At 66.8% G+C, this 52,820-nt stretch carries 47 protein-coding genes and 1 other RNA gene; 25 read left to right on the top strand and 23 right to left on the bottom strand.

The annotated features are described in order from the left end of the window. Positions 1-239 precede the first annotated feature (239 nt). Together DFP85_RS07360 and DFP85_RS07355 are read right to left on the bottom strand one after the other, a co-directional pair. The gene (locus tag DFP85_RS07360) at positions 240-731 is read right to left on the bottom strand and encodes a universal stress protein (RefSeq protein WP_133635647.1); all 492 of its coding nucleotides are present in this window, start codon (positions 729-731) and stop codon (positions 240-242) included. Positions 732-867: 136 nt separating this feature from the next. Beyond that, positions 868-1,773 (bottom strand): LysR family transcriptional regulator, encoded by a 906-nt coding sequence (locus DFP85_RS07355; protein WP_133635646.1) that lies wholly within the window; start codon positions 1,771-1,773, stop codon positions 868-870. Positions 1,774-1,958: 185 nt separating this feature from the next. Between DFP85_RS07355 and cuyA the strand changes: the two genes are divergently transcribed. From cuyA to DFP85_RS07305, 10 genes are all read left to right on the top strand, one after another. Beyond that, positions 1,959-3,002, top strand: coding sequence for a D-cysteate sulfo-lyase (gene cuyA, locus DFP85_RS07350; RefSeq protein WP_341776969.1), 1,044 nt, complete (start codon positions 1,959-1,961; stop codon positions 3,000-3,002). 101 nt (positions 3,003-3,103) lie between these two features. Beyond that, positions 3,104-4,420: a histidinol dehydrogenase gene (gene hisD, locus DFP85_RS07345; RefSeq protein WP_133635663.1), complete on the top strand. Its 1,317-nt coding sequence runs from the start codon at positions 3,104-3,106 to the stop codon at positions 4,418-4,420. Between the two features lie 10 nt (positions 4,421-4,430). Next, on the top strand, positions 4,431-5,639 hold the full coding sequence (locus DFP85_RS07340; RefSeq protein WP_133635644.1) for a DegT/DnrJ/EryC1/StrS family aminotransferase: 1,209 nt from the start codon (positions 4,431-4,433) through the stop codon (positions 5,637-5,639). Between the two features lie 31 nt (positions 5,640-5,670). Continuing rightward, positions 5,671-6,657 (top strand): TRAP transporter substrate-binding protein, encoded by a 987-nt coding sequence (locus DFP85_RS07335; protein WP_133635643.1) that lies wholly within the window; start codon positions 5,671-5,673, stop codon positions 6,655-6,657. Positions 6,658-6,733: 76 nt separating this feature from the next. Next, positions 6,734-7,288 (top strand): TRAP transporter small permease, encoded by a 555-nt coding sequence (locus tag DFP85_RS07330; protein ID WP_133635642.1) that lies wholly within the window; start codon positions 6,734-6,736, stop codon positions 7,286-7,288. A 5-nt stretch (positions 7,289-7,293) separates the two neighbouring features. After that, positions 7,294-8,574 carry a TRAP transporter large permease gene (locus DFP85_RS07325; protein WP_133635641.1) on the top strand — a complete coding sequence of 427 codons (1,281 nt, stop codon included), beginning with the start codon at positions 7,294-7,296 and terminating at the stop codon, positions 8,572-8,574. A 21-nt stretch (positions 8,575-8,595) separates the two neighbouring features. Then, a complete protein-coding gene (cuyB, locus tag DFP85_RS07320; protein ID WP_133635640.1) occupies positions 8,596-9,345 on the top strand; it encodes a cysteate racemase in 750 nt (249 codons plus the stop codon). Positions 9,346-9,498: 153 nt separating this feature from the next. Beyond that, positions 9,499-10,554, top strand: a complete 1,056-nt coding sequence (locus tag DFP85_RS07315) for a YeiH family protein (protein WP_208108463.1) — start codon at positions 9,499-9,501, stop codon at positions 10,552-10,554. A 278-nt stretch (positions 10,555-10,832) separates the two neighbouring features. After that, positions 10,833-11,393 (top strand): flavin reductase family protein, encoded by a 561-nt coding sequence (locus DFP85_RS07310; RefSeq protein WP_133635639.1) that lies wholly within the window; start codon positions 10,833-10,835, stop codon positions 11,391-11,393. Positions 11,394-11,553: 160 nt separating this feature from the next. Further along, entirely contained in the window at positions 11,554-11,979 is a 426-nt protein-coding gene (locus DFP85_RS07305; protein WP_133635638.1) for a DUF3617 domain-containing protein, read from the top strand. A 67-nt stretch (positions 11,980-12,046) separates the two neighbouring features. Here DFP85_RS07305 and DFP85_RS07300 read toward each other — a convergent pair whose 3' ends face one another. After that, positions 12,047-15,160: an efflux RND transporter permease subunit gene (locus DFP85_RS07300; protein ID WP_133635637.1), complete on the bottom strand. Its 3,114-nt coding sequence runs from the start codon at positions 15,158-15,160 to the stop codon at positions 12,047-12,049. Further along, the gene (locus DFP85_RS07295; RefSeq protein ID WP_133635636.1) at positions 15,160-16,251 is read right to left on the bottom strand and encodes an efflux RND transporter periplasmic adaptor subunit; all 1,092 of its coding nucleotides are present in this window, start codon (positions 16,249-16,251) and stop codon (positions 15,160-15,162) included. Before DFP85_RS07295 ends, DFP85_RS07300 begins: the two co-directional genes overlap by 1 nt. 256 nt (positions 16,252-16,507) lie before the next feature. On the opposite strand from DFP85_RS07295, the gene DFP85_RS07290 reads away from it, so the two are divergent. Both DFP85_RS07290 and DFP85_RS07285 read left to right on the top strand, forming a co-directional pair. Beyond that, on the top strand, positions 16,508-17,683 hold the full coding sequence (locus DFP85_RS07290) for a BaiN/RdsA family NAD(P)/FAD-dependent oxidoreductase (RefSeq protein ID WP_133635635.1): 1,176 nt from the start codon (positions 16,508-16,510) through the stop codon (positions 17,681-17,683). 63 nt (positions 17,684-17,746) lie between these two features. Beyond that, a complete protein-coding gene (locus DFP85_RS07285) occupies positions 17,747-18,388 on the top strand; it encodes a TetR/AcrR family transcriptional regulator (protein WP_133635634.1) in 642 nt (213 codons plus the stop codon). 18 nt (positions 18,389-18,406) lie between these two features. On the opposite strand, the gene DFP85_RS07280 is transcribed toward DFP85_RS07285, so the two are convergent. The 5 genes from DFP85_RS07280 to DFP85_RS07260 form a co-directional block, all read right to left on the bottom strand. After that, complete coding sequence (locus tag DFP85_RS07280) at positions 18,407-18,862, bottom strand: CopD family protein (protein ID WP_133635633.1); 456 nt, start codon at positions 18,860-18,862, stop codon at positions 18,407-18,409. Between the two features lie 75 nt (positions 18,863-18,937). Then, entirely contained in the window at positions 18,938-19,216 is a 279-nt protein-coding gene (locus DFP85_RS07275) for a YqjK family protein (protein ID WP_133635632.1), read from the bottom strand. Continuing rightward, a complete protein-coding gene (locus tag DFP85_RS07270; protein WP_133635631.1) occupies positions 19,203-19,598 on the bottom strand; it encodes a phage holin family protein in 396 nt (131 codons plus the stop codon). The genes DFP85_RS07275 and DFP85_RS07270 overlap by 14 nt, the downstream gene beginning before the upstream one ends. Next, positions 19,598-19,930, bottom strand: coding sequence for an ElaB/YgaM/YqjD family protein (locus DFP85_RS07265; RefSeq protein WP_133635630.1), 333 nt, complete (start codon positions 19,928-19,930; stop codon positions 19,598-19,600). The genes DFP85_RS07270 and DFP85_RS07265 overlap by 1 nt, the downstream gene beginning before the upstream one ends. A gap of 82 nt (positions 19,931-20,012) precedes the next feature. Continuing rightward, positions 20,013-21,062 carry a phospholipase A gene (locus DFP85_RS07260; protein WP_424955082.1) on the bottom strand — a complete coding sequence of 350 codons (1,050 nt, stop codon included), beginning with the start codon at positions 21,060-21,062 and terminating at the stop codon, positions 20,013-20,015. Positions 21,063-21,265: 203 nt separating this feature from the next. On the opposite strand from DFP85_RS07260, the gene mscK reads away from it, so the two are divergent. Further along, positions 21,266-24,658, top strand: coding sequence for a mechanosensitive channel MscK (mscK, locus tag DFP85_RS07255; protein WP_133635629.1), 3,393 nt, complete (start codon positions 21,266-21,268; stop codon positions 24,656-24,658). A 44-nt stretch (positions 24,659-24,702) separates the two neighbouring features. Here the strand turns inward: mscK and DFP85_RS07250 are convergent, their stop codons facing one another. The 3 genes from DFP85_RS07250 to DFP85_RS07240 form a co-directional block, all read right to left on the bottom strand. Next, positions 24,703-25,467 carry a TlyA family RNA methyltransferase gene (locus DFP85_RS07250; protein ID WP_133635628.1) on the bottom strand — a complete coding sequence of 255 codons (765 nt, stop codon included), beginning with the start codon at positions 25,465-25,467 and terminating at the stop codon, positions 24,703-24,705. Between the two features lie 19 nt (positions 25,468-25,486). Further along, positions 25,487-27,505: a hypothetical protein gene (locus DFP85_RS07245; RefSeq protein ID WP_133635660.1), complete on the bottom strand. Its 2,019-nt coding sequence runs from the start codon at positions 27,503-27,505 to the stop codon at positions 25,487-25,489. Positions 27,506-27,569: 64 nt separating this feature from the next. Continuing rightward, on the bottom strand, positions 27,570-28,793 hold the full coding sequence (locus DFP85_RS07240; protein ID WP_133635627.1) for an ATP-grasp domain-containing protein: 1,224 nt from the start codon (positions 28,791-28,793) through the stop codon (positions 27,570-27,572). Between the two features lie 209 nt (positions 28,794-29,002). Between DFP85_RS07240 and ffs the strand changes: the two genes are divergently transcribed. Continuing rightward, positions 29,003-29,099: signal recognition particle sRNA small type (gene ffs, locus DFP85_RS07235), an RNA gene on the top strand. Between the two features lie 332 nt (positions 29,100-29,431). Then, positions 29,432-30,151 (top strand): tellurite resistance TerB family protein, encoded by a 720-nt coding sequence (locus DFP85_RS07230; RefSeq protein ID WP_133635626.1) that lies wholly within the window; start codon positions 29,432-29,434, stop codon positions 30,149-30,151. Positions 30,152-30,298: 147 nt separating this feature from the next. Here the strand turns inward: DFP85_RS07230 and DFP85_RS07225 are convergent, their stop codons facing one another. From DFP85_RS07225 to DFP85_RS07185, 9 genes are all read right to left on the bottom strand, one after another. Then, on the bottom strand, positions 30,299-31,078 hold the full coding sequence (locus DFP85_RS07225; protein ID WP_279512923.1) for an amino acid ABC transporter ATP-binding protein: 780 nt from the start codon (positions 31,076-31,078) through the stop codon (positions 30,299-30,301). A gap of 22 nt (positions 31,079-31,100) precedes the next feature. Then, positions 31,101-31,754, bottom strand: coding sequence for an amino acid ABC transporter permease (locus DFP85_RS07220; RefSeq protein WP_133635625.1), 654 nt, complete (start codon positions 31,752-31,754; stop codon positions 31,101-31,103). Between the two features lie 25 nt (positions 31,755-31,779). Continuing rightward, positions 31,780-32,436 carry an amino acid ABC transporter permease gene (locus DFP85_RS07215; RefSeq protein ID WP_133635624.1) on the bottom strand — a complete coding sequence of 219 codons (657 nt, stop codon included), beginning with the start codon at positions 32,434-32,436 and terminating at the stop codon, positions 31,780-31,782. Between the two features lie 81 nt (positions 32,437-32,517). Further along, positions 32,518-33,321 carry a transporter substrate-binding domain-containing protein gene (locus DFP85_RS07210; RefSeq protein WP_243737229.1) on the bottom strand — a complete coding sequence of 268 codons (804 nt, stop codon included), beginning with the start codon at positions 33,319-33,321 and terminating at the stop codon, positions 32,518-32,520. Positions 33,322-33,508: 187 nt separating this feature from the next. Further along, positions 33,509-34,699, bottom strand: coding sequence for an acetyl-CoA C-acyltransferase (locus DFP85_RS07205; protein ID WP_133635623.1), 1,191 nt, complete (start codon positions 34,697-34,699; stop codon positions 33,509-33,511). Beyond that, the gene (locus DFP85_RS07200; RefSeq protein WP_133635622.1) at positions 34,696-35,979 is read right to left on the bottom strand and encodes an ArgE/DapE family deacylase; all 1,284 of its coding nucleotides are present in this window, start codon (positions 35,977-35,979) and stop codon (positions 34,696-34,698) included. The genes DFP85_RS07205 and DFP85_RS07200 overlap by 4 nt, the downstream gene beginning before the upstream one ends. Continuing rightward, complete coding sequence (locus DFP85_RS07195; protein WP_133635621.1) at positions 35,979-36,632, bottom strand: 3-oxoacid CoA-transferase subunit B; 654 nt, start codon at positions 36,630-36,632, stop codon at positions 35,979-35,981. Before DFP85_RS07195 ends, DFP85_RS07200 begins: the two co-directional genes overlap by 1 nt. Further along, positions 36,622-37,323 (bottom strand): CoA transferase subunit A, encoded by a 702-nt coding sequence (locus DFP85_RS07190; RefSeq protein WP_133635620.1) that lies wholly within the window; start codon positions 37,321-37,323, stop codon positions 36,622-36,624. The genes DFP85_RS07195 and DFP85_RS07190 overlap by 11 nt, the downstream gene beginning before the upstream one ends. Further along, complete coding sequence (locus DFP85_RS07185; RefSeq protein ID WP_133635619.1) at positions 37,320-38,690, bottom strand: aminotransferase family protein; 1,371 nt, start codon at positions 38,688-38,690, stop codon at positions 37,320-37,322. The genes DFP85_RS07190 and DFP85_RS07185 overlap by 4 nt, the downstream gene beginning before the upstream one ends. Positions 38,691-38,802: 112 nt before the next feature. Between DFP85_RS07185 and DFP85_RS07180 the strand changes: the two genes are divergently transcribed. The 10 genes from DFP85_RS07180 to DFP85_RS07135 all read left to right on the top strand — a co-directional run bounded on the left by DFP85_RS07180 (position 38,803) and on the right by DFP85_RS07135 (position 49,536). Next, a complete protein-coding gene (locus DFP85_RS07180; protein WP_133635618.1) occupies positions 38,803-39,726 on the top strand; it encodes a LysR family transcriptional regulator in 924 nt (307 codons plus the stop codon). A 97-nt stretch (positions 39,727-39,823) separates the two neighbouring features. Further along, positions 39,824-40,855: a histone deacetylase family protein gene (locus DFP85_RS07175; protein ID WP_133635617.1), complete on the top strand. Its 1,032-nt coding sequence runs from the start codon at positions 39,824-39,826 to the stop codon at positions 40,853-40,855. Between the two features lie 50 nt (positions 40,856-40,905). Further along, the gene (cysK, locus tag DFP85_RS07170) at positions 40,906-41,877 is read left to right on the top strand and encodes a cysteine synthase A (RefSeq protein ID WP_133635616.1); all 972 of its coding nucleotides are present in this window, start codon (positions 40,906-40,908) and stop codon (positions 41,875-41,877) included. 201 nt (positions 41,878-42,078) lie between these two features. After that, a complete protein-coding gene (locus DFP85_RS07165) occupies positions 42,079-44,340 on the top strand; it encodes an EAL domain-containing protein (RefSeq protein ID WP_133635615.1) in 2,262 nt (753 codons plus the stop codon). Positions 44,341-44,478: 138 nt separating this feature from the next. After that, positions 44,479-46,455: a DNA polymerase III subunit gamma/tau gene (gene dnaX / locus DFP85_RS07160; RefSeq protein ID WP_133635614.1), complete on the top strand. Its 1,977-nt coding sequence runs from the start codon at positions 44,479-44,481 to the stop codon at positions 46,453-46,455. A 46-nt stretch (positions 46,456-46,501) separates the two neighbouring features. Further along, positions 46,502-46,828 carry a YbaB/EbfC family nucleoid-associated protein gene (locus DFP85_RS07155; protein WP_106230431.1) on the top strand — a complete coding sequence of 109 codons (327 nt, stop codon included), beginning with the start codon at positions 46,502-46,504 and terminating at the stop codon, positions 46,826-46,828. A 22-nt stretch (positions 46,829-46,850) separates the two neighbouring features. Beyond that, a complete protein-coding gene (gene recR / locus DFP85_RS07150; RefSeq protein WP_133635613.1) occupies positions 46,851-47,456 on the top strand; it encodes a recombination mediator RecR in 606 nt (201 codons plus the stop codon). 26 nt (positions 47,457-47,482) lie between these two features. Continuing rightward, positions 47,483-48,610 carry a ribonuclease D gene (gene rnd / locus DFP85_RS07145; protein WP_133635612.1) on the top strand — a complete coding sequence of 376 codons (1,128 nt, stop codon included), beginning with the start codon at positions 47,483-47,485 and terminating at the stop codon, positions 48,608-48,610. After that, positions 48,607-48,918 carry a YcgL domain-containing protein gene (locus tag DFP85_RS07140; RefSeq protein WP_133635611.1) on the top strand — a complete coding sequence of 104 codons (312 nt, stop codon included), beginning with the start codon at positions 48,607-48,609 and terminating at the stop codon, positions 48,916-48,918. The genes rnd and DFP85_RS07140 overlap by 4 nt, the downstream gene beginning before the upstream one ends. A 168-nt stretch (positions 48,919-49,086) precedes the next feature. Then, a complete protein-coding gene (locus DFP85_RS07135) occupies positions 49,087-49,536 on the top strand; it encodes a YcgN family cysteine cluster protein (RefSeq protein ID WP_133635610.1) in 450 nt (149 codons plus the stop codon). Positions 49,537-49,935: 399 nt separating this feature from the next. Here the strand turns inward: DFP85_RS07135 and DFP85_RS18905 are convergent, their stop codons facing one another. Together DFP85_RS18905 and DFP85_RS07125 are read right to left on the bottom strand one after the other, a co-directional pair. Beyond that, complete coding sequence (locus DFP85_RS18905; protein WP_166644617.1) at positions 49,936-50,568, bottom strand: hypothetical protein; 633 nt, start codon at positions 50,566-50,568, stop codon at positions 49,936-49,938. Positions 50,569-50,621: 53 nt separating this feature from the next. Further along, the gene (locus DFP85_RS07125; RefSeq protein WP_133635609.1) at positions 50,622-52,760 is read right to left on the bottom strand and encodes a S9 family peptidase; all 2,139 of its coding nucleotides are present in this window, start codon (positions 52,758-52,760) and stop codon (positions 50,622-50,624) included. Between the last annotated feature and the right edge of the window lie 60 nt (positions 52,761-52,820).

Genomic DNA, 52,820 nt, shown 5'->3' with positions numbered 1-52,820 from the left:
CCGACCCAGAAGGCCAGCCAGCTCCACGAACTCCTGCCTCACCACTGGCAGCACACCGACTGATCACTGGCAAGCGGTGTTGCCCGTTCGCTTACGCAGCTTGCACAGGTTGAGCCAACAGACCTGGTATCTGGTGCTCGAGGGGGAGCAGCAACTGCTTATCCTGAAATTCTGAGTCTTAATCCCCTTTGGGCCTTGCCCCCTACCTACAAGACCTGATGGGGGATCTCTGACGAGCGTCAGTCATGGCAGGGTGGCACCACGACTACCGGAACCCGAGAACGCTTGATAACGCCCTTCGTAATCTTGCCGGCATAGGTGGCAGAGAAGCTGCGCTTGTTGGCCGCGAGCACGATCATGTCACTGTCGGCGCGCTTAGCGAAGTCCGTGATCACCGAAGCGGGATAGCCTTCCAGTACGCTGCGTGTCATTTCCCCATCCCCGAACTCCCCACGCAGATCGGGATGTCGTGACCAGAAGGTCTCGATCTGTTCATCAAGTACCTCGCCGGCCTCCTTGAGGCGTCGTTCCCTTAGGCTCTCGAGTATTCCCCGGTCCGGAATGTTATCCCTGAGGGTGTTCACGACATCATCGGACAGGGACTTGACCGCATGCAGGACGTCAAGCTTGGCTCCGGTGGCAACGGCGAGTCCCACGGCGTGTGCCAGCACCTTATCGCTGTCGGCCCTCAGTCCCACGCAGCATAAGATGCGACGGATACCATGACTCATGATGCTTCCTCCGTAGGCACGGCAGCGGTGCTCCGTGCAGTGGTATCAATGGTGGTTGGTGAGATCTAGCTTAGCGTACACGACAATCCGTGCCGTCAGTCGCAGGTAGTCGGGACCATCAGCGAGATGTTCTCGATCACACCATCGGTGGTCGATCATGTATCAGATTCCATAGCGTATCCACTGATGCCGTATCGACGTCGGGCTGCCGGTAACAGGCGACGACGAGCCTGGGACCTCCCAGCATATCTACCAGGGAGATCAGCTTTCCCGCTATCAGGTCCTCCTCGATCAGACCATTTGGCAGCCAGCCGATACCCAGACCGGCAAGGGTAAGCTCGCGTATGCCAATCGTGAAGGAGGTCTCGCAGACCAGTTCAATATCGTAACGACGTTGGAGATCGTGCAGGTAAGGGTTGGCCAGGACGCTGCCCAGGAAGCTGTCCTCGTCGTAGCCGATCAGCGGCAGGTGTGTCCCCCCCTCGAGATCGAACAGGGGGCGCCCCAACCGATCAGTGGCACATACGGGAATCAGCTGCTCCGTCCCCATCGGAACGCGCTCTATCTCTTCGCGATCAAGGAACAGCTGAGAGCCCTCCAGTTCACTGCACAACAACAAGTCAGCCTCACCTCTCTGGAAGTTGCGGATACAGTCACTGCGATCCGATGTACGGACCTGCAGGCGCGCTTCGGGGGCGCGCTGGCGGAAATAGCGTAACAACCGGGGGAGATAGCTGACAGTAAGCGTGTGCTGTGTGGTGAGGATCGCGCGTGGCCCATGCATTGCATCCGCCCGGATGCGACTGCGCATTGCGTAGAGGCTAGCCAGCCAATCTCGCATGGTTGCTTCATAGGCTTGTGCATGGGCCGTGAGCGACAGTCGTGCCGAGTGGCGATCGATCAGTTCAACGCCCAGCCACTCCTCCAACTGCCGGATACGGCGGGAGAAAGCCGGCTGGGTGACATGCCGCAACTCGGCGGCCTGGGAAAACGTGCCTGCCTCAATCAGCGCAAGAAAGTCTTCAATCCACTCGATTTTCATCTGAATCTTCCGGAGGAGCTTGTTGCGGAAGTGGTATCTGCGGAATATGCAATAATTTAATCGCCGCTGAGTATCTTGGCATTGGTTCGTGCCGGGCGCCCCGTACTAATGTTGAGCCAGACCGGTCAGAGGCGGACGGGGTTGTTCGCCAGACTGTCGACGGCGGTCATTCCGAGAGCACGCTTATGCAACAAATTACTCGCCTGGAGGCTCGTATGCACCTTTCCCGCTTTCCCCGTGTCCGACTCGGCCACATGCCAACTCCTCTTGAGCCCATGGACAACCTAAGTCGCCTTCTGGGTGGTCCGCGCCTCTGGATCAAGCGCGACGACTGCACGGGGCTCTCCACCGGCGGCAACAAGACTCGCAAGCTCGAGTTCCTGATGGCGGATGCCCTCGAGAAAGGTGCTGACACGATCATCACTCAAGGTGCGACCCAGTCGAATCATGCTCGTCAGACCGTAGCGGCAGCCTGCAAGCTGGGCCTCGGGTGCCATATCCTGCTCGAGGATCGCACCGGGAGCCACGACCCCGCCTACAACTACAATGGCAACGTCTTCCTCGACCAGTTGCACGGCGCCACCGTCGAGAAGCGCCCCGGCGGCGCCGACATGGCAGCCGAGATGGAGACCCTGGCCGAACAGCTGAAGGGCGAGGGCAAGACCCCCTATATCATTCCCGGTGGCGGCTCCAACGAGATCGGTGCCCTGGGCTATGTCAATGCCGCACTGGAGCTGCTGGCCCAGGCCAATGACATGGGCCTGCAGATCGATCACCTGGTGCACGCGACCGGCAGTGCCGGCACTCAGGCCGGCCTGGTTACCGGCTTGGCTGCCTGCAACTCTGGCATCCCGGTGCTCGGTGTCGGTGTCCGTGCGCCCAGGGACAAGCAGGAGGCCAATGTCTTTGCGCTGGCCCAGAAGACGGAAGCCAAGCTCGGCCTGAGCGGTGTGGTGTCACGCGAGCATGTGGTAGCCAACTGCGACTACGTCGGTGAGGGCTATGGCATCCCCACCGAGAGCATGGTCGAGGCCGTCACCCTGTTGGCCCGTCATGAGGGCATCCTGCTCGACCCGGTCTACTCCGGCAAGGGCATGGCGGGCCTGATCGACCTGATCCGCAAGGGCCAGTTCAAGGAGGGCGCGAATGTGGTGTTCCTCCACACCGGGGGCAGTGTTGCGCTGTTCGGATACCCCGATGCCTTCGGGTTCCCCGACTACCAGGCCTGATGATCGGCCTATGCCGCGAGATGGTTCCTACCTCCGGGACCCGCACCCCCCGGGGGATTCCAAGAGTATCCCAAGCCGATAGCTCCATTGCGGAGAACACAATGACAATTCGACATCTCAAGTCTGCCGAGGGCGCCGAGGGCGTCGCCGCCGAGGATCAACGTGTCACCACCGCGGTGCGTCAGATGCTCGACGATATTCGCGAGCGAGGCGAGCAGGCCGTGCGCGAGTACGCCGAGAGGTTCGACGGTTGGACCGACGATTTCGTCCTGAGCGACGAGAAGCGTCAGCGTCTCATCGACAGCGTTCCCCAGTCGGTTAAGGACGACATCGACTTCGCCCACCGCCAGATTCGCCGATTCGCCGAGGCGCAGCGCGATAGTCTGACCTCCTTCGAGATCGAGACCGAGCCCGGCGTATTGCTCGGGCAGCGTGTGCTGCCGGTCGGCTGTGCCGGCTGCTACATCCCGGGGGGGCGCTATGCGCATGCGGCCTCGGCGTTGATGAGTGTCGCAACCGCCAAGGCGGCCGGTGTCCCCCACGTGGTGGCCTGCTCGCCGCCCCGGGGTGAGAGCATCAACCCGGCTGTGGTGTATGCCCTGCATGTTGCCGGCGCCGACATGATCCTCGAGATGGGCGGCGTTCACGCCATGGCGAGCATGGCCTTTGGCCTGTTCGGTGGGCGTGAGGCCGATATCCTGGTTGGCCCGGGGAATGCCTATGTGGCCGAAGCGAAGCGCCTGCTGTTCGGGCAGGTCGGCATCGACGTCTTTGCCGGTCCGACCGAATCGGCTGTCATCGCCGACGACACGGCGGATCCCATGTCAATTTCCGTCGATCTGGTCTCGCAGGCCGAGCATGGCACCAATTCGCCGGTGTGGCTGTTCACCACCAGTGAAGCCCTGGGGCGCAAGGTCATGGAACTGGTGCCCAAAGTTGCCAACGACATGCCCAATGCCGACGTGATCCATGCCGCCTGGCGCGATCATGGCGAGGTGATTCTGGGGGACTCGCGCGAGGAGATTGTCGAAGTCAGTGATCGTTACGCCTGCGAGCATCTGCAGGTACTTTGCGAGGACCTCGGCTGGTGGAAGGAGCACCTGAGCAACTACGGCTCGCTGTTTCTCGGCGAGGGTAGCACCGTGACCCATGGCGACAAGTGCTCGGGCACGAACCACATCCTGCCGACCAAGCGCGCCGGTCGCTATAGCGGTGGCCTGAACGTGCACAAGTTCATGAAGGTGCTGACCACCCAGCAGCTGAGCGAGGAAGCCAACCGCACGTTCAGTGCCGTGGGCTCACGTATTTCCCGCGTCGAGGGGATGGAAGGTCACGCTCGCGCCTGCGACTGGCGTCTGACCAAGTACTTCCCTGACGAGCAGTGGGATTTCCCCGTCCACCACCAGCAGCGCTACTGAGGCAGGTCACATGCGCCGTTTCTCGAAATCCTTTACCCAGCAGGAGCCGATCTCCGAGGCCGCAATCGCAGCCGCGGTGGCAGTGATGCGCACCGGGCGACTGCATCGCTATAACCTGGTTGAAGGGGAGAAAGGAGAGACCGCCCTGCTGGAGCAGGAGTTTGCCGATAGCCTGGGAGTTCCCTACGTCCTGGCCTGCGCTTCCGGGGGCTATGCCCTCCAGCTTGCGCTGCGCGCCTGTGGGCTCCACCGCGGGGATGCAGTGCTGTGCAACGCCTTCACGCTGTCACCGGTGCCGGGCAGCATCCATGCGGCAGGTGGCAAGGCCGTGCTGGTGGACATACTCGAGGATACCACCGTCGATCCCGATGACCTCGCTGCTGCGGCGAAGGAAACAGGAGCCCGCTTTTTCATGCTCTCGCACATGCGCGGCCACATCGGGGACATGGACGCCATCATGGCCGTGTGCGAAGCCCATGGGATCACCCTGATCGAGGACTGTGCCCACACCATGGGAGCCACCTTCGACGGCAGGCCGAGCGGCACCTTTGGCAAGGTGGGTTGCTTCAGCACCCAGACCTACAAGCATCTCAACTCCGGCGAGGGCGGCTTGCTGAGCACGGAGGATCCCGAGGTGATGCGGCGGGCCGTGATCATGTCAGGGTCCTACATGCTCTACGACCGTCACCTGGCGGCACCGGATGCCGAGACCTTCAGCGAGACGCGAATGGTGACGCCGAACATGAGCGGACGGATGGACAACCTGCGGGCGGCGATCCTGCGCCCGCAGCTGGCCGAGCTCGAGTCTCGCAGGCAGCGCTGGAATACGCTCTATCGTCGCTTGGAAGCGGGCCTTACCGAAATGGCTCCGGTCCGGACCATTCCACGGCACGAGAAGGAGGGCTTCGTCGGTAGTTCGATCCAGTTCAAGCTGCCCTCCCTTGCCCACGAGGAGATAGCACGGTTCATCTCCGGCTGTGAGGCCCGTGGCATTCCACTCAAGTGGTACGGCAAGGCGCTACCGGAAGATTACACCAGCCGATACGACAGCTGGGGCTATCTCTCCGCACCCCGTCCTCTGCCGAATGCCGATCGAATACTGGCCACACTATGTGACCTTAGACTTCCGTTGACGTTTGATGAAGGGGACTGTGACGACATCGTCCAGTTGATGGGCGACGCCATGGATCAGGCAACCGACAAGACTACCACCGCGTAGTACCAACCCGATGAAGATTGGAGTGACAACAATGTTCAAGAAAACTCTCTTGGCCTCCGCTGTTCTTGCCACCCTGACTGCGCATGCCGCCCAGGCAGAGACGACCTTCAAGGTCGGCATGGGGGACCCGATGGATTCCGACCAGGGGGCGTTGGCACAGCGTTTCGAGGAGTTGGTCGAAGAGCTCTCCGGGGGCGAGATGCAGGTCGAGCTGTTCCCCGGTGGGCAGCTCGGTTCCGAGACGGGCATGATCCAGGATACTCGCATCGGCAAGCTCGACTTCGCCCTGATCGGCGTGGGTAACTTGACCCCCTATGCCCCGCGGCTCGGTGCCTTGACCATGCCCTACGCGATCCGCAGTCACGCCGATGCGGTCAAGGCTACCACGGGGCCGCTGGCGGACCGCTGGAATGCAATCGCCGAAGAGGAAGCCGGCGTACATATCGTCAGCTGGCTATATTCCAACTTCCGCTACCTCACCAACTCCGAAAGGCCCGTGACCACCCTGGAGGATATCGAGGGGCTCAAGATCAGGGTGCCTCAGAACGAGCTGATGCTGGCCACTTACGAAGCCTGGGGTGCCAGCCCGATCAGCATGTCCTGGCCCGAGGTGTTCACCGGCTTGCAGCAAGGCGTGATCGATGGCCAGGACAATCCCTACATCGTGAACTACACGATGAAGTTCCACGAAGTGCAGGATTACCTCACCGAAGTCCACTACCAGTACTCCCTCCAGCCGATCGTGATGGGTGTCAGGACCTACGAGAAGCTGAGTGACGAAGAGCGCGCGATCATCGATCGTGCCGGACTCGAAGCCCAGCTGTATGCGCTGCAGTTCCAGCTGACCGAAGCCTCCAAGGCTCGTGCCGGCATGGAGGCGGAAGGTGTCGAGGTAACGACCCTGGAAGATGAGGAGGAGTGGGTTCGAATTGCCAAGGAAGAGGTCTGGCCGGAGTTTTACGACGAGATCGGTGGTCAGGAAGCCTTCGAGGAAATGCAGAAAGCATTGGGCCACTGAGTGAGGCTGGGCCGGGCGACGATGGGTCGCCTGGCCTGGCTCCCTCCTCGCACTCCCACAGGGGAAGGAGGCTTTCGTGTTAGCAAAGCTCAATCATATCGAAGACTACGTCTGCCGCTTCCTGCTCGGTGTTTTCGTAGTGCTGTTGTTCGTTCAGGTGGTCATGCGGGTAACGCTCGGCATCGGCATGGCATGGATCGAGGAACTTGCTCGCTACGCCTTCATCTGGTTCGTCTTTCTGGGGGCCGCTCATGCAGCGCACCTCAGTGCGCATAACCGATTGCAGACGCACATCAAGATGATGCCGAAGCGCCTCGCTAACACCTTGCTGCTGCTGGTTGATCTGATCTGGGTAGGGTTCTGTGTGGTCCTGGCGTGGAAGAGCCTGGATCTGATTGGGCTGTTGCTGGAGTTTCCGTACAACTCCCCGGCCTTGGGCTGGTCTCTGGCCTATGTCTACTTCGTCTTCCCCATCGCCTTTGTACTGATGGCCTTCCGTGTCCTTCAGGTCCAGTACCTGAAACTGGTCAAGGGCATCGAGCCTGGTGATGTGGAGCAGAAGGAAGTGAGCAAGATCACCGACGGGGATTCCAACGCTACCGGGAACTCCTCCTCCAAAGGCAAGGGGTAAGCACCATGGCCGCAACTGTACTATTTTCGATGTTCGGGGCGCTGCTGTTTTTCGGCGCACCCATAGTGGTGGCCCTCGGGGTCGCCTCCATGGCGGTCTATGTCCTTAACGGTGATGATATCAGCTCGTTGATCGAGCTGGCCTTTTCCGCCATTAACTCGTTCCCCCTCATGGCACTACCCTCATTCATCCTGGCCGGTGCCCTGATGGGCGATGCAGGGATTGCCCGTCGCTTGATCCACATCGCGGAGGAACTGGCCGGGCCGGCTGCTGGCGGGCTGGGCGCAGCCGCGGTGATGGCCTGCATGTTCTTCGGTGCCATTTCTGGCTCCGGACCAGCAACCACGGCCGCAGTCGGCATGCTGGTGATCCCGGCGATGATCGAGCGCGGATACGGCAAGAGCTACCCTGCAGCTATCACCGCCACGGCCGGTGGGCTAGGCGTCGTGATTCCTCCCAGCATGCCGCTCGTTATCTATGGCGTCACCGCCAATGAATCCATCTCAGCGCTGTTCATGGCTGGAGTGATTCCCGGAATCATGCTTGGAATGGGCTTGATCATAGCCAACTATATCACCGCAAAGAGAAACGGCTATCAGACAGAAGGCACGAAATACGATAGAAAGCGAATTGCCAAGGTGCTCAAGGATGGGTTCTGGTCAATCATGGCGCCAGTGGTGATCCTGGGGGGCATCTATTCCGGGATGTTTACGCCCACGGAAGCTGCGGTAGTCTCCATCTTCTATGCCCTTTTCGTCGGAGTCTTCATCCACAAGGAGTCGTCGCTTCGTGGTCTCAACGAAGCCTTCCAGAGCACTACCTGGCTGACCGGGCGAGTGCTCATCATCATGTTTACCGCCACCGCCTTCGGGAGGATTCTGGTCGAGAATCACATCCCAGCCATGATCGCCCAAGGAATCCTTCAGATCACCGACAGCCTTTGGCTGGTCTGGGTGCTGGTGATCGGCTTCCTGCTGATCGTGGGAATGTTCATAGAGATCCTTGCCACCATCATGATCGTCACTCCCGTGTTGCTACCCGTGATGGTGGAGCTGGGCGTCGATCCGATTCACTTCGGTATCGTCCTAGTGGTCAGCCTCGGTATCGGCTTTTCCACACCGCCTCTCGGGGAAAACATGTTCATCAGCTCCAGTATTGCCAACGTGTCCATTGAGCGCATCTCGGTCCGTGCCATTCCGTTGGTCGGGTCGATGGTGATAATTGATCTCCTGTTGGCATTCTTCCCCCAGATCACCCTGTGGCTGCCAACACTGCTTGGCTTCTGACAATCAAGGGATAGAAGACCGATGACAATTCACGATCGCGATGTTGAGGCCTCCCCTTCTCAACGACATACCATTGTCGGGGTTCTGGGGGGAATGGGTCCCGATGCCACAGTGACTTTCATGCAGCGGGTCATCGAAGTCACACCCGCTGAGGATGATATCGACCACGTACATCTGCTGGTGGACAACAATCCCAAGGTTCCGTCACGTATCAAGGCATTGATCGATGGAGATGGAGAGAACCCGGGCCCGGTCATTGCCGACATGGCGCGTCGACTCGAGCAGGGCGGTGCGGACTTTCTGGTGATGCCGTGCAACACCGCTCACCATTATTGGCAGTACGCTCAGGACGCCGTGGATATCCCGGTCTGGCACATTGTCGAGCGGACGCTGGATACCATCGCCCTTCGGATCCCTGGCGCTAAAGTCGGCATGCTCTGCTCGCCAGCACTACGCAAGATCGGTCTCTACGAGGGATTCACCGCGGCGCGTGGACTCTCCCTGGTGTATCCCGATGATGAAGCCTCGGTGCTTGAGGTGATTCGTGCCGTCAAACGGGGGCAGGGGCGACATCCAGACACGCTGGCTGTCTTCGCACGTGCTGCCGAAGACCTCAAAGCTCGCGGCGCGGATGTGCTGGTGCTGGCCTGTACCGAGCTTTCGGTCATCCAGGATACGCTCGATGTCTCATTGCCGGTCGTGGATACCGTCCAGGTCTTGGCTGAGCAGGTGGTGGCTGCCGCTGAGGGAACAGATATCCCTGACCCCTAGGTGTCATCCGAGAAGTCCAGTCAACTGAGCACGTTGACCCGGGACCGCAACCCAGTCTTTCTCGCTTCGTTGAGTCTCCTTTCAGCCCGTCTGACGCTTGTCGGACCAGGGGTGATGCGCTCGTCCATCGAACGGGATCAGGAGAGTAGGCAAATGAAACCCCAGATCTTCAATATGTCGACCGCGGAATGGCGATCTCGTCTCATCCTGCGGCTTGGCAGCTTCCGCGCCATCGGCCGTGGCCTGCTGGTGTGCATTACCATTGCCCTGGCCACTACCTTCATCGCCGATCACTATGGCGGTCCGACACTGCTCTATGCCCTGCTGTTCGGGATGTCGCTGCACTTCCTGAGCGAAGAGGGGCGTTGTCGTGAGGGCATCGAGTTTGCCGCTCGCACCGTGCTGCGGTTGGGGGTGGCGTTGCTGGGAGCTCGAATGACGCTGGAGCAGGTCGGGAATCTGGGGCTTGGTCCTGTGCTCACTGTTGTTGCGGCAGTAGGCCTGGTGATCGTCTGTGGCGCAGTGCTAGCCAGGATCCTGGGACTCCCTCGAGATCTCGGTCTGTTGACGGGTGGTGCGGTCGCCATCTGTGGTGCGTCGGCGGCCCTAGCCCTGTCGGCGGTGATGCCACGCCATGAGACCAGCGAGCGAAATACCATCCTCACGGTGGTCGGGGTGACCACGCTCTCCACCATGGCGATGGTGACCTATCCGCTGATCGCCGGGGCCCTTGAACTCGCCAATGCTCAGGCAGGAATCTTCCTGGGGGGCACGATCCACGACGTGGCCCAGGTGGTGGGTGCCGGATACATGATCTCCGAACAGACCGGCGATATCTCGACACTGGTCAAGTTGGTGAGAGTTGCCATGCTGGTGCCGGCGGTCATGGTCTTCATGTGGCTATTTCGTGTGTCACGCCAGGAGGAGGGGGCGGCAACAAAAGTGCCGATGCTGCCGGGCTTCCTGGTAGGCTTCGTGGTGCTGGTGGTGATCAACAGCCTGGGACTCATCCCGGAGACAGTGAACGAGGGGATGTCGACCCTGTCTCGCTGGTGCCTTGTCACCGCCATTGCGGCGCTGGGCATCAAGACGTCGTTCCAGAAGCTGGCCGTCGTGGGGTGGAAGCCGGTGATCCTGATGGCGTTGGAGACCTTGCTTCTGCTGGTCGTGGTGCTGGGCGTGGTGATGTTGGGGGGGCTGGGGACCTGATGCTCGCCTGAGCTGTCGAACGCCTGCTGCAGGTTTGGGCATCGATCTGCAACTGGTACTCAGGGCCACCACCTGGGACGTAGCTCCGGGCTCGCGAACGAGCATCGTGATCTCCCAAGTTATCACTTATAGACTAGCCCACCTCCGCTACCCACGGCCGTTGGTAGGCGGTAGTACGCTGGCGGGGACGGCCCATGGTGGCCAGACTGTAGCGGGGGAGGGCCGTCTGATAAGGCGTCGGGGCGGGAGCCCTCGTTTCCAGTTCAGGTGAGAAGCTTATGCGCGACGATGTCGAGAAGGTTGCCGTACCGCTGGACCGGGTACGCCGCTACCTCGAGCCTGGCCCCATCGTGCTGGTCTCCTCGGCCTGGCAGGGCGAGCGCAACATCATGACCCTGGGCTGGCATACCGTGATGTCCTTCTCGCCCTCCCTGGTCGGCTGCATCATCTCCTGTGGCAATCACAGCTTCGATCTGGTGCGTCGGAGCGGGTCGTGCGTCATCAACCTGCCGACCACCGCCTTGACCGACGAGGTGATCGGGATCGGCAACAGCAGAGGCGCCGAGATCGACAAGTTCGACCATTTCGGCCTGATGGCGTCGCCGGCGACGGCCGTGGAGGCACCGCTGATCGAGGAGTGCCATGCGCACTTCGAGTGCCGGCTCTTCGATGACAGCCTGGTCGACCGCCTTGACTTCTTCATCTGGGAGGTGGTGGCGGCCAGGGCCCGGGCGAGCCCCGCCTATCCCGAGACGCTGCACTACACGGGCGACGGCGTCTTCATGGTGGCTGGCGAGATCATCGACCGGCGCAGCCAGTTCCTGCCGCAGATGCTGTGAGGCCACTCGGGCGTTGGCAGGTTTCTCCTCGGCATGGGCTAACGGTCTCGCGCCATCCCTGTCCCGGACGTGACCGAATTGGGGATGGGCGTCGATTGGGCTATGCTGGGCCCCATGCCGAGGGCGTGGCATACCACCCATCATCAGGGAGAATTCCCACATGTCGTTCCGTCCCCTTCTTGTTGGCCTGCTGCTGGCGCTGCCGCTGGCGGCCGTAGCCGAATCCCCGAACATCGAGCCGGGCCAGTGGGAGTTCACCAGCACCACCTCGGTGCAGGGTGACCTGCCGATTCCCGACCAGACTGAGACCCATCAGGAGTGCATCGCCCAGGGTGATATCGACGACGAGGAGTTCAGCTTCATCGAGGAAGAGGAAGGCTGTGAGCTGCTCGAGCACGAGGTCACGGTCGATGGCCTGGATTACCGCATGGTCTGCCGTGCCGAGGGCGGCGAGGCCGATATCGTCGGCCGCATGGACTTCCTCGGTGAGCGCGTCGAGGGGAACGTCGACATCCTGGTCGACTCGCCCGCCGGCGAGATGAACATGACCACGACCATGGAAGGGCGGCGCATCGGCGATTGCTGAATCCTCGACCCGGTTCCATCTCGAAGGCCACCCCGCGGGGTGGCCTTCGTCGTTTCTGTGGCTCAGGTCAGTAGCCGGCGGGCGTGTCGCTCATCTCCCGTTCCAGGCGGCGTGCCACGTCGCCCGGTGAGCCGGTGCGTCGTGCCAGCAGGTCGTAGGCCACCGGGACCACGAAGAGGGTGAAGAGGGTGGCGGCGGCCAGGCCGCACAGGATCACGGTGCCGATCACCAGCCGGGTCTCTGCGCCGGCGCCGCTGGAGACGATCAGCGGCACAGCGCCAGCCATGGTGGTCACGGCGGTCATCACGATGGGGCGCAGGCGGGTCACCGCGGCGTCCACCAGCGCCTCGTGGAAGGCCACGCCCTGGTCACGCAGCTGGTTGGCGAACTCCACGATCAGGATGCCGTTCTTGGCCGCGAGCCCCACCAGCATGACCAGCCCCACCTGGCTGTAGATGTTAAGCGACTGCCCGGTGAGGTAGAGCCCCAGCAGGGCACCACAGATCGCCAGGGGCACGGTGAGCATGATCACGAAGGGGTGCACGAAGCTCTCGAACTGCCCGGCCAGCACCAGGAAGACCACCAGGATACCCAGCCCCAGCAGGAAGCCGGTGGCGCCGCTGGCCTCCTGGTAGTCCCGGGAGGCGCCCTTGAGGTCGGTCTGGGCCTCGGCTGGCAGGATCTCGTCCACCGTGGCCTCCAGGTACGCCAGGGCCTCGCCGAGCGGGTAGCCGCCTTCCAGGTCGGCCTGCAGGGTGATGGCACGCACGCGGTTGAAGCGGTTGAGGGTGCTGGGCCCGGCGAAGTCCTCGAGGGTCACCAGGTTGCTCAGGGGGATGAGCTCGCCGCTGCGCTGCGAACGGACCCGGATGTTCTCCAGGGCGGAGGGGCTCGGTCGGGCACCGGGTTCCCCCTCGAGGATCACGTCGTACTCCTCGCCGTCGTCCACGTAGCGGGTCACGCTGCGCCCGCCCAGCAGCGTCTCCAGGGTCCGGCCGATCTCGGTGATGGTAACCCCCAGGGCGGCGGCGCGGGTGTAGTCGATGTCCACGCGCAGCTGGGGCTGGTTCTCCTCGTAGTCGCTGTCCAGGCCGGTCAGGCGCGGATTGTCGTCACGGATATGCGCCATCAGGGTGTCGCGCCACTCGGCCAGCTGCTCGTAGGTGCCGCCTCCCAGCACGAACTGCACGGGCTTCTCGACGCTAGACCCGAAGCCCTGGCGCATCACCGGGAAGGCACGCACGCCGGGCAGGTCGCTGACCGCCTGGCGGACCTCGTCCATGATCGCCCAGGCCGAGCGCCGGCTGCCCCAGTCGGCCAGGTTGACGATCACGAAGCCGCTGTTGAAGGTCTCGATGTTGCCCCAGCCGCGCGGCGCGCGTACCACCACGCGCTCGATCTCGCCGGCCTCCACCATGGGCAGCAGCCGGGCCTCGATCTCGTCCATGTAGTCGAGCATGTAGTTGTAGGTGGCCCCCGGCGGGCCGTTGACCAGCACCCAGAAGTTGCCGCGATCCTCCCGGGGGGTGTACTCGTTGGGCAGCTCGCCGTTGAGCCACACCATGCCGCCGACGATGCCGAGGAACAGCGCCAGCACCAGCAGGCGCAGCCTGAGGACCCGTTCGAGCAGCCGGCGATAGACACAGCGCGAGTGTTCCAGCACCCACTGCACGCCGTGGGCCAGGCGTCCCTCGTGCATGTCGGCCTTGAGGATCTTGGAGGCCATCATCGGCGTCAGGGTCAGCGCCAGCAGGCTGGAGATGGCCACGGCGGCGGCCAGTGTCAGGGCGAACTCCGAGAACAGCCGGCCGATGTCGCCCTGAAGGAAGCTCAGCGGAACGAACACCGCGATCAGCACCAGGGTGGTGGCGATCACCGCGAAGGCGATCTGGCGGGTGCCGCGGAAGGCCGCCACCAGCGGGGTCTCGCCATGGTCGTGCATGCGCCGGTGGATGTTCTCCAGCACCACGATGGCGTCGTCGACGATCAGCCCGATGGCCAGCACCAGCGCGAGCAGGGTCAGCAGGTTGATGGTGAAGCCCATCGTCGCCAGGGCGGCGAAGGTGCCGATCAGGGCGATGGGCACCGTGACGGCCGGGATCAGGGTGGTGCGCAGGTTGCCGAGGAACAGGAAGATCGCCACCACCACCAGGCCCATGGCGATGAATAGGGTCTGCACCACCTGGGTGATGGCGCCGGAGACGAAGACCGAGGAGTCGAAGTTCAGCGACAATGACATGCCCTCGGGCAGGCTGTCCTGCACGCGCGCCATCTCGGCCTGGACACCTTCGGAGATCTCCAGCACGTTGGCGGTAGACTGCTTCATCATGCCCAGTCCCACCATGGGGATTCCGTTGCCCCGAAAGATGGTGCGCTCCTCCACGGCGCCGATCTCCACCCGGGCCACGTCGCCCAGGCGCACCAGGTAGCCGTCGCTGCCCTGGTCGAGCACCAAGGACCGGAAGTCCGCGGGGGTGGCGAAGTTGCGCGGCAGCCTCACGATGAACTGTCGCTCCCGGGACTCGATGGCGCCGCCGGGCAGCTCGACGTTCTCGGCGCGCAGGGTATCCTCCACGTCGCCGGCGGTGAGGTCGCGAGCCGCCAGGGCATCGGCATTCAGCCACACCCGCATGGCGTACTCGCGCCCCCCGCCGACCCGGACCTGCGAGACCCCGGGGAGCACCGAGAAGCGGTCCACCAGGTAGCGGTTCGCGTAGTCGGTAAGCTCGGCCATGGAGAAGCCCTCGCCGGAGAGCGACAGCCAGATGACCACGTCGGAGCTGGTATCGGCCTTCTGCACCTCCGGCGGGTCCGCTTCCTCGGGCAGGTTGTCCAGCGAGCCCGAGATGCGGTCGCGGATGTCGTTGGCGGCCGCGTCGATGTCCATGTCCAGGCCGAACTCCACGCTGATGCTGGAGCGGCCGTCCTCGCTGGAGGAGGAGATCACCTCGATGCCGGAGACGCCGGAGATGCGATCCTCCAGCACCTGGGTGATGCGCGTCTCGACCACGCTGGCCGAGGCGCCGGGATAGCGGGTGTCGATGCCGACCACCGGCGGGTCGATGGAGGGGTACTCCTGCAGCGGCAGGCGCTGCAGGGCGAGCAGCCCGAAGGCCACGATCAGGGCCGCCAGCACCACCGCCAGGACCGGCCGCTGGACGGAGACGTCGGAGAGGCGCATCAGCCGTTCGCCCCCGCATTGTCACGCCCGCGGCGCAGCAGCTCGGGGATGCTGGTGTCGTCGTCGAGGACACCCAGCAGGCGGGTCGGCTGGCCGTCGCGTACCCGTTCGGTGCCGTGGGCCACCACCAGCTCACCGGCCTCGAGTCCCTCGAGCACTTCCACCTCGCCCTCACGGCGGGCACCGATCACCACCTGGCGCCGCTCGACGCGGTACTGGTCCGCCTCGTCCAGCACCAGCACGAACTGACGCTCGCCCTGGGGGATCAGCGCCGATTCGGGCATCACCAGGGTCTCCCGCGGGGCGCGTTCGACCACGACCCGCATCAGCATGCCGGGACGCAGGCGATGATCGGGGTTCTCGAGCGCGGCGCGGACCGTGACGCTGCGGCTGACCGGATCGACGCGGGCGCCGATGGTGGCGATCTCTCCCGGGAAGGTGGCGTCGGGAAAGGCGCCACTGACCGCGGTCAAGGGCAGGCCTGGCGCCACCTGGCCGAGGGCGAGCTCGGGCAGGGTGAAGTCGAGCTTCATGACGTCCAGCTTGTCGAGGGTGACCAGTTCCGTGCCCGGGGAGACCAGGGCACCGACGCTGACGTTGCGAAAGCCCACCACGCCGTCGAAGGGAGCCAGGATGCGGTAGTCGGCCAGCCGTGCCTCCAGGGCCTGGATCTCCGCCTCGGCCTGGCGAAGCCGCGCCCGGGCGTCCTCCACGTCGGCTCGCGGCGCCAGGTTGCGATTCTGCAGCTGTGCCAGGCGGTTCACCGTATTGCGACGCTCGTCACGCAGCGCCTGGGCCGCCCGCAGGTCGGCCTGGGCCTCGTCATCGGCCAGTCGCACCAGCAGCTGGTCGGCCTCGACGGTGTCGCCATCGCGGAAGTTCAGCTCGCGGATGGTGTCGGTGACGGTGGCCGAGAGCGTCACGCTCTCGTCGGCGTGCAGGGTGCCCAGGGCCACGATGGGATCGGACCAGGCGGCCATGCTGGCGCGGGCGGCGATCACCGCGGTGGGCTGCTGGGCGGCGAGCATCGGGGAGAGCATCAAGGCTGCCAGGCCGAGCAGCAGGAGCATGCGGGGTCGCGATGGGGTCATGGAGTGGTCGTTCTTGTCGGTGAGCGATGAGCGGGCGCCCGGTCCGTCGGGTCGCTTTCCTGAAGCCTAACCGCCTGGCAGTGGAAGAGTGTGACAACAATGCACAAGCGTTCGGGCGCTCCTTAACTGTACAAGACATGTACAGATATGGGAAATGTGACAGGCGGCCCGTCACCGCCGGGACAGCGGTCGGCGAGGCGGCGGGGGGCTGCTAGAATGCGCGACCTGAATCGATTCGGCGCGGGAGAGCAAGGCCGTGACATACGATGTGGTGGTGATCGGCGCCGGTGCCGCCGGGCTGATGTGTGCGTTGACCGCCGGCTACGCCGGACGGCGGGTGCTGGTGGTCGACCATGCCAACAAGGCGGGCAAGAAGATCCTGATGTCCGGCGGGGGGCGCTGCAACTTCACCCACCTGGCCTCGGGGCCGGCGAACTTCTATTCGGGGAATCCCTCGTTCTGCATCTCGGCACTTAAGCGCTATCGTCCCGAGCACTTCGTCGAACTGGTGGAGCGCCACGGCGTGGAGTACGTGGAAAAGACCCCGGGGCAGCTGTTCTGCGCCGACTCCTCGAAGGAGATCCTTCGGGTGCTGCTCACCGAGTGCGGCTGGGCCGGTGTCGAGGTACGCCTGAAGACCGCCGTCGAGGGCGTCGAACGGCGCGGGGAGGGCATGCGGCTGGCGACCTCGCTGGGGCCCATCGACTGCGGGGCCCTGGTAGTGGCGACCGGGGGGCTGTCGATCCCCACCATGGGGGCCACCGGCTTCGGCTACGACATCGCCCGGCAGTTCGACCTGGCGGTCACCGAGACCCGGGCCGCCCTGGTGCCCTTCACCCTGACCTCGCAATGGAAGGCGCGGGCCGAGGCGCTGGCCGGGGTCAGTTGCGAGGTGGCCGTGACCTGCCACGGGAAGCGCTACCGCGAGCCGTTGCTCTTCACCCATCGCGGGCTCTCGGGGCCCGCCATGCTGCAGATCTCCAGCGTCTGGCAACCCGGGGACACCCTCTCCATCGACCTTTTGCCGTGGCGCGATGCCTTCGAGGCGCTGTGCCGCGCCCGCCGAGAGATGCCCAGGCGGCGGCTTTCCACCTGGCTGGGGGAGCAGCTGCCCAAGCGCCTGGCCCAGGCGCTGGTCGAGTGGCACGACGACGACGGGGTGCTCGCCGAGTACGGCAACGCCCGCTTGCAGGCCTGGGCAGAGGCCCTCCAGGCCTGGCGCGTCAAGCCTGCCGGTACGGAGGGCTGGCGGACCGCCGAGGTGACGATGGGAGGCGTCGATACCCGGGCCATCTCGTCGAAGACCTTCGCCGTCCCGTCACTCCCCCAGCTGCGCTTCATCGGCGAGGTGCTGGACGTCACCGGCGAGCTCGGTGGCCACAACTTCCAGTGGGCCTGGGCCTCCGGCGTGGCCTGCGGCAACGCGCTCTAGCGTCACCGCTTCCCGTTCCAGGGCTATGCTGCACTCAGGCCCAGGCAACCGGGGGAGGGTGACATGAGCATGATGTCGGTTCACCGCGACACGAGGGGCGACGAGACGCCCCTCGCCGAGCGCATCATGAGCGAGGCGGTTCGCCAGGGGGAGGTCGCAGGTTGGCAATCCGTGCGCCTGACCGAGGTGGCCGCCCGCCTCGAGCTGCCGATGAGTGCGGTGCTGGCCGAGTACCGGGATCTCGATGCGGTCGCCAATGCCTGGTTCCTCAGGGGCTGGCAGGCGATGCTGGACGAGTCTCCCGCGGGGTTCGCCGGTTGGCCCGAACGCGCGCGCCTAGAGCACTGCCTGCTGGCCTGGTTCGGGGCCTTTTCGGCCCATCGGCGCGTCACCGTCGAGATGCTGTGCCACAAGGCGCACCCGCCGCACCTGCATACCTGGGTACCGATGATCTTCGACCTCTCACGGACCATCCAGTGGCTGCGTGAGGCGGCCAGGCTGCAGGCTCGCTACGGCAGTCGACGCGCCCAGATCGAGGAGGTGGCCCTGACCGCCCTGTTCGTGGCCACCCTGGCGGTGTGGGCTCGTGACGACAGCCACGATCAGGCCCCTACGCGGCGCTTCCTGGCGAAGCGGCTGAGTCGGGGGGAGGGCTTGATGAAGTGGGTCCCGGGGGCCAGGTCACGACGCGAGCCGAGGCAATGATCTAGAGCCCCATCGCGATCAGAGAAAGCGTCCACCGGAGGCGATGGCCACGGTGGCCAAGCCCAGGATCAGGTTGATGCCGATCAGCCGGCGGATCTGCCCCAGCTGCCGGCCACCCGCCGGCCACTCCTCGGCAGACACGGCCTTGCCCAGTCGAGGATAGGGCGCGAACCAGATGTGCAGGAAGATCGCCATCATCGCCAGCCCCGACACCAGCATCAGGTGGACATGCCAGCCGGCGCCGCCCATGCCGCCGAACACCCCGAACAGCATCCACAGCCCCGTGGCGAGCAGCACCACCACCGCGCCCCAGACCCAGGGGAAGAAGCGCTGGAAGGCACGGTACCAGAGGGCCAGGCGCTGGGGAGGCTCCAGCAGCTCCACGGCCACCGGCCGCAGGATCATCCAGGCGAAGAACATGCCGCCGACCCAGATCGTGGCGGCCAGGAGATGCAGCGTGAGAGCAAGGGACATGGCAGGGGTCCTTGAAGGAGGAGGGCTCAGGGCAGGTGATGGGATGAGACCCGGTCGCCGGCCGTGACACCAGCATCAGCGCAGCAGTCGGCGGGCCTTCTTGACGAGCAGTGCCCCGGTGGTCAGGCGCCCGGCGAGGCGCACGACACCGCCGGGGCGTCGAGCGGTGCGATAGAGCACCGTCCCCCCCATCAGGAGTAATGGAACCCTGTAGCGCAACAGGGTCTGCAACCCTCGGTCGATGGAGCGGCTCGCCGACTGCCAGCGGCTGGCGGCCACCAGCAGGTCGATGCGCTGCTGCTCGATGGCATGTTCGAGCTCGGCCTTGCGGGCCCGGCGATCAGCGCGATTCACGCGACGCCTCCACCAGCTCCCGGTCGCTGGCCAGGTGGCGCAGGGTGCCGGCCAGCAGGGTGCGGCGGCGCGCCAGCTGCATCACCTTAAAGGCGAGCAGGCTTCCGATGCCCAGCAGCACCAGCGCACTCACGCCGATGGCGGCCAGGCGGTGGGTCTCCCAGAAGGCGACAATCACCAGCGTGGTGAGCACGCCGATGCCCAGCAGCAGCAGGATCAAGCTCAGTCCGGCCAGCATCAGCAGGCCCACCAGCCGGGCGCGCTCTTCCTCGAGCTCGAGCACGGCGAGGCGCAGGCGCGTCTCGCCGGTAGCGAGCAGGCTGCCCAGCAGCCGCTTGCCGGCGGCAAACAACCGTTGAGCCGGTCCCTGGCTCGCCGACATCAGCGCCGCCCGATCAGCATGCCGATGACCACCCCGACGCCGGCGCCGATGCCGATGCTGGTCCAGGGATTGTCGTGGACGTAGCGGTCACAGGCATCGGCCTGCTGGGTGACGCTATCGCGGGCTTCGCTATAGGCGCGTTCGCCGCGGGCCTCCAGGCGCTCGCGGGTCTCCTTGAGGCGCTTTTCGGCGCGGCCGCGCAGCTCCTTGATGTTGCTGCGGGAGTCATCGGCGGTGGCGTTGACCAGCTCCTCGATGGTCTGGGTGAGGTGGTGCAGGTCCTCCTTGAGCTGCTGGGTGGATTCACTGGTACGCGGGGTGTGACTGGCCATCGGGGTCTTCCTCTGACGGTGAATGACAGGCTCAGCATAGCAGTCGGCGGGATGACTTCAATGCATCCGACCTTGACTCGGGTCAGGGCTGGGGCTCCAGGCTGCCGGCGGAAAACAGCGGGTTGAGACTGAACCCCAGGCTCAGGCGGTGGCTGCGCTGGTCGTAGTCGATCAGGCTCTCCCCGTAGCCGTAGTAGTACTGCACATGGCCGCGGATGCTGCCGAACAGGGGCCAGGAGTAGTCCACCTCGGTGCCCATGTTGCCGTCGCTGGGGTTGCCCCGCAGCATCCAGCTGAGCTCATTGTCGCCGTTGAGCCGATGGGCCAGGGTGATATCGCCGTAGCCGAGGTACTTGTGGATATCGGGGTTGTCGTCCTCCTCCTCCGACTCGGGGATGCGCCAATGGGGTGCCAGGACCAGGGCCCAGTCGTCATTGACGAAGGTGGACTCCAGGATCAGCCGGTTCCAGCTGCGCGACAGCGGGTCGGAACGGCCGTTGGACTGGTGGTTGATTGCCAGGCGGTTGTTGATGTTGGTCCAGCCCAGCCATGACCCGCGGTTCTCGAAGTCGATGAAGACTTCCGGCTCGTAGTTGGTTTCGCGAAAGGGCGAGGAGGCATCCGCGTTGAAGGCCTGCCACCAGCTGCGCTGGGTGTAGGCGAAGTGCAGGTCGCCGCCGTAGTCGCCGAACAGGTCCTCCGCCAGGTTGAACTTGGCACTGAACTGGAACTTCATCTCCGCCCGGTCGGGTGAATTGCGGTCGCTGATGTCCCGGAAGACGTCGTCGTTCGGGGTGTCGTTGTAGCTCAGCGGGAACCAGTAGTTGCGGCGGTGGGTGGTGATGGCGAAGGGGTTCTGTGCCGATTCGCGTTCGAGCTGGCGTCGTTCGTCCACCGCCTCCTCGAGCTCCTGGTCGGCGGCCTTCTCGACCAGGGCGGCGGACTGGGTGGACTGGGCTTCGGCGTCGGCCAGTTGCTGACGCAACGCCCCCATCTCCTGCTGCAGGGCCGCGATGCGGGCCTCGATGGCCTCGCGCTCGGCCTCGCTCAACGGCTCGGCGGCCATGGCCGTCACGGTCAGGCCCGTCATCGTCAGGGCCGCGGCGAGCAGGGGGAATCGGGCAGACATCATCGTCAGGCACCTGGTCAGGGTCAAAAGAGTGTTTCTAATCACGCCGAGGCGGCAAGTCAACTGTGCCCCCGGGGCGACAGGGCACCATTGCCATGCCGGCCCGGGGGGTCGAGAATCGTGCAAGGGTCCATCATAACCGAGGCCGCCCCTTGAATGCCCTTGAACATCACTGCCGATTTCGTGTTGCCTTCCGGCGTGTCCTGATGCTCGTGCTTCTTGGCGGGCTGGGGTGGCTGGCGCTCGGCACACCCTCGCTGGCCCAGGAGGTCGCATCGCCACGGGAGACCCCCCCGGAGCTGCCCTCGCGCGAGCAGGTCGAGTCCCGCCTGGAGGAGCGCCAGCCGGCCGAGGGCGAGACCGCCGGGGAGGGGGCGCAGCGTGACATCGAAGCACTGAATGCGGCCCTCGAGTCACTGCAGCGCCTCGAGGCGGTCAGGGAAGAGCTGTCCCGCCTCGAGACACGCGTCCAGGAGGCGCCCCAGGAACTCGAGCGCCTGCAGCGGGAGCTGCGGGAGATGGAGCAGATGGGGCAGGAGGAGACCTTCGACGAGCTGGAGGCCCTCTCCCTCGAGGCCTTGGAGGAGCGCCGCCAGGAGGCCGAGGAGGCCCTGTCGGGCTTCCAGGACCGGCTTGCCGAGGTCTCCACCCGGCTGCTGAGTGCCCAGACCCTGCCGGATCGGGCCCAGCAGGCCATCGGCAATGCGATGCAGCGCTCCGAGGAGAGCCAACGCCGGCTGGAAGAGCTGGACGACAGCCAGGTCGCCGAGGATGATCCGCGGCGCTGGCAGCTGCGCATCGAGCGCGAGCTGGCCGAGACGACCCTGCAGCTTCATCAGCGTCAGCTGGCCACCAACACCCGGCTGCGGGAGCTTGACCAGGAGCATCGCGACCTACTCGAGCGCCAGGTGGCCAGCCAGGAGGCCCGGCTGGCCATGCTCCAGGGCATCATCGACCGACGTCGTCGCGCGGAGTCGGAACAGGCCATCGCCGAGGCGGTCAGCGACGAGGATGAGGGCGTCGTCGGCCACTCCCTGGTTCGCCAGGCCCGGGAGGTCAACCGCACCATGAGCCTGGAACTGCTGCGCGCCACCGACCGGGCCAACCGCCTGGTCCGGGAGGGGCTGGAGGTGCGCCGCCAGTTCGATCGGGTACGCCAGCTGCAGCGTAGCCTCAACGAGCAGATCGACGCCATCCGCGGCAGCATACTGCTGGCGCGGATTCTTCGCGAGCAGCGCCAGACGCTGCCCCGGGTGGAGGAGCGGCGCGGCCTGCAGGATGAGATCGCCGATCTTCGGCTCAAACAGTTCGAGCTCGGCCGACAGCGTGACCAGCTGCGCGAGGGCGAGCATCTGGCGCGCCAGCGGATCGAGGAGGCGGACGCCGAGGCCTCGCCGGCCCTGGTCGATTCCCTGCTCGCGCTCTACCAGGCCCGTCGCGAGCTGGTCGATCAGCTGGAACAGGCCTATGGCGAGATGCTCAGCGCGGCCATCGACCTGCAGCTCAACCAGCAGCAGCTGTTGGCCACCAGCCAGGAGCTGCGCGCCACCATCGACGAGCAGCTGTTCTGGATTCCCAATTCCCGCCCCCTGGGACTGGCCTGGCTGGGCAAGCTGCCGGAGAACCTTGCCACGGAGTGGCGGGAGGGGGAGTGGCGCGCGGCACTGCCGGCGAACTGGAGGCTGCCGGATGCGCGGGCCCTGCTCGGCCTGCCGGTGCTGCTGGTGGGGCTGGGGCTGGTCGCCGGCCGGCGGCGGATCCGCGCCCGTCTGACACAGCTGCATCAGGAGGTCGGCCGTCTCAAGCGGGACTCCCAGGGGCATACGCCCCAGGCGGTAGTGCTCAATGCTCTGCTGGCCCTGCTCGGGCCGCTGTGCGTGCTGGCCCTGGGCCTGGCGCTGCTGATGGGCAGCGAGGGGCTGGCCCGGGGTATCGGGCATGCGCTGCTTTCCCTGGCCCTGGCCTGGGCCGTGATTGGCTGGGCGCGCAACCTGCTGTTCCAGGGCGGGGTGGCGACCCGGCACTTCTACTGGCCTCCCGGCTATGCGGCGGCCCTGCGCTGGTGGCTGCTATGGCTGGGGGTGGCCCTGGTGCCGGTGCTGCTGATCGGTACCCTGGCACGCGATGAAGGGGTCGAGCTCGGCCAGCGGCCGCTTGCCCTGGGTCTGCTGCTCGGCGGCCTGCTCGCCATGAGTCTGGTGCTGACCAAGCTGATCCTGGCCCATGTGCCCTTCTTCGGGGTCAAGCTGTTCCGGCTGGTGCTGGGGCTTGCCATCGCGCTGGTGCCGCTGGTGCTGGCCGGGCTGATCGTCTATGGCTACGAATACACCGCCCTCAGGCTGCTGGGGCGCTTCGTGGCCACCCTCTACCTGATGGGACTCTGGATCCTGGTCGAAGCCACGGTGATCCGTGGCCTGGCCGTGGCGGCCCGCCGCCTGGCCTATCGCCGGGCCCTGGCGCGGCGGCGCGCCCAGGCTCAGGAGGGCGCCGAGGGGAGCCTGGAGGTGGTCGAGGAACCGCCCCTGGACATGGAGCAGGTCAACCAGCAGTCGCTGCGCCTCTCCAAGCTGATCCTGCTGATTGGCTTCATCCTGGTGCTCTACCTGGTGTGGGCCGACCTGCTCACGGTCTTCAGCTACCTGGAGCAGGTCACCCTGATCGAGCCGGGGGAGGGCCAGGCGGCCGAGGCGGTGACGAGCATGGTCTCGGTGGCCGACATCATCACCGCCCTGCTGGTGGTGGTGCTGACCATGACGATGGCACGCAACCTGCCGGGCCTGCTCGAGGTCAGCGTGCTCTCCCGCCTGGAGCTCAAGCAGGGCAGCGCCTATGCCATCAGCTCGCTGCTCGCCTACGCCATCATCGCCGGCGGGGTGATGACCTCCCTGGGAACCCTGGGCGTTTCGTGGAGCAAGCTGCAGTGGCTGGTCGCGGCGCTGGGGGTGGGCCTGGGCTTCGGTCTGCAGGAGATCTTCGCCAATTTCATCTCGGGCCTGATCATCCTCTTCGAGCGGCCGGTACGCATCGGCGACACCATCACCCTGGGCAACCTCACGGGCACGGTGAGCAAGATCCGTATCCGCGCCACTACGGTGATCGATTTCGACCAGAAGGAGATCATCATCCCCAACAAGACCTTCATCACCGACCAGCTGATCAACTGGTCGCTCTCCGACACGGTCACCCGGGTCGTGCTCAGCTACGGGGTGGCTTACGGGTCGGATCACCGCCTGGTGCATCGCCTGTTGAGGGAGGCTGCCGAGGAGAATCCGCGGACCCTGGCGGACCCCGAACCCCAGGTCTTCTTCATGAGCTATGGCGAGAGCACCCTGGACTTCGAACTGCGCATCTTCGTCAATAGCCTCGGCGACCGGCTCTACGCCACCGACGAGATCAATGGCCGGGTCGGCGAGCTGTTCGCCGAACACGGCATCGACATCGCCTTCAACCAGCTCGACGTCTGGCTGCACCGCGCAGCCGGCGAGGCGGGACGGGTTAAGCACGTCTCCGCCGGCCCGGCGGTTTCTCCCGACTACCCGCCCCCCGGCGCCGGTGGTGATCCGGGTGATTTCGATGGCGGCGGCGATGCCGGGCGTTGAGTCGGGGCAGTGGGCAGGAAGGGCGCACACCGAGGCGTGTGTTGTCAGCGCCTCACGGCGTGGAGCAGGAACTCCCGGTTACCGTCACCGCCGAGCAGCGGGCTCGGTTGCCAGTGCAGGACCTCGAAGCCGAGCCCGGCGCAGCAGTCGCGGAGCCGCGTCTCCACCTCGGCATAGCGCACGGGATCGGTCACCAGGCCGCGGGGATTGACGCCGCCCGGACCCAGCTCGAACTGGGGCTTGACCAGGCTCAGCAGCTCGCCGCCTGCCGGCAGCAGGGCGGCGAGCTCGGGCAGGATCAGCGTCTGGGAGATGAAGGAGACATCCATCACGGCCAGGTCGGGGCCCGCAGCTGACAGGGCATCGAAGGCGGCCCTAAGCCGCGGCTCGTCGGCCATGGCGCGCGCGTTGAGGCCTTCGAGACAGGTCACGCGGGGGTCGTCACGCAGGGAGGGGTCGAGCTGGTCATGGCCGACCTCCACGCCGACCACATGGCGGGCTCCGAAGCGCAGGGCGCAGTCGGTGAAGCCGCCGGTGGACTGGCCCACGTCGAGCACCAGGCGGCCCGAGAGCGTCAGGCCGAGCGCCTCGACCAGCGCCTCCAGCTTGAGGCCCGCCCGGGAGACATAGCGTTCCTCGGGATCCGCCTCGACGATCAGTCGGGTATCGTCGGGCAGCCTCTCGCCGGGCTTCCTGAGGGGCGTGCCGTCGTCGGCCAGCCGTACCCGGCCATGCCTGATCAGCCGCTGGGCGCGGGTTCGGGAACGGGCCAGGCCCTGGGAGAGGAGCAACTGGTCGAGGCGCTGCATGGTCGGGGCAGTGGGGGCCTTACGGCCCCTCGTCGGCCTGCAGCTCGGCCGGGGGAATCCGGTCGGCTCCCCAGCTGCGGTGGATGTAGCCGGTCACCCGGTCGAGCTCCTCCTGGGTGATCTTGGCCAGCTCGCCACGCTCCAGCGGGTCGTAGTGGAAGATGTAGAGGCGCGAGGCGAACTGCTCGAAGGGCAGCGAGGATTCGCCGAAGCGCTCGCCGTTGCCGGCGGTGCTGACCTCGATCCCATCGCCCCAGTCCTGGCCGCTGTCGTTGTTGGGGTTGTAGAAGTAGGCCCGCATGGTATCGCTGGGGTCGAGCGTGACGCGCAGCAGGGTGATGGCGTGCCAGCCGATGAAGCGGGCCGCGCTGTCGGTCACGGCAATGCCGGCCGGCTGGGGGTGAATCAGCGGCTGGTTGCCGTTGTAGTAGGGGTGATAGCTGGCATAGAAGTGGCGCAGGAAGTCGTCCAGTTCATGCAACTGGCCGGTGGCCACGTCGACATTGATGCGAAAGCCGCGGCCCGACCACCAGCCGTGGAACTCCGGGTTGACCCAGCGGTGCGGGTCGCCCTCGCGGTCGATACAGCGCCGCCCCATCTCGGCATAGATACGGTCCAGGTGCGGCACGACCAGCAGCGAGACCGGGTCCAGGTCCATCGGCAACTCCTTGGCCACCCCGGAGAGGCTGGCCATGGAGGAGAGGGGCATGCCCTCGAAGTGCATGATGATCTCGTCGTCACGCGCCGCCCAGGTCACCATCTGCAGCAGGTAGTCCGGGTCATTGTAGGCCCACATGGAGAGCGCCCGGGCGGACTGGCAGGTGGGGTTGTTGCCCTGCCCGACGCCCAGTGGCAGGCCGAGCATGCACAGCACCCCTTCCAGCAGGCGGGCGCGCGGCGAGGCGCTATCGCCGAAGGCCAGGTTGAGCCGCGCCTCGGACCAGTCCGACAGCCTCAGCCCCAGCTGTCGCCACATGGCCGGGGCCACCGGAGGCTGGTAGAGGATGCCGCGCTCGAGCATCAGGGCCAGCCCATAGACCGCCTGGGGCGTCGTGGGGTAGACCGCGCCGCGGATCAGCGCATGGACGAGCTCGCGATAGCAGAGCAGGCAGTCCCTTCCGGTGGATGACAGCCCCAGGGCCTCGGCGAGGAGGTGGTCGCTGTGGTCGAGCAGGTAGCGCAGCAGCACGGCGTGGTAGGGCGAGACCAGGCTGGTGTCGTGCATGGCGCGGGCGAAGCCGGTCGCCTCGTACTGCAGGGCGCCGCTGTCCATGCTCGACAGGCGCTCGCGGTAGGTGTCGATGCCGGGGTCCTCGCGGCACGCATGGGTGGGGCCGAACAGGGAGCTGACCAGACGGTCGGCGCCCTGGCCGCTGGTCCCCAGGTCGATCTCAGGATTGGCCTGGCAGATGGCAATCTGGGTGATCATCTGCTTGATGGTGTCCACCTGGATCGGCCGCTGCTGCAAGATCCGCCAGATCTCGGCGATCAGCCGGTCGATCACGTGCTCGTAGCCGATGCGCTCGGCCAGGTGATGGAACAGGTGGCGGGGAATCTGTGCCAGACGCCCCTGGGTCTCCCGTTCGGCCTCGGTGGGCGCGCCGAACAGCAGCCAGAGATTGAGCGCCATCACCTGGGTCAGGTAATGGTGGGCCTGCTCCTCGGAGAGCAGGGGATGCAGGTAGTCCCCCTTGGCCACGGCGAGGATCCGCAGTTCGCTGATCGCCTCGATCACCACGATATTGGGGTCGGCACTCTTCAGTGCATGGGTGGTGAGGGACGGCACCAGGTATTGGGGGGTCTCCCAGTCGGAGCCGAGAAAGACCCCTGCCTCCTCGAGGATTTGGGCACGCCGCTCGATGGCGTCGCAGCCACCTTCCTGCAGCATGACCCGTCGGGCGGTATCGAGCACCCTGGGCAGCTTGCCCGGCTTGGCGAACTCGCGTGCCTGGGCGAGCAGGGTGATGGCTTCATCGAGCTTCTTGAGCAGGCCAGCGAGCTTGTCGCTGGCCTGTGGCGGCGTACTGGCGTCTTGCATATGTCGAGGCGTGGTCACGCCGACTCCTTGTCGTCAGGCTGTCACATTTTCCATGACGCCTGTGTCAGACATAGAAATCAAGCTCTTCCATGTGCTTGAGCAGTTCCTTCATGCGTGCCGCCTCGTCGCCCTTGAAGTAGACCAGGCCCCAGTGGGTACCGAAGGCGGTTCGCTTGGTGACGGTCTCCTCCATGGGCGGCGTCAGCTCGTGGGACTCGAAGTAGGGGTCGTCCTCGACCTCTTCGGGAATCTCCAGCTTGCTGACCACGCGGCGGCGCGGATAGACCCCGAAGCAGCCGGCGTAGCCGTCGGCATCCACCACCTCCTTCGGGAAGAAGGCCTTGACCTCCTCGTCGGTGGCCTTGGGGTCGAACACCAGCATGGAAGCCTGGTAGGCATTGAAGCCGTAGACCCGCTCGAGCAGTTCGAAGACCTTGAAGCCCGGCGGACGATAGGCGACCTCGCCGAAGTACATCTCGCCGTCGTTGGTGACGAAGTACTCGGGGTGGATCAGGCCGAACTCGATATCGAAGGCCTTGATCAGCTTCTCGATCTGGGCGGTGATCTGGGGACGGTACTTTTCGAGCTCCGGCGAGGCCGGCACGAACACCGAGTAGCCCAGGGTCACGTATTCGGAGATGTTGAGGAAGACGATCTTGCCGTTATGGATCCAGGCCTCCACGGCGAATTCCCAGCCATCCAGGTGCGACTCCATCAGCACCGGGAACTCCTCGTCGGGGATGGTATCGACCTCGTCCGGGGTACGGATCACCCGGTGGCCCAGGCAGCCGGCCTTGTCGAACGCCTTGAGGTGGATGGGGTCGTTGGGGTCGCCGTCGAGCTTGAGCAGGGTCTGGTTGACCCGCTTGAGGAAGCGCACGACGTCCTCCTTGTCGTGGGCCTCCTCGAAGATGCCCACGCGGATGCCGCCTAGCTGGGCACGACGCTTCATCAGCGCCTTGTCGCGCAGCAGCAGCGACTGGCCATAGAGGCGCGGGTTGTCGAGCAGCACCGAGTTGATGGCGCCGGCCCACTCCACGGTCTCCTCGAACATCGGGATGGCCACGTCGACGCCCATCTCGTTGAGGGTCTCGGCGATCTCCATGGAGCGGTCGTTCAGGCGCTCGAAGTTCCAGGGCACATAGGGGATGTCGTGCTTCTGGCAGTACTCCTCTGCCCAGTCAGGGGCGACCACGACATAGCGTCGATCGAAGTTCTCGGCGGCTTCGATGGCATTCAGGCTCCAGCCCAGCAGGGCGATATAGCCCTTGTTCGGATCCTTCTTCATGGTGCGCCTCCGTGATTAGGTACCTGGCGTAAATTGTTCATTCACCATACACGAGCAAAGCGATTTCCTCATCCTTGTGGCGTCGGCCAGCCGGGCCGAACAGCTCGGCCCTTGTGGCCGGGGCCGGGCATTGATATAGTGCGCCCCGCTCGATGCCGGCCTGCGCCGACCTCGAGCGAGATGCCTCTGGCATCCTGCTGTGGTGGCCCCGTCGGTCCTCCCGCAACGCTAGACCGCAAACCCCGCCAGGCCCGGAAGGGAGCAACGGTAGTGGTGGACGCGTGTGCCGGGATGTGGCTGTCGGGGCTGCCTCCATTTCTGGACATGTAATCGATTCAAGGGCGTTTATCGCCACCGGCTTGGTCGACTGCCTGATCCGGTGCCCCCATCCCCTCCTTGTGACATTCGAACCCGTCAGGGGCTATACCAACCCGGTATCATCCGTTCCGCGTGCTCATGGCGCGTCGACCGATGCGTTTCCTGCCGCCCTGATGGTCATGCGTATCATGCCTCTCGCTGTCTGGCGTGACGCGACCTGCTGCTTCCTGCCTTGTGACGCGGGGTGCTAATCTCTTTCCCATGAAGGCATAGCCCCCCCCTATGGGGCCTTTCCTGCCTGTCATCGGGAGCGAACCACCATGAATGCGAGCCGTATCCTCGAACAGATCATGAAGCAGGCCGGCAGTGGCCGGCAGGGCAGCGGCCAGTCGGGCGGCGGCCTGGACGTCCAGGGAGTGATCGACAGCCTCTCCTCGCAACTTGGCGGCGGCGGCCGGAAGTCGGGGCAGGGCAGCGGGGTCGACGTGAAGAGCCTGCTCGGCGGCGGTGCCCTGGGCCTGCTGGTCGGCTCGAAGCGTGGCCGCAAGCTGGGCGGCAAGGCCATCAAGTACGGGGCCATCGCCGGCGTCGGGATGCTGGCCTGGAAGGCCTGGCAGAACTCACGCGGCGATGCGCAGGCCGACTCCAGCCGGGAAGGCCATGCCATGGAGCAACTGCAAGGCGATGCGCGGGAGCAGCGCAGCCTGGAGCTGCTGCAGGCGGTGATCATGGCGGCGCGGGCCGATGGCCATATCGATGACCGCGAGCGCGCCCTGATCACCGAGCAGATCGATGGCCTGGGCGCAGATGCCGAACTGCACGGCTGGGTGCAGCGCCAACTCGAGGCGCCACTGGATGCCGAGGCACTGGCCCGGCAGGCGGACTCCCCCCAGGCCGCCCGCGAGATGTACCTGGTCAGCGTGGCGGTGGTCGACGACCAGAACCCCATGGAACGGGCCTGGCTCGACCAGCTGGGTGGCGCGCTGGGGCTGGACGACGGCATGAGGCAGGAGCTCGAGCGCCAGGCGCTGGGGGCCTGAGCCGGGTCGACAGAACGTTGAGCTCGCCTTCGACATCCAGCGTAAAGGGCGCGACGGTCTCGAAGTGGCGGACCTGCCCACGCTCCTCGAACAGGCCCGGCGAGAGAGGAGCGGCGACGATGCGCGGCTGCTGGAACAGGCATTACCTCAGGCCTGTGCGCCCAGGTGCTTGCGCAGGAAGTGCTGGGTGCGTTCCTGGTCGGGATGGCTGAACAGGTGCTCCGGGGTGTTGGCCTCGACCACCACGCCGCCGTCCATGAACATCGCCCAGTCGGAGACGTCACGCGCGAAGCCCATCTCGTGGGTGACGATCAGCATGGTCATGTGCTCCTCGGCCAGGCCCTTCATCACCTGGTTCACCTCTTCCACCAGCTCCGGGTCCAGCGCCGAGGTGGCCTCGTCGAACAGCATCACCTTGGGACGCATGGCCAGCGCCCGGGCGATCGCCACTCGCTGCTTCTGCCCGCCGGAGAGCGAGCTCGGGTAGGCCTGGGCCTTGTCTGCCAGCCCCACCCGCTCGAGCAGCTCCATGCCCAGCTCCCGGGCACTCTTCGTCTCCATGCCCTTCAGCTTGCGCGGGGCCAGGGTCACGTTGTCCAGCGTCGACATGTGCGGGAAGAGATTGAAGTGCTGGAACACCATGCCCATGTTCTGACGGATATGGTTGATATGCCTCTCGAAGGCCATCCCCTTGAGGTCGGGGCGGTTCACCTGCACGCCATCGAGCAGGATCTGCCCCTCGTCGATCACCTCCAGGTTGTTGATGGAGCGCAGCAGGGTGCTCTTGCCCGAGCCCGACGGGCCGATGATGGAGATGATCTTGCCGCGGTCCACCCTGAGATCGATGCCCTTGAGCACCTCGAGGTCACCGAAGCGCTTCTTGACCCCCTTGAGCTCGACCATCGGCGTGTCTGTCGTCTGTGTCATGCGTAAACCTCGTCGGTAGGGGTTAGCGGCGGTAGGCGGCGCGGCGTTCGATCCACGACTGGCCGGCCTCCATCATCAGGTTGATCAGGTAGTAGATCACGGCGATGGTGATGTAGAACTCGAAGGGCCGGAAGGTGATGCTGATCGCGTACTGGGAGACGTACACCAGCTCGCCGATGCCGATGGCGGAGAGCACCGCGATATCCTTCACCATGATGATCATGTTGTTGCTGAGCTGCGGCAGGGCGCGATAGAAGGCCTGGGGCAGGATGATGTAGAGCAGTGTTCGCAGGTGGCCGAAGCCCAGTGAGCGCGACGCCTCGTACTGGCCGCTCGAGACCGAGCGGATGGTGGCCATGAAGATGTCGGCGTTGTAGGCCATGTAGTGGAAGCCGAGTCCCAGGATCCCCACCACGATGGCCGGGATCAGGATCAGCTCGCCGAGGCCGAAGTAGAGGAAGTAGAGCTGCAGCAGCAGCGGGGTGGTCATGAACAGCCAGATGAAGAAGCGCAGCGGCCAGTTCACCACCTTGCGGGTGTAGAGCGAGATCACCGCCACCAGCTGGCCGCCGAGGATCGACAGCAGGGCGACCGCCAGGCCGATCAGCAGGGTGACGCCCACCCCCTTGAGCAGGGTGGGGAAGTAGTCGATGACGGGGGTGAAGTCGAATTCCATGAGAGTGTCCTGATGGTGGTCAAGCCTATCGGAAGGTGTAGCGAGTGGCCCGGCGATAGAGGAACTCGACCATGCCCATGACGGCGTAGATGATCACGATGTACATCAGCGCGCTGAGCGTGAAGACCTCCAGGGGCTTGTAGGTGGAGCCGATCAGGCGCTGCGCCTGGTAGGTCAGCTCGACCACCGAGATGATCGAGACCAGCGAGGAGTTCTTGACCAGGATGATGGCGAGCACCCCGATGGAGCGGATCATCAGGCCGGCCGCCTGGGGCAGGATGATGTAGCGCAGCGTGGCCAGGCGCCCAAAGCCCAGGGAGCGCGAGGCCTCGTTCTGGCCGCTCTCCACCGACTCGATGGCGCCGCGCATGGCCTCGCTCATGTAGGCCCCGATGTTGAAGGCACCCACCACCACCCCGCAGGTGAAGGGGTCCAGGCGAAGGCCGATCGCCGGGCCGCCGTAGAAGACCAGCAGCAGCTGCACGAAATAGGGGGTGCCGCGCACCACGCTGATATAGGCGCGGGCCAGCCAGCGCAGCGGCGGCAGGCGGGCAGTCCTCATGACCACCAGCGCCGCGGCAATGAAGAAGCCGAAGAACAGCGCGCGGGCGGAAATGTCGACGGTGACCCACGCCGCCTTTACCAGCAGCGGCGTGATGTCGATCATCAGGTTGAAGTCCATGGTCCTGTGACCCTGCGTTGGGATTGTCGTGGCGGGTCGAGGCGACGAGGCCCCGGCCGTGCGCCTGCCGGGGCCACGGCCTCAGTTGAAGTCGACGCCTGCGCCGATCCAGGTGTCGACGATCTCCTGGTAGGTGCCGTCGGCGCGGATCTCGGCCAGCGCCTCGTTGAGCGCCGCCTTGAGCTTCGGTGAGCCCTTCTGGACCGCGATGGCGGCCGGGAAGCGCGGCAGCTCGCCGACGTCGACCTGCTTGATGGGGAGGTCGTCCTCGTTGAGCGCCACGTAGACCGGGATGTCATCGGCCACCATCACGTCGATGCGCCCGGTGGTGAGGGCGTTGAGCATGTCCGGCAGCCCCTGGAAGGTCTGGTTGCGCCAGCGCCCCTCGGCCTTCTCGGTGGCCCACTGGTTGCCCGTCTCGCCAAGGGTCGAGCCGACCCGCTTGCCCTCGAAGTCGGCGATGCTCGAGACGTCGTCGGTCTCTTCCCGCACCCAGATGGAGAGGCCGGAGCTGTAGTAGGGATCGGTGAAATCGACCGCCTTCTGGCGCTCCTCGGTGGCGCTCATGCTGCAGATGCAGGCGTCGAAGCGACCGCCGGCCAGGGCGGCGACGATGCCGTTCCAGGGCGAGGTCTGGATGTTGACCTCGACGCCCATCTTCTCGGCCAGGGCCTCGGCGATATCCACATCGAAGCCGACCAGCTCACCGTCGGTGTTCACGAAGCTGAAGGGAGGGTAGGCGCCGGAGTTGGCGACCTGGAAGACATCCTCCTGGATCTCCGGGAGGTCCCGCGCCTGGGCGGGGAGGGTGGCGAGGGTGACGGCACCCAGCAGTGCCAGGGTGCCGATGAGGGGGCGAACAAAGGGTTTCTTGTGCATTGTCATGTCAGTGCCTGCTTGTTGTTGGTGATGGTGGTATATCGATGGTGTCGTGCTGACCGAAGCCGGCTCAAGGGCCTCGCCTCTCGGTCGTGACGCCGCGGCGCCAGGGAACGCATCGCGCGGCTTGCGGGGTGTCTCCTCCTTTTCGTCTACCTGGATATTCGAAACTAGCAGGCGCCAGTGGCACCTGTCATACGCGCTCGAGGATCACGGCGATGCCCTGGCCACCACCGATGCAGGCGGCCGCACAGCCGTAGCGCCTGCCTTCGACTGGCAGAATGCGTGCCAGGGTGCCGGCGAGCCGGATGCCGGTGGCGCCGAGCGGATGGCCCAGCGCCAGGGCGCCGCCCCAGACGTTGACGCGCTCGGGGTCCAGTGCCAGCTCACCCATGGCGTGCAGCGGCACGGTGGCGAAGGCCTCGTTGATCTCCCAGATATCGATATCCTCGACGTGGAGGCCGGTCTGCTGCAGCACGCGGCGAATGGCGGCGGCCGCTCCGGCGCCCATTCGCTGCGGGGCGACCCCGCAATCGGCTACGCCCACCACCCGGGCCAGGGGCGTGGCGTCATGGCGCGCCAGGGCGTGCTCGGACATCAGCAGGGCGGCGGCGGCCCCGGAGGTGAGCGGCGAACTGTTGCCGGCGGTCACGCGGCCGCCTGCCAGGAACACCGGGTCGAGGCCGGCCAACCGCTCGGCACTGGTGTCGGCGCGGATATTGGCGTCCCGGGCGACCGGTTCGCCCTCGGCGTTGGCCAGGACCAGGCGCTCGCCGTCGAAGCGTCCCGCGGCATCGGCCGCCGCGGCCCGTCGGTGGGAGGCCAGGGCGAAGGCGTCCATGGCCTCGCGCCCGATGCCCGCGGAATCGGCCAGGCGCTCGGCGGTCAGGCCCATGTTCAGGGCCACGTCGAGCTCGAGCCAGGGGGCCTTGTGCAGCACGGTCGGGCTGGTCAGCACGCCCTCCTTGAAGAGCGCCGGCCCCATGGGGACCCGGGTCATGTTCTCGAAGCCGCCGGCGATGCCCACCTCGGTGGCGCCGGCCTGTATCTCCCGTGCAGTGCTGCGCAGGGCGGCCAGCCCCGACCCGCACTGCTGGTCGACCTGGCGGCTGGCGCAGCCGCGGCCCCGCTCGCCCAGGCGCTCGGCGAGCCACAGCGGATAGCGGCCGCCGAAGCCCCACTGCTCCTTTACCGGCAGGGCGCAGCCCACACTCAGGTCTTCCACGGCGGCGCCGTCGAGGTCCTGGCGTTCGAGCAGGGCGTCGATCACGCCGGCCAGCAGGGCGTCGCCGCGGGTATCGGCCCAGGCGTCCACCTCCGGCTTGCGGGGATGGGCGCGGGTAAAGGCACTGCGGGCGTAGTCGGCCAGATAGGCGTCTCTCATGCGCTCGGCTCCTCTTGTGTGGCCTGCTGTCCCCAGCGGTGGAGGAAGAGCGCATAGGTGGTCAGCACGTGGCGGATGGAGTCGATCTCCACGCACTCGTCCACGCCGTGGATGCGCTGTGCCACCGGGCCGTAGCAGGTGCCGTTGATCTCCCCTGAGACATGGAAGGCGCGCAGGTCGGTGGTGCAGGTGGAGAGGTAGTGGGCCGGCGGCTCCCCGAGCAGCGCCTCGTGGCATGCCGAGAGCAGCCGGATACCGGGGGTGTCCAGGTCGACCAGGTGCCCTTCGGAGCGGAAGCCGTGGAAGCTCACCCGGGGGGGCGGGGTGTCGTCGTCGAGTTCGGCGTGGCGGGTAGCGATCGCCTCGCGCACCCGTTCCATGGCGTCGTCCGGGGACATGCCCGGGGGGAAGCCGACACGCCCCTCGAGCACGGCATGGGCCGGCACGCTGGAGGCCCAGTTGCCCCCCTCGATCCTGCCGATGCTGAGGTTGAAGGGGTGGGGGTGGCCTTCGTAGGGCGCCGGGCGCGGCAGGGCGTTGATTTCCGTCTCCAGCGCCTTGAGCGCCGGCAGGTACGCCTGCAGGGTCTCGATGGCATTGCGGCCGGCGGCAGTGTCGAGCACGTGGGCCGGCACCCCGTCGAGGCGCATGCGGAACCACAGCACGCCCACCTGGCCGCTGTAGATCTGTGCGCCGAAGGGTTCGGGGATCAGCACGAAGTCGCCGCCGTAGCCCTGATGCAGGCAGGCCAGGGCGCCGTTGCCGGTGCACTCCTCCTCGATCACCGTCTGCAGGGTCAGGGGGAAGTCGATGGTCGCCCCGGCCCGGCGCACTGCCACCACCGCCATCACCATGGCGGCGATGCCGGCCTTCATGTCGCCGGCGCCGCGGCCGTAGAGCCAGCCGTCCCGTTCCCAGGGCTCCCAGGGCGGGCGGGTCCACATGTCGGTGGGCTCGGCGGGCACCACGTCCAGGTGGCCGTTGAACACCAGGTGCGGGCCCTTGGCCTCGGGGTTGAGCCGCGAAACCAGATTGTAGCGCCCGGCGTTGTCCCACTCGGTGGGCGCCCGGTGGGGGTGCTCGGCAAAGCCCGGGGCGTCCAGTGGCACCCGGGTGGCCGGCAGGTCGAGTCGCTCGAGGCAGGCCTCCATGGTGTCCAGCGCCCCGTGCTCCTGGCCCAGCACGCTGTAGCCGCGCACCAGGTCTCGGGTCAGCGCCAGGGTGTCGTCCATCAGCGCCTCGCAGGCGGCGACGATGCGTCTTTCGGTGGCATCCAGCATCAGAACCTCCCCAGCCGTGACTCGTCGATGATCAATGCCGCCTCGGTGGCCGCCTGCAGGTCCGCGGGGTCAAGGCCCTCGGCGATGTCCACCACGGCAAGCCCCTCCGGGGTCACGTCCATCACCGCCTTGTCGGTGATGATGCGCGACACGCAGCTACGGGCGGTGAGCGGCAGGCGGCAGCGCGCCAGGATCTTGGGGTTGCCGTGCTTGTCGTTGTGGGAGCAGAGCACCACCAGCCGCCTGACCTTCTGGGCGAGTTCCATGGCGCCGCCGATGCCCGGCGAGAACTTGCCGGGGATCTTCCAGTTGGCCAGGTTACCCGCGGCGTCGACCTCGAAGGCGCCCATGAAGGTGAGGTCGACCCGGCTGCGACGGATCATCGCGAAGGAGGTGGCGCTGTCGAAGACGCTGGCTCCGGGGCGGGTAGTGATGTAGGCCCCGCCGGAGTCGATCATGTCGTGGTCCGGTGCCTCGCCCTCGCGACGCGGGCGGCAGCCCAGCACGCCGTTCTCCGAGTGCACCAGCACTTCCATCTCGTCGGGCAGGTAGTGGAAGAGGCGGGTCGGCAGACCGATGCCGAGGTTGACGATCTGGCCGGGGATCACCTCCCGGGCGGCCCGGGCCAGGATGCGCTGGGTGTCAGAGGCCATGGGGGCGCACTCCCTGTTCGCTGGTGGCACGGTCGACCTGCACCACCTGGCTGACGAAGGCGCAGGGGGTGTGGATGGCATCGATGGGCAGCTCGCCCGGGGCGTCGAGGCGGTAGGCCTGGGCGATCACCCGCTCGGCGGCCATGGCCATCAGCGGGTTGAAGTTGCTGGCGGTGGCGCGATAGATCAGGTTGCCGTAGCGATCGGCCCGCTCGGCATGCACCAGGGCGACGTCGGCGTGCAGGGCGGGCTCGATGCCCCAGGGGCGGCCGTCGACCTCGACCTCCCGGCGGCCCGCGGCGATCTCGGTGCCCTGGCCGATATCGGTGAGAAACCCGCCGTGGCCGGCGCCGGCACAGCGGATCTTCTCGGCGAGCAGCCCCTGGGGGTGGAAGCTCACCTCGAGCCGCCCGGCATTCATCGCCTCGATGGCGGTGCGGTTGAGCCCCAGGTGGGAGGTGATCAGCCGCGTGACGCGGCCCGCCTCGATCAGCTTGCCGATGCCGATGCCGGGCTCGTTGGCGTCGTTCTTGATCAGGGTGAGGCCGCCCTGGCCGGATTCGAGCAGGGCGTCGAGCAAGGCGAAGGGGGTACCCGGCGAGCCGAAGCCGCCCACCATGATCGTCGCCCCTTCGGGGATGGCGGCCACCGCCGCCTGGATGTCGCGGACCTTCTCGGTGAGCAGCGTCATGACGGGCGGACCTCCGTCGGCCGGGCCGCGGGGGCACCGGCCTCGTCGGTCAGCGCCCGGTCGAAGCGTGCCATGGCACGCGCCAGCCGTTCGAGCAGGGTCTCCACCTCCTCGGCGGTGATGGTCAGCGGCGGGGTGACCAGGAAGTGGTCCCCGGCGACGCCATCCAGGGTGCGACGGGGGTAGATCAAAAGCCCCTCTTCCCGGGCCAGGGCGGTGATCTGGGCGAAGCGGTTCTGATCGGCGGGGAAGGGCTCGCGGGTCGCCGGGTCGGCCACCAGTTCCACCCCCCACAGCAGGCCGAGGCCGCGCACGTGGCCGACCCAGGCATGGCGTTCGGCGAGTGCCCAAAGGCCGGTACCGAGCTGCTCGCCGCGCGCCCGGACGTTTTCCAGCAGCCCCACGCGGCGGATGGCCTCGATGACGGCGAGGCCGGTGGCGCAGGCCAGCGGGTTGCCGGCATAGGTGTGGCCGTGCTGGAAGCCGCCGCTGGCCATGACCTCGGTGACGATGTCGCGGCGAGTCAGCAGTGCCCCCACCGGGTAGTAGCCGGCGCCCAGCCCCTTGGCGGTGACCAGCAGGTCGGGCGTCACGCCATAGTGCTGGTAAGCGAACCAGGTACCGGTGCGGCCCACGCCGGTGAGCACCTCGTCGAGGATCAACAGGCAGCCGAACTCGTCGCACAGCGCGCGGATCCCCTTGAGGTAGCGCTCGCCCAGCAACCGGGCGCCGGTGCTGGCGCCGCCGATGGGCTCCAGCACGACGGCGATGATCGACTCGGGCCCGGCGGCCTCGATGGTCGCCCGGGTCTCGGCCAGCACGTGGTCGACATGGGCGTCGTCGTCGGCGTCCCGGTGACGATAGAAGTCCGGCCCCGGCACCTTGAGCGAGGCGTGGGTAAGCGTGGTGAAGGGGGCCTCCAGGGGCTGGTAGCCGGTGACCCCCAGCGCGCCCAGGGTGCTGCCGTGGTAGGAGGGGCGCAGGGAGACGAAGCGGCGCCGCTGCGGTGCGCCGGTGGCAACGAAGTACTGCCGGGCCAGCTTGAGGGCCGACTCCACGGCCTCCGAGCCGCTGGAGACGAAGAATACCTTGTCGAGCGCGCCGTCGGTGAGCCCGACCAGGGCATGGCCCAGGGCCAGGGCGGGGGCGTTCTCGAACTGAGTACGGTAGGTGAAGGCGACCCGGTCGAGCTGGGCCAGCATGGCATCGCGGATATCCTGCCGGCCGTGGCCTAGGTTACAGGAAATGGCGCCGGAGCAGCCGTCGAGGTATTCCTTGCCTTGGGTGTCCCAGAGGGAGACGCCTTCGGCATGGCTGACTTCCGGCAGGGCGGGGCCGGCCTGGTAGAACAGCGGAGAGTCGGTCATCGAGGCTTCCGTTTGTCGTTATGGTGTTGAGGGGAGGCTCAATTCAGTCTAGGTAGCGTCGCCAGCATATTTCAATATATGATGTTTTTTTCGTATTCAATGAGTTTGAGTCATGGCGAGCGTGACCATCCACTCCCTCAAGGCGCTGGCGATCTTCAAGACGCTTTACGAGGCGGGAAGCGCATCGCAGGCGGCGCGGACCCTGGGCATCACCCAGTCCGGGGTCAGCCGATCGCTGGCCCAGCTCGAGGAGAACCTCGGGATCCAGCTGTTCCTGCGCGAGAAGAACCGGCTGGTGGCCACCCCCGAGGCCGGTGAGCTCTACGACGAGATCCTGCGGCTGATGGGCAATATCGAGGAGCTGCGCCACAGCGTGCTGGCGCTCAAGGAGTTCGGCACCTCGCGGCTGCGGATCGCCTCGATTCCCGGTCTCTCCTTCGGCTTCGTGCCTCGCCTGGTGGCGGCCCTGCTCGAGGAGAATCGTCGCTTCAGCGTCAGTCTCGACATGATGTCCAGCCACGAGGTCCAGCTGGCCGTGGAATCGAGCCACGCCGATATCGGCTTCGTCACCCTGCCGGTGGCCTCGCGAGTGCTGGAGGTGGAGCCCTGGTTCACCACCGAGGCGGTCTGCCTGATGCCCGCGGCCAACCCCCTGTCGGCCAAGGTGCGGATCGGTGTCGAGGATTTGCGCGACCAGCACCTGGTGATCAGCAACCAGCCGAGCATCAGCACCAACCCGCTGCTCGAGCTGACCACTCGCCACGGTATCCGGATCGCCGGCAAGACCGAGGCCAATATCGGTACCATCGCGTCGCTGGTGGCCAATGGCGTGGGGATCACGGTGATGAATCCGGTGACCGCCAGGGATCAGCTCTCGTCCCGTGACGAGGTGGTGGTGAGACCCTTCCATCCGGCCATGGCGTTCGGCTTCGGCCTGGTCTATCGCGGGGAGTGGAAGCGAGCCCGCGCCCTGGGGTTCCTGCGCAAGCGGGGGCGGGCGCTGGTGGCGGACTACACCGGGGAGCCGGTGGCCTGAGACGACGAGCGGGACCGGTCCCTGTCGGCTCGTCGGGCATGGCGCGCTTGCCTGGCGCATGGCATGGTCAGGCGATGACCCTATACAGGATGGCAGGATGATCACCTTTCACAGCGAGACCACCAAGTTGCGCCGGGCGCGCACCGAACTGGACGGCGGCCAGCTGGTGACGCCCTACGAGTGCCCCGAACGCGTCGACCTGGTGCTGCAGCGGGTCCGGGAGAGCGGCCTCGGCGAGGTGCGTGAGCCGGTCGTCCACGGGCTGAAGCCCGTGCTGGCCGTCCATGACCCGGGCTATGTCGAGTTCCTCGAACACTGCTGGGCGGACTGGGTCGCCGCCGGTCGCAAGGGCGAAGCGATCGCCTGGATCTGGCCCACCCGGACCATGCCGGGAAGGGTCATCCCCGACCACATCGACGGCCGGCTGGGCCACTATGCGCTGGGGGCCGACACCTCCATCTGCGAGGGCACCTTCGAGGCGGCCATGGCCAGCAAGGATATCGCGCTCTCCGCGGTGGACCACGTGCTGGCGACCGGCGAGCCGGCCTTCGGCCTGTGCCGTCCGCCGGGCCACCATGCCGCCACCGACCAGTTCGGCGGCTACTGCTTCTTCAACAACGCCGCCGTCGCCGCCCAGCGAGCGCTGGACGCCGGCCGGACGCGAGTCGCGGTGCTGGACATCGACTTCCACCACGGCAACGGCACCCAGCAGATCTTCTATGCGCGCGACGACGTGCTCTTCCTCTCCCTGCACGGGGACCCGCGGCACTGCTTCCCGCATTTCCTGGGGCACGCCGACGAGACCGGGGAAGGGGCCGGGGAGGGCTTCAACGTCAACTACCCCATGGCGCCGGGGACCGACTATGCCACCTGGGTCAAGGCGCTGGAGAATGCCAAGCAGCGCATTCTCGATGCCGGTTGCGACCTGCTGGTGGTCTCCCTGGGGGTGGATGCCTTCGAACACGATCCCATCAGTGCCTTCCGGCTGGCCAGCGACGACTTCACCGACGTGGGGTGTCGGCTGGGGCAGCTGGGCCTGCCCACCGTCTTCCTGCTCGAGGGCGGCTACGCCGTGGCGGAGATCGGCCTCAATGCGGTGAATGTGCTGAGCGGATTCGAGGGGGCCTGAGCCACTCCGGCCTACACTGATGGCATGCCCATCCCGAGGAGGAAGCCCCCATGCCACGCATCTACGAGGACAACTCCCGGTCGATCGGCAACACCCCGCTGGTCAGGCTCAATCGGGTCAACGAGGGGGCGACGATCTGGGCCAAGATCGAGGGCCGCAACCCGGCCTACTCGGTCAAGTGTCGCATCGGGGCGGCGATGGTCTGGGACGCCGAGGCCCGTGGCGTGCTCACGCCGGGCATGACGATCATCGAGCCCACCAGCGGCAACACCGGCATCGCGCTCGCCTTCGTGGCCGCCGCCCGCGGCTACCCGCTGGTGCTGACCATGCCGGCCTCCATGAGCCTGGAGCGGCGCAAGGTGCTCAAGGCCCTCGGCGCCGAGCTCGTGCTGACCGAGCCAGCCAGCGGGATGCCCGGCGCGATCGCCCGGGCCGAGGAACTCGCCGCCGCCGACCCCGGCCGCTACTTCCTGCCCCAGCAGTTCGAGAATCCCGCCAATCCCGGCATCCACGAGACCACCACGGGGCCCGAGATCTGGGCCGACACCGAGGGCCAGGTGGATATCTTCGTGGCCGGCGTGGGGACCGGCGGTACCCTGACCGGGGTGGCCCGCTACCTCAAGCAGGGCCAGGACAAGGCGGTCATCACCGTGGCGGTGGAGCCCAGCGACTCGCCGGTGATCACCCAGGCAATCAACGGCGAGGCGGCGACGCCGATGCCCCACAAGATCCAGGGCATCGGCGCCGGCTTCGTGCCGGCCAACCTCGACCTGTCGCTGGTCGACAGGGTCGAGACGGTCACCAATGAGGCGGCGATGGCCATGGCGCATCGGCTGATGCAGGAGGAGGGCATCCTCTGCGGTATCTCCTGCGGTGCCGCCGTGGCGGCCGCGGTGCGCCTCGGCCGCCTGCCGGAGTATCAGGGCAGGAACATCGTCGTCATCCTGCCCGACAGCGCCGAACGCTATCTCTCCTCGGCGCTCTTCGAGGGGCGCTTCGGCGAGCAGGAGAGCGTGCAGTAGCGTGCCTTCGGCCCTGGCGGGACCTGACAGCCGTCGGCGGGCTTGGCGTTTAACGAGCGTGAGGCCACACTAGGGCTGCAAGGGGCGGGGGCGAAGCATGCACAACACTCCAGGGGATGACGAAGCCGTTCGGATGAGGCGCGATGCCGGCATGCAGTTCGCGCGCATTGCGTTCAGCACGCTCTCGGGTGGCCCGCAGTGATGCGACGATCGCAGCGACGCATCGTGTTGCTGGCCATGCTCGGCATCCTGGTCACCGGGGCCCTGGTCGGCCTCGCCACGGCCTGGCCCCTGTTCCAGGCCCATCGCCAGGCGCTGGAGACCAATACCCTGATCAGTGCCTCCGCCCAGGCGGAATCCCTGGAGCACCTGCTGGCGCGCTACCGGGACCTGGCCAGGCAGTTCACCAGCCGCACCGAGATCCGCCGCCGCCTGGCACGCTATGCCGAGCAGGCCCTGGATCGTCAGTCGCTGATCGCCTTCACCACGCCGCGGCTGGTGGATGCCATGCTGCAGTCCCCCGACCTGGTAGGGCTGGTGCGGCTCGGCCCGGCGGGCCAACCGCTAGTGACGATCGGTCGCACGCCCTGGCCATCGTCGGGCGCTGAGCGGGCGGAGGCCCCCCGGCCCGGCAGCATGCATATGGTCCGTCATGACGATCAGCTGCTTATCGAGGTGGCGGCGCCGATCATCTCCATGGACAGTGAGCGCATCGGCACCGACGTGCTCTATTTCGACCCGTCGGGCATCACGGCGCTGCTCGCCGATGCCACGCGCTTCGCCGGCGACTCCCGGCAGTGGTTGTTGGGTCCCTCCGGCGAGAACCTGCAGGCGGTGGGTGAGGAGGGAACGTTGACGCGGGCCGATACCTCGCCACTGATGCCCGACCGGGTCCACGAGGCCCTGGAAAGGGGGCAGGCCGGGTTGTTCCGTGAGGGCGGCTGGCGGGGCGAGCGCGTGCTGGTATACGTGCCCCTGGCTTCCCGCGGCTGGGGGCTGCTGGTGCAGATTCCCGCCCGGGCGTTCTACGGCTCGGCCTACCACGAACTTCGCTGGCCCGCCATCCTGGTGCTGGTGCTGATGGCCCTGGGCGCCTTCGTCACGGCACGCACCATCAGTCCGTTGCTGTCGCGCATCACCGATCAGGCCGGGCGGCTGCGCATCTCGGCCAACTATGACCCGCTGACCGGCCTGTCCAACCGGGCGCACCTCAATGAGCGACTCGGCATGGCCCTGGAGCGTGCGGAAGCGGCGCATGGGCAGCTGGCGGTGCTGTTTCTCGACCTCGACCACTTCAAGGGCATCAACGACAGCCTGGGCCATCCACTCGGAGATCGCCTGCTTCACGCGGTGGGCCAGCGACTGGGCCGAGCGGTGCGCGACGAGGACGCGCTGGGGCGGCTGGGAGGGGACGAGTTCCTGCTGGTGATGCAGAACCTGCACGAGCCTGCCGATGCCGGCCGGGTGGCACAGAAGCTGATCGATGCCCTGGTGCAGCCCTTCGATATCGATGAGCATGAGATCTTCATCGGGGCCTCCATCGGCATCAGCGTCTATCCGCGCGACGGGCGCAGTGCCGAGGAGCTGATCCAGCACGCCGATACCGCCATGTACGGCGCCAAGGCCCTCAAGCGCAACACCTGGCAGTTCTTTACCCCCGAGCTGGGCGAGGCGAGCCGCGAGCGCTTCGCCATGGATACCGGGCTGCGCCGTGCCCTGGAGCGTGACGAGCTGGTGCTGCACTTCCAGCCCCAGGCGAGGGTGGCCGGCGACCAGGTGTTCGGGGCCGAGGCCCTGGTGCGCTGGACGACCCCCGAGGGCGAGCTGGTCGGCCCCGGGCGCTTCATCGCCCTGGCCGAGGAGGCCGGCCTGATTCATGCGATTGGCCGCTGGGTGCTGCACGAGGCCTGCCATCAGGCTCGGCAATGGGAGCTGAGGGGCCTGCCATTGCGGGTCTCGGTCAATCTCTCGGGACTGCAGGTGGTGCAAGGGGATATTGTGGGTGATGTGCGGACCGCGCTGCACGAGAGCGGGCTCTCGCCCTCGCGACTGGAGCTCGAGATCACCGAGGGCTTCGTGATCGGCCATGCCGACGAGGGGCTCGAGCGGCTTCACGGCTTGCGTCAGCTGGGCGTCGAGCTGGCCGTGGACGACTTCGGTACCGGCTACTCCTCCCTCTCCTACCTCAAGCGCCTGCCGGTGCAGTGCCTGAAGATCGACCAGTCCTTCGTTGCCGACGTCCCGGGTGACCCCGATGACGAGACGATCGTCGCCGCTATCCTGTCGATCGCCGAGCGCCTGGGGCTGGACGTGATCGCCGAGGGGGTGGAGACTGCCGAACAGCTGGCCTTCCTGAAGGCCCTGGGCTGTCCCGCCTATCAGGGCGACTACCTGAGTCCGCCGCTCACCGCCGAGCAGTTCGAGCACCGTTGGGGCGGCGGAGGGCTGGTTCGTGAGGCCTGAGCCGGGCGCCGCTTCCCGCAGGGCGCCCCGGTCGCTAGAATGTCCGGTCCCAGTCGGACATCGGGCCCGGTCCAGGCAGGCCCCGGTGTCCGTCACCCCACAGCTGCTGTTCGCTTTACCGCAAGGATTCCGCGCTGCATGAGCTATCAGGTTCTGGCCCGCAAGTGGCGACCGCGTACCTTCCATGAACTGGTCGGCCAGGAGCATGTCCAGCGCGCGCTGGTCAATGCCCTGGACCAGGGACGCCTGCACCATGCCTACCTGTTCACCGGGACCCGCGGGGTGGGCAAGACCACCCTGGCACGGATCCTGGCCAAGTGCCTGAACTGCACGGCGAACGGCCAGGGCGACGCGGGTGTGACCTCGACACCCTGTGGCGAGTGCGACAGCTGCCGCTCCATCGACGAGGGGCGCTTCGTCGACCTGATCGAGGTCGACGCCGCCTCGCGCACCAAGGTGGAGGATACCCGCGAACTGCTCGACAACGTCCAGTACGCGCCGACCCAGGGGCGCTACAAGGTGTACCTCATCGACGAGGTGCACATGCTCTCCACCAGCAGCTTCAATGCCCTGCTGAAGACCCTGGAGGAGCCGCCGCCCCACGTGAAGTTCCTGCTGGCGACCACCGACCCGCAGAAGCTGCCCCCTACGGTGCTGTCGCGCTGCCTGCAGTTCACCCTCAAGCACATGCCGCCCGAGCGCATCGTCGGCCACCTGGCCAAGGTGCTCGAGGCCGAGGGGGTGCCCTTCGAGGAGAGTGCCCTGTGGCTGCTCGGCAAGGCCGCCGAGGGTTCCATGCGCGATGCCATGAGCCTCACCGACCAGGCGATTGCCTTCGGCCAGGGCGAGGTGCGCCATGCCGACGTGGCGGCGATGCTCGGCACCCTCGACCATCGCCATGTCCTGGCGCTGGTCGAGGCCCTGGCGGCGGTGGATGCTCCCCGGCTGCTCGCCGAGGTGGCCGCCCTGGCCGAGCAGGGCCCGGACTTCGCCGCGGTGCTGGATGACATCACCGGCGTGCTGCACCGTCTGGCCATCGCCCAGATGGTGCCCGATGCCGTGGACAACGGCCATGGCGACCGCGAGGCGCTGCTCCAGCTTGCCGCGCGCTTCACCGGCGAGGACATCCAGCTCTTCTACCAGATCGGCATCCAGGGCCGTGGCGACATGGAACATGCCCCGGACCTGCGCACCGCCCTGGAGATGACCCTGCTGCGCATGCTGGCCTTCCGCCCCCAGGGCGTGCCGCGTCCCGCTCAGACGCCGCTACCCATGCGGGGCCAGGGCGAGTCCGGGGGCGCGGGGTCGGGTGGCAACACGCCCCCGCAGGACGGGGAGGCCCCCGAGAAGCCCCCCTCACCCCGGCCCGCCCAGGCTGCCCCCGAGCCGCCCGCCGAGCCCCCGGCGGCCAGTCCGCCTCCCGACATTCCCCCACCGGCGCCTGCCGCCGAGGCTGAGTCGGCCCCATCGCCGGACGATACGCCTCCCCCCTGGGTCGAGCGCGAAGAGGAAGGCGCAGCCGCGTCGGCACCCGCAGCGCCAGGGGGCGAGCCCGAGCCAGGCATGGCAGCGCCATCCGCGTCGCATGACCCCGTGGCAACGGAACGCCCGGCACAGCAGGCGATGGCGGCACCGGCGGCCGCCGAGCCTCACTCGCCCGACCCCCAGGCGCCCGACACCCAGGTAGCCCCCGCGCCCGTGGCGGAAGGGCACTTCGGCCATGCCGACTGGCTGGCCTGCTTCGAGTCCCTGGGGCTGGGCGGGCTGACCCGCAACCTGGCCGCCCACTGTGTGGTCGAGGCCGACGACGGCGAACAGCTCACGCTGCGCCTCGACCCCTCCCAGGAGGCGATGCAGGCCGAGGTCCACGTGACGCGCATTCGCGAGGCGCTGGCGGCGATCGGCGTCGAGCGCCGCCTGGCACTGGCGCCGGGCGCGCTGCCCCCCGAGGTCGAGACCCCCAGGCAGCAGGCCGACCGCCTGGCTGCCCAGCGGCATGCCGAGGCGATTGAAGCCTTGAGCCGTGACCCCCATGTACAGAAACTGCAGCAGGCCTTCGGTGCGCGGCTGATCGAATCCACGGTCAAGCCCGCCGATGCCGAGGCTCGCGGTTGAGCCGCGCCGCTGCCACCGGACACACCAACGACGAGAGGAATCCGCCATGATGAAGGGTGGAATGGGCAACCTGATGAAGCAGGCCCAGGAGATGCAGGAGAAGATGCAGCGCGTCCAGGAGGAGGTCGCCAAGGCCGAGGTCCTGGGCGAGGCCGGGGCCGGCATGGTCAAGGTGACCATGAACGGGCGCCATGACGTGAGCAAGGTCGATATCGACCAGAGCGTCATGGAGGAGGACAAGGAACTGCTCGAGGACCTGCTGGCCGCGGCGGTGAACGACGCGGTGCGCAAGGTGGAGGCCAGTTCCAAGGCCAAGATGGAGGAGGCCACGGCCGGCCTCAACCTGCCGCCGGGCTTCAAGATGCCCTTCTGAGCGACGCCGAGACGGACTGCCGATGAGCTTTTCCCCGCTGGTCGAGAGACTGATGGAGTCGCTGCGGGTGCTGCCGGGTGTCGGGCCCAAGACGGCCCAGCGCATGGCCATGCACCTGCTCGAGCGCGACCGCGACGGTGGCCGGCGCCTGGTGGAGGCGCTGGACTTGGCGCTGGAGCAGGTCGGCTACTGCCGACGCTGTCGGACCCTCACCGAGGAGGACGTCTGCGGCATCTGCACGAGCGCGCGACGTGACGATGACGTGCTCTGCGTGGTGGAATCCCCCGCCGACCAGCTCGCCATCGAGGAGGCCGGCGGCTACCGCGGTCGCTACTTCGTGCTGCATGGCCACCTCTCGCCGCTGGACGGTATCGGCCCCGAGGACATCGGCCTCGACCAGCTCGAGGCGCGTGTCGCCGAGGGCGGCGTGGAGGAGGTGGTGCTCGCCACCAACCCCACCGTGGAGGGCGAGGCGACCGCCCACTACATCGCCGCCCAGCTCTCGCCCCTGGGCGTGAGGCTCTCGCGGCTGGCCTATGGTGTGCCCATGGGCGGTGAGCTCGAGTACGTCGACGGTGGCACCCTGAGCCGCGCCTTCAATGGTCGCCTGCCCTTCAGGGGCGAGTGATACCCCTTTCCCTGCCGGAACCCCGCATGCCACTGACCCCCGAGATTCGCTGGATCGATACCCCCCAGGCCCTGGATGCCGCCTGCGCCGAGGTGGCGTCAGCCGACGTCATCGCCCTGGACACCGAGTTCTTCCGCGAGAGCACCTTCCACCCGGTGCCGGCGCTGATCCAGTTCACTGCGGGCGGCCCCGCCTTCCTGGTGGATCCCCTGGAGGTGGCCTGTACCGAGGCCTTCCGGCGGCTGCTCTCGTCGGGACCGCTCAAGCTGCTGCATGCCTCCAGCGAGGACCTCGAGGTCTTTGCCCACTGGGCCGGCGTGCCGGTCGCGCCGCTGGTGGATACCCAGATCGCCCAGTCGCTGCTCGGTGAGGTGCCCTCCATGGGCTACCAGCGGCTGGTGGAGTATTGGGTCGGCGAGACGCTGCCCAAGGACGAGACCCGCTCCGACTGGCTCAAGCGCCCGCTCAGCGAGACCCAGCGGCTCTATGCCGCCCTCGACGTCGTCTACCTGCTGCAGGTGTGGCATCACCAGCGCGAGGCGCTGGAGCGCCATGGACGACGGGCCTGGGTCGAGGCGGACTGTGCCGACCTGGTGGCCCAGTCGGCCCGCAGCGACGCCGCCGATGGCCAGTGGTACCTGCGCCATCGCCAGCTGTGGCGGCTTTCGCCGCGTCAGGTGGAGGCCTACCGACGCCTGACCCGATGGCGCGAGGGGGAAGCCCGGTGTCGCGATGTGCCTCGGGGGTGGCTGGTGCCCGACCGGCTGCTCTACGCCATCGCCGAACAGCTGCCGGAGAACCGCTTCGAGCTGGCCCGGGTCGAGGGCCTCAAGCCGCCTCTGGTCAAGCGTGAGGGCGATGAGCTTCTCAGGCTGGTCCGCGAGGCCTTGAACATCGACGAGCGCGAGCTGCCGCCGGCGCCTCTCTCGCCCATGGCCCCCGAGTTCAAGCAGCGCCTCAAGGCACTGAAGAAGGTGGTGAATGCCGAGGCGGAGGCGCTCGGCGTGGCGCCGGAGGTGCTGCTGAAGCGGCGTGACCTGGAGGCCCTGGTGGGCGCCGACCTCACGGGCCAGCCGCTGCCGCTGCCCGGCGGCTGGCGCGGCGACCGACTGAATGGGGGCCTGACGGCGGCCCTTGAGGAGGTATCCCGATGAGCGATGACCGCATGCGCGGTGACAAGCTGCTGTGCGAGGTCTTCAAGAGCTCGCGCAGGGAGCAGATGTATCTCTATGTGGACAAGCGCCAGGGGCTCGTGGACGTGCCCGAGGCGCTGCTCGAGCAGTTCGGCAAGCCACTGCCGGCCATGACCCTGATCCTCACCCCCGAGAAATCGCTGGGACGAGCCAGGGCCACGGACGTCATGGCCGCCATCCGCGACAAGGGCTACTTCCTGCAGATGCCGCCGGCCAAGGAGGACTACCTGCTGGATCTCTACCGCACCCCCACCGAGGCACGGTACTAGCCTCGCGCGGCGTCGGGCGCGATAGAATCAGTATCGCGCCCGACCCCGCGCGAAATGCATTGTTCGCATCCGACTCTGCGCGAAACGCATTGGATCGTGCCCGACCGTGCAAGACTCGCTTAAGCGTACCCGACTACTGAGCTGCGGCCGCGTCGCGAAGGAGATGAGATGAGAGAGCGGTTCTGGGAGCGCTTCGATCTGGCGGAACTTACCGACGAGGAGTGGGAGGCCCTCTGCGATGGCTGCGGCCAGTGCTGCCTGCTCAAGTTCCAGGATGAGGAGAGCGGCGACCTGGCGGTGCTCAACGTCGCCTGCGAGCTGCTGGATATCCACAGTTGTCAGTGCAGCGACTACGCCCATCGCTTCGCGAGGGTGCCCGACTGCACGCAACTGACCCCCGAGCGCATCGATGATTTCCGCTGGCTGCCGAGGTCCTGCGCCTACCGGCGAGTGGCGGAAGGGCGCAAGCTCGCCGCCTGGCACCCGCTGATCGCCGGCGGGCCGGAGCGCATGCACCGCAAGGGCATCAGCGTTCGCAGCTTCGCCGTCTCGCAGCGAGAGGTTCACGAGGAGGAGCTCGAGGAACACATCATCGCCATCCTCCCCATCGATGGCTGAGGTGATGCGGCTTAGCCGGCGATTTCTTGACGTATGAGTTTCCTCACGCTCAGGTAGGCATCTCGATTCATCCTTCTGTGACGGCTCTTTCATGTCTCCGTCCTATGGCGCAGGTCATGGGCGACGGCGATGCTGTGCTATGTGTAACAGTTTGTTGTGCACGGCGAGTGTGACGGGGAAGCCCGGGAGCATGGGATAACGCAGAGGGGAAGAATCATGAAAGGCTTCAGGAAGCTGGCACTGGTGGTGGCGATGGGAGCCCTGGCGTCATCCGGCGCGTCGGCGCAGTCGTCCTCGTGGAGTGGACAGACCCTCAGCGACGACGAAATGGCGGCGATGTTCAACGACCTCATGAACGAGGGCCGGGTACTCGACGACCAGGAGATGGCGCAGCTGCAGTCATGGCTGCCGACGCGGCAGAGCCCCGAGGAGCTGTTGCTGCTCTTTCCGCCCGGGGCTGGTAACGACGCCACCGCCGGTCTCGGCACCGGCGGTGACGGTGGCTCTGCGCCCCCGGCCGGTGGCGGTACTGGTGGTGTCATCGTAGAGGATGGCGATGATGACGGCGGCGATGATGACGGCGGCGATGATGGCGGCGGCGATGACGGCGGCGGCGATGACGGCGGCGGCGATGATGGCGGCGGCGATGACGGCGGCGGCGATGACGGCGGCGGCGATGACGGCGGCGGCGATGATGGCGGCGGCGATGACGGCGGCGACGGCGGCGGCGATGGCGGCGGCGATGGCGGCGGCAACGGTGGCGAGCACTTCGGAGGGGGCGCTGGTGATGGCGGCTCCGGTGGCGGTTCCGGTGGTGGTTCCGGTGGCGGCTCCGGCGGTGGTTCCGGTGGCGGTTCCGGCGGTGGTTCCGGTGGCGGCTCCGGCGGTGGTTCCGGTGGCGGCTCCGGTGGTGGTTCCGGCGGTGGTTCCGGTGGCGGCTCTGGCGGTGGTTCCGGTGGCGGCGCCGGCGGCGGTGCCGGTGGTGGTGCCGGCGGTGGCAGCTGACGCCTCTGCAGCCTGATCGGTATGCAAGGGACCCGGCCTCGGCCGGGTCCCTGGCTATCTGAACTTGAGGGTCAGGAAGATCAGGCGTCCCTGCCCTCGAGCCCCAGCGCCCAGAGGATGAAGGCATCCTGGCGGGCGTTGTCGTGCCAGGCCTTGAAGCGTCCCGAGGCCCCACCGTGGCCGGCGGCCATGTCGGTGCGCAGCAGGATGGGGCGGCGATCCGCGGGTCGGTCGTCGTTAGAAGCGTCACCCTCACCGCCCTGGTGGCGGCCCAGTTCCCTGAGGCGAGCATAGAGCTTGGCGGGTTCCCAGTAGGGCACCCGGGTGTCGTGCCAGCTGCCCTGCAGGAAGACCGCGGGCCAGGGTTGTGCCGAGAGGTTGTCCAGCGGTGAGTAGTTGCCGATGCGGCGTCGTGCCTCTGGCTCGCGGGGGTCCCCCCATTCGGTGTACTCGGCGGTGGTAAGCGGCAGGTCGGGGTTCTCCATGGTGCGCAGCACGTCGACGAAGGGGACGTCGAGGACCGCGGCGCAGAAGGCCTCCGGGGCCAGGTTGAGGCTCGCGCTGACCAGCAGCCCCCCGGCACTGGCGCCGTAGGCCGCAATGCGCTCGCCGTCGCTGAACCCCTTCTCGACCAGGGCGTCGCGGGCGGCGAGGAAGTCGTGGAAGCTGTTCGCCTTGTGCTCGAGCTTGCCGGCCAGGTACCAGGGCTCACCGCGATCGCCACCGCCGCGCACATGCGCCACGGCAAAGGCCACTCCGCGTGCCAGCAGCTCGAGCCGGGCCACCGAGAACCAGGGATCGAGTACCTCGCCATAGGCGCCGTAGCCGTAGAGCAGGGTGGGTAAGGGGTGGCCGGCGAGGTCCGCACGCATCACCACCGAGACGGGGACCCGCTCGCCGTCGTGTGAGGTCGCCCAGAGCCGCTCGCAGACCAGCTGCTCGGGCCTCAGGTCGCCATGGATGGGCTGCTGCTTGAGCAGGCGCCGCTGGCCGCTGTCGAGGTCATGCTCCAGCCAGGTCACCGGCAGGGTGAAGGACTCCTCCCGCAGGCGCAGGCGACGGCTATCGAAGTGGGGTGCGTCGTCCAGCGCCAGGCTGCAGGGCAGCTCCGGCAGGGGTAGCCGCTCGTCGCGGGTGATGGCGTGGTTCGCATCCAGTTCGAGGATGCGCAGGTGCACCTGGGCCTCGTGGTGGTCGCGCTCGGTGACCACCAGCCCCCAGTCGAAGGCATCGACGCCCTCCAGGGTGTCATCGTCGCGATGCGCGATCAGCGGCTGCCAGGCGCTGGCGGGGTCGGCCTCGCCCAGTCGCTGCTCGGCTAGCACGTCCAGCCGGAAGTGGGTGGCCTCGCGGTTGTGCAGCACATAGAAGTGGCCCGGGCGGTGATCCAGTGCGTACTCCACCCCGTTTTCCCTGGGGCGGAAGCAGCGTGGCGCGGTGGCCGGCGCCCGGGCGGGGATCAGGTGACTCTCGCTGGTGTCCTTGGAGGCGCTTTCCAGGATGAGCCACTCGCGGGAGCGGGTCTTGCCGAGGCCCAGCCAGAATTCCGGGTCCTCCTCGCGCAGCACCAGTGCGGGCTCGCCGGCCCTGCCGGCCGCTAGCGGCAGGCGCCAGATGCTCTCGGGGCGCTGGGTAGCGTCATAGCGGGTGAAGAGCAGGGTGGCGTCGTCCTCGGCCCAGCCGATCTCGGGGCCGATCTCCTCGAGCAGCACCCTGGGCTCACCGTCGGGCAGGTGCTTGAGATAGAGCGTATAGGTCTCGTCGCCGCGGGTGTCCTCGCTCCAGGCCAGCCAGGCCTCGTCCGGGGAGAGGGCCATGTCCCCCACCTCGAGGAAGTCGTGCTCGCTGGCCCGGGCCTCGAGGTCGAGGAAGCACTCCGCGGTATCGGGGTCGCCATTGGGGTGGCGCCACCAGACCGGGTAGTCGGCGTCCACCGCCGTCTCGCTCCACACCGTGTAGTGGTCAAGCGGCGTCCTCAGCCCGTGGACAGCCAGTTCGCGGCGTGCCAGGTGGCCGTGGTAGAGGCGCTCGACCAGGTCGTCGAGGGGGGCGAACCAGCGGCGCGACTCCCCGTTGGCCGCCTCCAGGAAGTCGGTGACCGCCGGGCTGTCGCGGTTCTCCAGCCAGTGCCACCCCGGGTCGTCGGCGTGGCGAAAGCGGGTGACGGGATCGTCGGCAGGCGTCTCGGTGGCCTGGTCACGTGGCGGCTGTGCTTTCATTGCGCGAGATGTACCATACTCAGTGTATTTTCAAGAACGTGCGTCGTGGACGCACAGGTC

The sequence above is a fragment of the Halomonas ventosae genome, from assembly GCF_004363555.1.
Lineage (GTDB): Bacteria > Pseudomonadota > Gammaproteobacteria > Pseudomonadales > Halomonadaceae > Halomonas > Halomonas ventosae.
This window is presented reverse-complemented; position numbering and strand designations above follow the sequence as displayed.

Coding starts and splice junctions, on each gene's coding strand:
- DFP85_RS07205 (WP_133635623.1), bottom strand. CDS start 34,699: ATGAGAGACGCCTATCTGGCCGACTACGCCCGCAGTGCCTTTACCCGC.
- DFP85_RS07200 (WP_133635622.1), bottom strand. CDS start 35,979: ATGCTGGATGCCACCGAAAGACGCATCGTCGCCGCCTGCGAGGCGCTG.
- DFP85_RS07260 (WP_424955082.1), bottom strand. CDS start 21,062: ATGATGTCTGCCCGATTCCCCCTGCTCGCCGCGGCCCTGACGATGACG.
- DFP85_RS07165 (WP_133635615.1), top strand. CDS start 42,079: ATGCGACGATCGCAGCGACGCATCGTGTTGCTGGCCATGCTCGGCATC.
- DFP85_RS07310 (WP_133635639.1), top strand. CDS start 10,833: ATGCGCGACGATGTCGAGAAGGTTGCCGTACCGCTGGACCGGGTACGC.
- DFP85_RS07195 (WP_133635621.1), bottom strand. CDS start 36,632: ATGGCCTCTGACACCCAGCGCATCCTGGCCCGGGCCGCCCGGGAGGTG.
- mscK (WP_133635629.1), top strand. CDS start 21,266: ATGCTCGTGCTTCTTGGCGGGCTGGGGTGGCTGGCGCTCGGCACACCC.
- DFP85_RS07360 (WP_133635647.1), bottom strand. CDS start 731: ATGAGTCATGGTATCCGTCGCATCTTATGCTGCGTGGGACTGAGGGCC.
- DFP85_RS07210 (WP_243737229.1), bottom strand. CDS start 33,321: ATGACAATGCACAAGAAACCCTTTGTTCGCCCCCTCATCGGCACCCTG.
- DFP85_RS07335 (WP_133635643.1), top strand. CDS start 5,671: ATGTTCAAGAAAACTCTCTTGGCCTCCGCTGTTCTTGCCACCCTGACT.
- DFP85_RS07295 (WP_133635636.1), bottom strand. CDS start 16,251: ATGACCCCATCGCGACCCCGCATGCTCCTGCTGCTCGGCCTGGCAGCC.
- DFP85_RS07300 (WP_133635637.1), bottom strand. CDS start 15,160: ATGCGCCTCTCCGACGTCTCCGTCCAGCGGCCGGTCCTGGCGGTGGTG.
- DFP85_RS07155 (WP_106230431.1), top strand. CDS start 46,502: ATGATGAAGGGTGGAATGGGCAACCTGATGAAGCAGGCCCAGGAGATG.
- DFP85_RS07340 (WP_133635644.1), top strand. CDS start 4,431: ATGCGCCGTTTCTCGAAATCCTTTACCCAGCAGGAGCCGATCTCCGAG.
- cuyA (WP_341776969.1), top strand. CDS start 1,959: ATGCAACAAATTACTCGCCTGGAGGCTCGTATGCACCTTTCCCGCTTT.
- DFP85_RS07125 (WP_133635609.1), bottom strand. CDS start 52,760: ATGAAAGCACAGCCGCCACGTGACCAGGCCACCGAGACGCCTGCCGAC.
- DFP85_RS07305 (WP_133635638.1), top strand. CDS start 11,554: ATGTCGTTCCGTCCCCTTCTTGTTGGCCTGCTGCTGGCGCTGCCGCTG.
- DFP85_RS07325 (WP_133635641.1), top strand. CDS start 7,294: ATGGCCGCAACTGTACTATTTTCGATGTTCGGGGCGCTGCTGTTTTTC.
- DFP85_RS07140 (WP_133635611.1), top strand. CDS start 48,607: ATGAGCGATGACCGCATGCGCGGTGACAAGCTGCTGTGCGAGGTCTTC.
- DFP85_RS07355 (WP_133635646.1), bottom strand. CDS start 1,773: ATGAAAATCGAGTGGATTGAAGACTTTCTTGCGCTGATTGAGGCAGGC.
- DFP85_RS07265 (WP_133635630.1), bottom strand. CDS start 19,930: ATGGCCAGTCACACCCCGCGTACCAGTGAATCCACCCAGCAGCTCAAG.
- DFP85_RS07220 (WP_133635625.1), bottom strand. CDS start 31,754: ATGGAATTCGACTTCACCCCCGTCATCGACTACTTCCCCACCCTGCTC.
- DFP85_RS07240 (WP_133635627.1), bottom strand. CDS start 28,793: ATGAAGAAGGATCCGAACAAGGGCTATATCGCCCTGCTGGGCTGGAGC.
- DFP85_RS07230 (WP_133635626.1), top strand. CDS start 29,432: ATGAATGCGAGCCGTATCCTCGAACAGATCATGAAGCAGGCCGGCAGT.
- DFP85_RS07225 (WP_279512923.1), bottom strand. CDS start 31,078: ATGACACAGACGACAGACACGCCGATGGTCGAGCTCAAGGGGGTCAAG.
- DFP85_RS07190 (WP_133635620.1), bottom strand. CDS start 37,323: ATGACGCTGCTCACCGAGAAGGTCCGCGACATCCAGGCGGCGGTGGCC.
- DFP85_RS07180 (WP_133635618.1), top strand. CDS start 38,803: ATGGCGAGCGTGACCATCCACTCCCTCAAGGCGCTGGCGATCTTCAAG.
- DFP85_RS07185 (WP_133635619.1), bottom strand. CDS start 38,690: ATGACCGACTCTCCGCTGTTCTACCAGGCCGGCCCCGCCCTGCCGGAA.
- hisD (WP_133635663.1), top strand. CDS start 3,104: ATGACAATTCGACATCTCAAGTCTGCCGAGGGCGCCGAGGGCGTCGCC.
- recR (WP_133635613.1), top strand. CDS start 46,851: ATGAGCTTTTCCCCGCTGGTCGAGAGACTGATGGAGTCGCTGCGGGTG.
- cysK (WP_133635616.1), top strand. CDS start 40,906: ATGCCACGCATCTACGAGGACAACTCCCGGTCGATCGGCAACACCCCG.
- DFP85_RS07285 (WP_133635634.1), top strand. CDS start 17,747: ATGAGCATGATGTCGGTTCACCGCGACACGAGGGGCGACGAGACGCCC.
- DFP85_RS07215 (WP_133635624.1), bottom strand. CDS start 32,436: ATGGACTTCAACCTGATGATCGACATCACGCCGCTGCTGGTAAAGGCG.
- DFP85_RS07135 (WP_133635610.1), top strand. CDS start 49,087: ATGAGAGAGCGGTTCTGGGAGCGCTTCGATCTGGCGGAACTTACCGAC.
- cuyB (WP_133635640.1), top strand. CDS start 8,596: ATGACAATTCACGATCGCGATGTTGAGGCCTCCCCTTCTCAACGACAT.
- DFP85_RS07250 (WP_133635628.1), bottom strand. CDS start 25,467: ATGCAGCGCCTCGACCAGTTGCTCCTCTCCCAGGGCCTGGCCCGTTCC.
- DFP85_RS07175 (WP_133635617.1), top strand. CDS start 39,824: ATGATCACCTTTCACAGCGAGACCACCAAGTTGCGCCGGGCGCGCACC.
- rnd (WP_133635612.1), top strand. CDS start 47,483: ATGCCACTGACCCCCGAGATTCGCTGGATCGATACCCCCCAGGCCCTG.
- DFP85_RS07315 (WP_208108463.1), top strand. CDS start 9,499: ATGAAACCCCAGATCTTCAATATGTCGACCGCGGAATGGCGATCTCGT.
- DFP85_RS07280 (WP_133635633.1), bottom strand. CDS start 18,862: ATGTCCCTTGCTCTCACGCTGCATCTCCTGGCCGCCACGATCTGGGTC.
- DFP85_RS07245 (WP_133635660.1), bottom strand. CDS start 27,505: ATGCAAGACGCCAGTACGCCGCCACAGGCCAGCGACAAGCTCGCTGGC.
- dnaX (WP_133635614.1), top strand. CDS start 44,479: ATGAGCTATCAGGTTCTGGCCCGCAAGTGGCGACCGCGTACCTTCCAT.
- DFP85_RS07270 (WP_133635631.1), bottom strand. CDS start 19,598: ATGTCGGCGAGCCAGGGACCGGCTCAACGGTTGTTTGCCGCCGGCAAG.